The sequence below is a fragment of the Caenispirillum salinarum AK4 genome (assembly GCF_000315795.1).
In the GTDB taxonomy this organism is placed as follows: domain Bacteria; phylum Pseudomonadota; class Alphaproteobacteria; order Rhodospirillales; family Rhodospirillaceae; genus Caenispirillum; species Caenispirillum salinarum.
The window spans coordinates 1-57,671 of the sequence record NZ_ANHY01000003.1 but is presented as its reverse complement, the minus strand read 5'-3'; the positions used below and the strand labels follow the sequence as shown (position 1 = coordinate 57,671).

Annotated in this window: 47 protein-coding genes and 1 tRNA gene (1 of these 48 running past the window's edge); 15 read left to right on the top strand and 33 right to left on the bottom strand. The window is 69.5% G+C overall.

Annotated features, from left to right (window positions below):
- The 6 genes from gcvPA to C882_RS01650 all read left to right on the top strand — a co-directional run.
- On the top strand, positions 1 to 1,040 hold the 3' portion of the coding sequence (gene gcvPA / locus C882_RS01675) for an aminomethyl-transferring glycine dehydrogenase subunit GcvPA (protein ID WP_009538792.1). The gene continues 304 nt to the left of window position 1, outside the view; only the last 1,040 of its 1,344 coding nucleotides appear in the window; its start codon lies off the left edge, out of view; the stop codon is at positions 1,038 to 1,040.
- Positions 1,040 to 2,608: an aminomethyl-transferring glycine dehydrogenase subunit GcvPB gene (gene gcvPB, locus C882_RS01670; protein WP_009538791.1), complete on the top strand. Its 1,569-nt coding sequence runs from the start codon at positions 1,040 to 1,042 to the stop codon at positions 2,606 to 2,608. The genes gcvPA and gcvPB overlap by 1 nt, the downstream gene beginning before the upstream one ends.
- Before the next feature lie 381 nt (positions 2,609 to 2,989).
- Positions 2,990 to 3,907: a cytochrome-c peroxidase gene (locus C882_RS01665; RefSeq protein WP_051999925.1), complete on the top strand. Its 918-nt coding sequence runs from the start codon at positions 2,990 to 2,992 to the stop codon at positions 3,905 to 3,907.
- Complete coding sequence (locus C882_RS22790) at positions 3,904 to 6,558, top strand: EAL domain-containing protein (protein ID WP_009538789.1); 2,655 nt, start codon at positions 3,904 to 3,906, stop codon at positions 6,556 to 6,558. The genes C882_RS01665 and C882_RS22790 overlap by 4 nt, the downstream gene beginning before the upstream one ends.
- 86 nt (positions 6,559 to 6,644) lie before the next feature.
- A tRNA-Gln gene (locus C882_RS01655) sits at positions 6,645 to 6,719 on the top strand.
- A 117-nt stretch (positions 6,720 to 6,836) separates the two neighbouring features.
- Positions 6,837 to 7,277, top strand: coding sequence for a c-type cytochrome (locus C882_RS01650; RefSeq protein WP_009538788.1), 441 nt, complete (start codon positions 6,837 to 6,839; stop codon positions 7,275 to 7,277).
- 24 nt (positions 7,278 to 7,301) lie between these two features.
- Here C882_RS01650 and C882_RS01645 read toward each other — a convergent pair whose 3' ends face one another.
- From C882_RS01645 to C882_RS01635, 3 genes are read right to left on the bottom strand one after another with little or no spacing between them, the layout of a single operon-like run.
- The gene (locus C882_RS01645; RefSeq protein WP_009538787.1) at positions 7,302 to 7,865 is read right to left on the bottom strand and encodes a biotin transporter BioY; all 564 of its coding nucleotides are present in this window, start codon (positions 7,863 to 7,865) and stop codon (positions 7,302 to 7,304) included.
- The gene (locus tag C882_RS01640) at positions 7,862 to 8,467 is read right to left on the bottom strand and encodes an energy-coupling factor transporter transmembrane component T (RefSeq protein WP_009538786.1); all 606 of its coding nucleotides are present in this window, start codon (positions 8,465 to 8,467) and stop codon (positions 7,862 to 7,864) included. The genes C882_RS01645 and C882_RS01640 overlap by 4 nt, the downstream gene beginning before the upstream one ends.
- Positions 8,455 to 9,222, bottom strand: coding sequence for an energy-coupling factor ABC transporter ATP-binding protein (locus C882_RS01635; RefSeq protein ID WP_009538785.1), 768 nt, complete (start codon positions 9,220 to 9,222; stop codon positions 8,455 to 8,457). Before C882_RS01635 ends, C882_RS01640 begins: the two co-directional genes overlap by 13 nt.
- Before the next feature lie 151 nt (positions 9,223 to 9,373).
- Between C882_RS01635 and C882_RS01630 the strand changes: the two genes are divergently transcribed.
- Complete coding sequence (locus C882_RS01630) at positions 9,374 to 10,276, top strand: glycoside hydrolase family protein (RefSeq protein ID WP_009538784.1); 903 nt, start codon at positions 9,374 to 9,376, stop codon at positions 10,274 to 10,276.
- Positions 10,277 to 10,283: 7 nt separating this feature from the next.
- Here the strand turns inward: C882_RS01630 and C882_RS01625 are convergent, their stop codons facing one another.
- Genes C882_RS01625 through glpK form a run of 8 tightly spaced genes read right to left on the bottom strand, consistent with a single transcriptional unit; the run spans position 10,284 to position 21,047 of the window.
- Positions 10,284 to 10,778: a VIT1/CCC1 transporter family protein gene (locus C882_RS01625; RefSeq protein ID WP_009538783.1), complete on the bottom strand. Its 495-nt coding sequence runs from the start codon at positions 10,776 to 10,778 to the stop codon at positions 10,284 to 10,286.
- Between the two features lies 1 nt (position 10,779).
- On the bottom strand, positions 10,780 to 11,721 hold the full coding sequence (locus tag C882_RS01620) for a 1-phosphofructokinase family hexose kinase (protein WP_009538782.1): 942 nt from the start codon (positions 11,719 to 11,721) through the stop codon (positions 10,780 to 10,782).
- Between the two features lie 6 nt (positions 11,722 to 11,727).
- The gene (locus C882_RS01615) at positions 11,728 to 12,741 is read right to left on the bottom strand and encodes an NAD(P)-dependent oxidoreductase (RefSeq protein ID WP_009538781.1); all 1,014 of its coding nucleotides are present in this window, start codon (positions 12,739 to 12,741) and stop codon (positions 11,728 to 11,730) included.
- 25 nt (positions 12,742 to 12,766) lie between these two features.
- A complete protein-coding gene (locus tag C882_RS01610) occupies positions 12,767 to 15,340 on the bottom strand; it encodes a glycoside hydrolase family 65 protein (protein ID WP_201448322.1) in 2,574 nt (857 codons plus the stop codon).
- Between the two features lie 25 nt (positions 15,341 to 15,365).
- Positions 15,366 to 17,117, bottom strand: coding sequence for an ABC transporter substrate-binding protein (locus C882_RS01605; protein ID WP_009538779.1), 1,752 nt, complete (start codon positions 17,115 to 17,117; stop codon positions 15,366 to 15,368).
- Positions 17,118 to 17,138: 21 nt separating this feature from the next.
- Entirely contained in the window at positions 17,139 to 17,873 is a 735-nt protein-coding gene (locus tag C882_RS01600; RefSeq protein ID WP_043643029.1) for an MIP/aquaporin family protein, read from the bottom strand.
- 20 nt (positions 17,874 to 17,893) lie between these two features.
- Positions 17,894 to 19,480 carry a glycerol-3-phosphate dehydrogenase/oxidase gene (locus C882_RS01595; protein WP_009538777.1) on the bottom strand — a complete coding sequence of 529 codons (1,587 nt, stop codon included), beginning with the start codon at positions 19,478 to 19,480 and terminating at the stop codon, positions 17,894 to 17,896.
- 52 nt (positions 19,481 to 19,532) lie between these two features.
- On the bottom strand, positions 19,533 to 21,047 hold the full coding sequence (glpK, locus tag C882_RS01590) for a glycerol kinase GlpK (RefSeq protein ID WP_009538776.1): 1,515 nt from the start codon (positions 21,045 to 21,047) through the stop codon (positions 19,533 to 19,535).
- A 352-nt stretch (positions 21,048 to 21,399) separates the two neighbouring features.
- On the opposite strand from glpK, the gene C882_RS01585 reads away from it, so the two are divergent.
- A complete protein-coding gene (locus tag C882_RS01585; RefSeq protein WP_009538775.1) occupies positions 21,400 to 21,909 on the top strand; it encodes a DUF421 domain-containing protein in 510 nt (169 codons plus the stop codon).
- A gap of 98 nt (positions 21,910 to 22,007) precedes the next feature.
- On the opposite strand, the gene C882_RS01580 is transcribed toward C882_RS01585, so the two are convergent.
- The gene (locus C882_RS01580) at positions 22,008 to 22,382 is read right to left on the bottom strand and encodes a phasin family protein (protein ID WP_009538774.1); all 375 of its coding nucleotides are present in this window, start codon (positions 22,380 to 22,382) and stop codon (positions 22,008 to 22,010) included.
- 178 nt (positions 22,383 to 22,560) lie between these two features.
- Here C882_RS01580 and C882_RS01575 point away from each other — a divergent pair, with 178 nt between their 5' ends.
- Complete coding sequence (locus C882_RS01575) at positions 22,561 to 23,199, top strand: UdgX family uracil-DNA binding protein (protein WP_009538773.1); 639 nt, start codon at positions 22,561 to 22,563, stop codon at positions 23,197 to 23,199.
- 92 nt (positions 23,200 to 23,291) lie between these two features.
- On the opposite strand, the gene C882_RS01570 is transcribed toward C882_RS01575, so the two are convergent.
- The 9 genes from C882_RS01570 to C882_RS01530 form a co-directional block, all read right to left on the bottom strand.
- The gene (locus tag C882_RS01570) at positions 23,292 to 25,538 is read right to left on the bottom strand and encodes a TRAP transporter permease (RefSeq protein WP_009538772.1); all 2,247 of its coding nucleotides are present in this window, start codon (positions 25,536 to 25,538) and stop codon (positions 23,292 to 23,294) included.
- A gap of 204 nt (positions 25,539 to 25,742) precedes the next feature.
- Positions 25,743 to 26,726 (bottom strand): TAXI family TRAP transporter solute-binding subunit, encoded by a 984-nt coding sequence (locus C882_RS01565; RefSeq protein WP_009538770.1) that lies wholly within the window; start codon positions 26,724 to 26,726, stop codon positions 25,743 to 25,745.
- Between the two features lie 143 nt (positions 26,727 to 26,869).
- Positions 26,870 to 27,076: a hypothetical protein gene (locus tag C882_RS01560; protein ID WP_009538769.1), complete on the bottom strand. Its 207-nt coding sequence runs from the start codon at positions 27,074 to 27,076 to the stop codon at positions 26,870 to 26,872.
- A gap of 5 nt (positions 27,077 to 27,081) precedes the next feature.
- Positions 27,082 to 27,507, bottom strand: coding sequence for a DUF411 domain-containing protein (locus C882_RS22785; RefSeq protein WP_009538768.1), 426 nt, complete (start codon positions 27,505 to 27,507; stop codon positions 27,082 to 27,084).
- A 91-nt stretch (positions 27,508 to 27,598) separates the two neighbouring features.
- Positions 27,599 to 29,581, bottom strand: a complete 1,983-nt coding sequence (fhuB, locus tag C882_RS01550) for a Fe(3+)-hydroxamate ABC transporter permease FhuB (protein ID WP_009538767.1) — start codon at positions 29,579 to 29,581, stop codon at positions 27,599 to 27,601.
- A complete protein-coding gene (locus tag C882_RS01545; protein WP_009538766.1) occupies positions 29,578 to 30,486 on the bottom strand; it encodes an ABC transporter substrate-binding protein in 909 nt (302 codons plus the stop codon). The genes fhuB and C882_RS01545 overlap by 4 nt, the downstream gene beginning before the upstream one ends.
- Positions 30,487 to 30,500: 14 nt before the next feature.
- Positions 30,501 to 31,268 (bottom strand): ABC transporter ATP-binding protein, encoded by a 768-nt coding sequence (locus tag C882_RS01540; protein ID WP_009538765.1) that lies wholly within the window; start codon positions 31,266 to 31,268, stop codon positions 30,501 to 30,503.
- Positions 31,255 to 32,001: a siderophore ferric iron reductase gene (locus tag C882_RS01535; protein ID WP_009538764.1), complete on the bottom strand. Its 747-nt coding sequence runs from the start codon at positions 31,999 to 32,001 to the stop codon at positions 31,255 to 31,257. The genes C882_RS01540 and C882_RS01535 overlap by 14 nt, the downstream gene beginning before the upstream one ends.
- Positions 32,002 to 32,003: 2 nt before the next feature.
- The gene (locus C882_RS01530) at positions 32,004 to 34,037 is read right to left on the bottom strand and encodes a TonB-dependent receptor (RefSeq protein ID WP_160166761.1); all 2,034 of its coding nucleotides are present in this window, start codon (positions 34,035 to 34,037) and stop codon (positions 32,004 to 32,006) included.
- A 244-nt stretch (positions 34,038 to 34,281) separates the two neighbouring features.
- Here C882_RS01530 and C882_RS01525 point away from each other — a divergent pair, with 244 nt between their 5' ends.
- The 6 genes from C882_RS01525 to C882_RS01500 all read left to right on the top strand — a co-directional run bounded on the left by C882_RS01525 (position 34,282) and on the right by C882_RS01500 (position 39,178).
- Positions 34,282 to 35,043: a MotA/TolQ/ExbB proton channel family protein gene (locus tag C882_RS01525; RefSeq protein WP_009538762.1), complete on the top strand. Its 762-nt coding sequence runs from the start codon at positions 34,282 to 34,284 to the stop codon at positions 35,041 to 35,043.
- A gap of 43 nt (positions 35,044 to 35,086) precedes the next feature.
- Positions 35,087 to 36,328 (top strand): DUF2325 domain-containing protein, encoded by a 1,242-nt coding sequence (locus C882_RS25355; protein WP_051999921.1) that lies wholly within the window; start codon positions 35,087 to 35,089, stop codon positions 36,326 to 36,328.
- A gap of 168 nt (positions 36,329 to 36,496) precedes the next feature.
- Positions 36,497 to 36,985, top strand: a complete 489-nt coding sequence (locus tag C882_RS01515) for a hypothetical protein (protein WP_009538760.1) — start codon at positions 36,497 to 36,499, stop codon at positions 36,983 to 36,985.
- Between the two features lie 16 nt (positions 36,986 to 37,001).
- Positions 37,002 to 37,949: a sodium-dependent bicarbonate transport family permease gene (locus C882_RS01510; protein ID WP_009538759.1), complete on the top strand. Its 948-nt coding sequence runs from the start codon at positions 37,002 to 37,004 to the stop codon at positions 37,947 to 37,949.
- Positions 37,949 to 38,260, top strand: a complete 312-nt coding sequence (locus C882_RS01505) for a P-II family nitrogen regulator (protein ID WP_009538758.1) — start codon at positions 37,949 to 37,951, stop codon at positions 38,258 to 38,260. The genes C882_RS01510 and C882_RS01505 overlap by 1 nt, the downstream gene beginning before the upstream one ends.
- A 3-nt stretch (positions 38,261 to 38,263) precedes the next feature.
- Complete coding sequence (locus tag C882_RS01500) at positions 38,264 to 39,178, top strand: LysR substrate-binding domain-containing protein (RefSeq protein WP_009538757.1); 915 nt, start codon at positions 38,264 to 38,266, stop codon at positions 39,176 to 39,178.
- Between the two features lie 7 nt (positions 39,179 to 39,185).
- On the opposite strand, the gene C882_RS01495 is transcribed toward C882_RS01500, so the two are convergent.
- The 12 genes from C882_RS01495 to C882_RS01440 form a co-directional block, all read right to left on the bottom strand.
- Positions 39,186 to 40,157 carry a vWA domain-containing protein gene (locus C882_RS01495; protein ID WP_083875644.1) on the bottom strand — a complete coding sequence of 324 codons (972 nt, stop codon included), beginning with the start codon at positions 40,155 to 40,157 and terminating at the stop codon, positions 39,186 to 39,188.
- Positions 40,158 to 40,259: 102 nt separating this feature from the next.
- Positions 40,260 to 40,787 carry a hypothetical protein gene (locus C882_RS01490; RefSeq protein ID WP_009538755.1) on the bottom strand — a complete coding sequence of 176 codons (528 nt, stop codon included), beginning with the start codon at positions 40,785 to 40,787 and terminating at the stop codon, positions 40,260 to 40,262.
- 52 nt (positions 40,788 to 40,839) lie between these two features.
- Positions 40,840 to 41,583, bottom strand: coding sequence for an HlyD family secretion protein (locus tag C882_RS24860; RefSeq protein ID WP_009538754.1), 744 nt, complete (start codon positions 41,581 to 41,583; stop codon positions 40,840 to 40,842).
- A gap of 43 nt (positions 41,584 to 41,626) precedes the next feature.
- Positions 41,627 to 43,228: a formylglycine-generating enzyme family protein gene (locus C882_RS01480; protein ID WP_051999920.1), complete on the bottom strand. Its 1,602-nt coding sequence runs from the start codon at positions 43,226 to 43,228 to the stop codon at positions 41,627 to 41,629.
- The gene (locus tag C882_RS01475) at positions 43,221 to 44,456 is read right to left on the bottom strand and encodes an ABC transporter permease (RefSeq protein WP_009538752.1); all 1,236 of its coding nucleotides are present in this window, start codon (positions 44,454 to 44,456) and stop codon (positions 43,221 to 43,223) included. The genes C882_RS01480 and C882_RS01475 overlap by 8 nt, the downstream gene beginning before the upstream one ends.
- Positions 44,446 to 45,234 (bottom strand): ABC transporter ATP-binding protein, encoded by a 789-nt coding sequence (locus tag C882_RS24855; protein ID WP_083875643.1) that lies wholly within the window; start codon positions 45,232 to 45,234, stop codon positions 44,446 to 44,448. The genes C882_RS01475 and C882_RS24855 overlap by 11 nt, the downstream gene beginning before the upstream one ends.
- Positions 45,231 to 47,282 (bottom strand): vWA domain-containing protein, encoded by a 2,052-nt coding sequence (locus C882_RS24850; protein ID WP_009538750.1) that lies wholly within the window; start codon positions 47,280 to 47,282, stop codon positions 45,231 to 45,233. The genes C882_RS24855 and C882_RS24850 overlap by 4 nt, the downstream gene beginning before the upstream one ends.
- Before the next feature lie 17 nt (positions 47,283 to 47,299).
- Positions 47,300 to 48,781: a hypothetical protein gene (locus tag C882_RS25640; protein WP_043643013.1), complete on the bottom strand. Its 1,482-nt coding sequence runs from the start codon at positions 48,779 to 48,781 to the stop codon at positions 47,300 to 47,302.
- 8 nt (positions 48,782 to 48,789) lie between these two features.
- A complete protein-coding gene (locus tag C882_RS01455) occupies positions 48,790 to 51,504 on the bottom strand; it encodes a virulence factor SrfC family protein (protein ID WP_009538748.1) in 2,715 nt (904 codons plus the stop codon).
- Between the two features lie 30 nt (positions 51,505 to 51,534).
- The gene (locus C882_RS01450) at positions 51,535 to 54,516 is read right to left on the bottom strand and encodes a virulence factor SrfB (RefSeq protein ID WP_009538747.1); all 2,982 of its coding nucleotides are present in this window, start codon (positions 54,514 to 54,516) and stop codon (positions 51,535 to 51,537) included.
- 41 nt (positions 54,517 to 54,557) lie between these two features.
- The gene (locus C882_RS01445) at positions 54,558 to 55,844 is read right to left on the bottom strand and encodes a hypothetical protein (RefSeq protein WP_009538746.1); all 1,287 of its coding nucleotides are present in this window, start codon (positions 55,842 to 55,844) and stop codon (positions 54,558 to 54,560) included.
- A gap of 5 nt (positions 55,845 to 55,849) precedes the next feature.
- Positions 55,850 to 57,073 (bottom strand): S1 family peptidase, encoded by a 1,224-nt coding sequence (locus tag C882_RS01440; RefSeq protein ID WP_009538745.1) that lies wholly within the window; start codon positions 57,071 to 57,073, stop codon positions 55,850 to 55,852.
- Positions 57,074 to 57,671 lie beyond the last annotated feature (598 nt).

Below are 57,671 nucleotides of genomic sequence, written 5' to 3'. Positions count from 1 at the left end.
AGCCGGAAATCGCGCAGGGCACCCTGCAATACCTTTACGAGTTCCAGACGCAGGTCTCCATGATGACCGGCCTGCCGGTCGCCAACGCCTCCATGTACGACGGCGCGACGGCCTGCGCGGAAGCCTGCGCCATGGCGATCCGGGTGACCAAGCGCGACCGCGTGCTGCTGTCGGGCGGGCTGCATCCGCACTATACGGCGACGACGGAAACCTTCCTCAAGCACACCTCGGCGGAGGTCGAGGCGCTGGGCCCCAACCCGCTGGCGGTGGAGGATCTGGTGGGCCGCGTGGACAGCCGCACCGCCTGCGTCGTCGTCCAGAACCCGGACTTCTTCGGCCACCTCAAGGACCTGACCACCCTGGCGGACGCCTGCCACGAGGTCGGCGCGCTGCTGGTGGTGGCGGTGGCTGAGCCCCTGTCGCTGGGCCTTGTCAATCCGCCGGGCGAGATGGGGGCGGACATCGTGGTGGCGGAAGGGCAAAGCCTCGCCACCCCGACCAACTTCGGCGGCCCCGGCGTCGGCCTGTTCGCCACGCGCGAGAAGTTCATGCGCCAGATGCCCGGCCGCCTGTGCGGCGAGACGGTGGACGAGGACGGCCGGCGCGGTTTCGTCCTCACCCTCTCGACGCGCGAGCAGCACATTCGCCGCGAAAAGGCGACCTCCAACATCTGCACCAACTCGGGCCTCATTGCGCTGGCCTTCACGGTGCACATGACGCTCCTGGGCGAGGCCGGCTTCACCGGCCTGGCGGAGGTCAACCACGCCACCGCCGTGCGGCTGGCGGAAAAGCTGGAGCAGATCAAGGGCGTGAAGGTGATCCCGTCGGCCTTCTTCAACGAGTTCGCCGTGCGCCTGCCCAAGGACGCGACCGAGGTGGTCGATAAGCTCGCCGACAAGGGCATCCTGGCCGGCGTGCCGGCGGCGCGCTTCTGGCCGGAATACGAGGAACTGGCCGACGTGATGATGGTCGCCGCCACCGAACTGAACGACGAGGCCGCCATCGACGCCTATGTCGCCGCGCTGAAGGAGGTGCTGTGATGCCCGAAGGCATGAACCCCATGGACGCCATGCAGGGCGCCAACAGCCCGACCGTCACCGGCAACAAGGGCCTCCAGGTCGAGGAACCGCTCATCTTCGAGATGGACAGCCCCGGCAAGTCCGCCGTCGACCTGCCACCCGCGCCGGAAACCGCCGGCGGCGACCGCCTGGGCGGGCTCAAGCGCAAGGGCCGCGTCGGCCTGCCCGGCCTGTCGGAGCCCGAGGTGGTGCGTCACTACACCCGCCTGTCGCAGAAGAACTACGGCATCGACACCGGCTTCTTCCCGCTGGGTTCGTGCACCATGAAGCACAACCCGCGCCTGAACGAAAAGCTGGCCCGGCTGTCCGGCTTCTCCGACGTCCATCCCTTCCAGCCGACCAAGACGGTGCAAGGGGCGCTGGAGCTGATCGACACGCTGGCCGACTGGCTCAAGCGCATGACCGGCATGCCCGCCGTCGCCATGAGCCCCGCCGCCGGCGCCCATGGCGAGCTGGCCGGCATGCTGGCGATCCGCGCCGCCCTGGAAGCGCGTGGCGATGCCCGTTCCATCGTGCTGGTGCCGGAAAGCGCGCACGGCACCAACCCGGCCACGGCGGCGGCCGTCGGCTACAAGGTGCGCTCCATCCCCGCCAACGACGCCGGCCGGGTGGACGTGGACGCCCTGAAGGACGCGCTCGGCCCCGACGTGGCCGCCTTCATGATCACCAACCCCAACACCTGCGGCCTGTTCGAGCGCGACATGGTGGAGATCAGCGCGGCCTGTCATGAGGCCGGCGCGCTGGTCTACATGGATGGCGCCAACTACAACGCCATCATGGGGCGGGTGAAGATCGCCGACCTGGGCGTCGACGCCATGCACATCAACCTGCACAAGACCTTCTCCACCCCGCATGGCGGCGGTGGTCCGGGCTCCGGCCCGACGGTGCTCTCCGATGCTCTGGCCCCCTTCGCCCCCCTGCCCTTCGTGGTCAAGCAGGACAGCGGCTGGCACTTGGTGGAGCATGAGGCCGACCCCGCCTGCAAGGGCGCCGGCAAGACGCCCTTCGGCCGCATGAAGGGCTACCACGGCCAGTTCGGCGTCTTCGTCCGCGCGCTCTCCTACATGATGAGCATGGGCGGCGACGGCCTGCGGCAGGCGTCCGACGACGCGGTGCTGAACGCCAACTACCTGATGGCAAAGCTGTCGGACGTCCTCACGCCGTCGTTCGAGGGGCCGACCATGCACGAGGCCCTGTTCGACGACCGCTTCCTGAAGGACACCGGCGTCTCGACGCTGGACTTCTCCAAGGCGCTCATCGACGAGGGCTTCCACCCCATGACCATGTACTTCCCGCTGGTCGTGCACGGGGCGCTGCTGATGGAGCCGACGGAGACGGAAAGCCGTCAGACGCTGGACGTGTTCATCACCGCCGTCCGGGCGCTGGCGGAAAAGGCGCGGTCGGGCCAGGCGAAGGAATACTTCGCCGCCGCGCCGCACCTGACGCCGCGCCGCCGCCTGGACGAAACCCGCGCCGCCCGCAAGCCGGTGCTGCGCTGGACAGCGCCGGAGGCGACGGCGGACGCCTGACTACCGTTGCGGGTTTTTCCGCCCCTCTCTGCACGGGCCGCCGGAAAGTTCTCCGGCGGCCCTTTTTCCCTGCCTCGCCACCCACTGTTCGAGGAATGTTACACTCCGGTTGCATAGGAAGCGCACCGTATAGCCGTTCGATGTAACGACTAGCCCTTTTTCATTGCCATGCGCCGCGTTCCCCGGCACCATGCCAACAACAAAACACAGCAACCAACTGGGGCAAAACGGGGCATGATCGCGGGGGACCGGGCAGCGGCGCGCAAGACGCCGGGCAGGGCCGCGCGGAGGGGGACACGAGGCCGCCGCGCGCGCGGCCGCAGCGTCATCCTTGCGGCCGCCCTTTACGTTGTCGGCGCGGCCGCGCCGGCAGCGGCGGACATGGCGCCGTCCAGCCTTCCCGTCAGCGGCGGCGAACCGCTGGTTCCCGTGCCGGCCGCGGCACCGGCGGACCCCGGACTGGTCGCCCTGGGCCGGGCGCTGTTCTTCGACACGCGCCTTTCGGCCGACGGTACTGCCTCGTGCGCGACCTGCCATGACCCGCGCCTGGGCGGCAGCGACGGCCGGCCGGTCGCCGTGGGTACGGACGGCGTGCCGCGCCTGTTCAACACCCCCACCCTGTTCAACGCCGGTTTCGCCGCCCGCTTCGGCTGGCGCGGCGACCAGTCCACGCTGGAGGATGCGGTGGCAGACGCCGTTCCCGCCGAACTGGGCGGCGAATGGTCGGCGGTGATCGACCGCCTCTCAGCCGACGCGGACATGGCGGCCGCCTTCCCCGGCGGCGTCAGCAAGCGCGGCATGGAGCGCGCGCTGGCCGCCTACGTGCGGGCCCTGACGACGCCCGACGCCCCCTTCGACCGGTGGCTGGCCGGCGAGTCCGAAGCGCTGACCGACAGCCAGAAGCGCGGCTACGCCCTGTTCAAGGCCTACGGCTGCGCCGGCTGTCACCAGGGCCGCGCGGCGGGCGGGACCATGTTCCAGCCCATCGGGCTGTTCAAGCCGTTCTTCCCCCGCCACGGCACCAACCCGCGGGCCGACCTTGGCCGCTATGCCGTGACGGGGCGCGAGGCCGACCGCCACAGCTTCAAGGTCCCCACCCTGCGCAACGTGGCGCAGACGGCGCCCTACCTGCACGACGGGTCGGTGGCGACGTTGTCGGGCGTCGTCCGCGTGATGGCCTACTACCAGGTCGGCCGCAGCCCGACGGATCGCGAGGTGGCGGACATCGTCGCCTTCCTCGAAAGCCTGACGGCGCCCGTGCCGCCGCTGGCGCTGCCGCCCGGAGAGGCGCCCTCATGACCCGGGAACGGCTGGCCGCACAGATCATCGGCGCGCTGCTGGTGGCGGCGCTGACCTTCTTTTTCATGCAAAGCCGTGTCGACCACGCGCTGCCGCGCCAGGTTGCGGCCGAGGTCCAGGCCCTGACGCAACGCGACGCCATGCTCAACCGCGACCTGGTCCTGGCGCGCTACGGCCACCTGCCGCACGTCGACCCGCTGGTGGAGCACATGCACGACCTGCGCGCCCATGCGGAGCTTCTGGGCGGCCTGGCGCTCGACCTGCCGCCGGGGCCGCGGCTCAGGGCACAGACCGCCATCGCCGACCTGGAGGCGCACGTCGCCGAAAAGGCGGCGCACCTGGAACTGTTCAAGTCCGACAACGCGGTGCTGCACAGTTCCACCGCCTTCTTCCCCAGGGCCGTGCAGGACGTGCTGACGGAACTGGACAACAGCGTGCTGTCGGTGCGGCGCCGGCTGGAGGCCGAGCGCGCCGCCGGCACCCTCCTGCGCGCCGTGCTGCGCAACACCCGTCCCGGCGGCACCAGCCTGGCCGATGCGTCGGCCGCGGCGGCCGACCAGCTGCGGGCGGCCACCGCGGACGGCAGCCAGCTTTTGCGGGACGCGGTGGAGCGGCTGACGGCGCACCTGGACCTGATCGCCCACGCGCAGGCGACGCTCGACCAGCACCTGGAAGCCGCGACCGCCACGCCGGTATCCCACGCCGCCCGCACGGTCGACACGGTGACGGCCGCCGCCTTCGCATCGGAAACCAGCCGCGCCGGACTGTTCCGGGCACTGCTGTTCGGAACGGCGGTCCTTCTGGTCGCCTACCTGGCGGTCATCATGGCGCGGCTGCGGGTCAAGGCGCAGGCGCTCAAGCGGGCCATCGTGGAACTGCGGCAGGAGATGGTCAGCCGCGCCCGGGCGGAAGACCAGCTCAAGGTCACGGAAAAGGTCTTCGAGAACGCCGTGGAAGGCGTTCTGGTGTGCGATGCCGCGGGGCTGGTGGTGTCGGTCAACCCGGCGTTCACCGCCATCACGGGCGTCGAGCCGGGCGCCGCCCTGGGGCTGCATTGGGGCGAACTCACCCGCGACAGCCGGGCCGACACCGACTTCCCCTCCATCGCCCGCATCGCCCGCGAGGCCGGCCAGTGGCAGGGCGAGGTCTGGAATACCCGCCCCGACGGCCGCGACTATGCCCTGATGATGACGGTCACCGCCATTCACGACTGGGAAGGGCGGCCCCGGAACTTCGTCGCCGTCTTCCACGACGTCACCGATGCCAAGGCCAGCGCCGAGGAACTGCACTTCCGCACCTACCACGACCCGCTCACGGGCTTGGCGAACCGCGCCATGGTCAAGAACCGCCTGGGGCTCGCCTGCCAGCTGCGCGGGGCCGAGGAAAAAGTGGCGCTGGCGCTGCTGGACCTGGACAACTTCCGCACCATCAACGACAGCCTGGGCCACACCGTCGGCGACGCCCTGTTGAAAGAGGTCGGCGCCCGCCTGGCGGACGTGGTGGACGTGGAGGCGCACACAATCGGCCGCCTGGGCGGCGACGAGTACGCGCTGGTGCTGCGCGGCCTGACCGACGTGCGCGAGTGCGTAGGCGTGCTGCGTCAGGTGTTCCAGACGCTGGCGCAACCGCTGGACATCCAGGGCCACGAACTGTTCACCACCGCCTCGGTCGGTCTGGCGATCCATCCCGGCGACGGCCACGATGCCGAGACGCTGTTCAAGAACGCCGACGTGGCCCTCAACCGCGCCAAGGAGGAAGGGCGCAACAACTTCCAGTTCTACACGCAGGACATGGAGGCCGGCGTGTTCCGCCGCCTGACCATGGAGGCCAACCTTCGCCGCGCGCTCAAGCGCGACGAGTTCCTGCTGGTCTACCAGCCCAAGATCTGCACGCGCACCGGCCGCATCGTGGGTCTCGAGGCGCTGGTGCGCTGGGCACCGCCGGGAAAGCCGCTGGTCTCGCCGGCGGAGTTCATTCCGGTGGCCGAGCAGACGGGCCTTATCGTTCCCCTGGGCCGCTGGATCCTGCGCGAAGCCTGCGCCTTCGCCCAGGAATGCCGGGCGGCGGGGCGGCCCGACCTGACGGTGGCGGTGAATCTCTCGGCCCGCCAGTTCCACGAGCGCGCCCTTCTGGCGGACGTCGCCGCCGCCTTGACAGAAAGCGGCCTGCCGCCGGCCAACCTGGAACTGGAGATCACCGAGAGCATGGTGATGTCGGAAGCCGAGGAAGCCATCGAAACCTTGCGTCGCCTCAAGGCCATGGGCCTGAGCATTTCCGTGGACGATTTCGGCACGGGCTACTCGTCGCTCAGCTATCTGAAGCGGTTCCCGCTGGACGCGCTGAAGATCGACCAGGGATTCGTGCGCGACCTGACCACGGATGCCGAAGACCGGTCCATCGTCGCCGCCATCATCTCTCTGGCGCGCTCCCTCGGGCTGCAAGTGGTGGCCGAGGGGGTGGAGACGGCCGACCACCTGGACCACCTAGCCGCCGGCGGCTGCGACCTGGTGCAGGGCTACCTGATCAGCCGCCCCCTGCCGCAGGACGAGGCGCAGGCCTTCCTCCGCCACCACGCGGATGGCTGGGACCCCGCGGCCTCCCTGGGCGTCGGACCGGGCGGGTCCAGGCGGGACGCGGCGGCCCTGGCCTGAGGTGGACGCGACCTGCGAGAGCGGGGTTGCGATCGCCCGCGTCTTCGGCTAGGTTGCCCGTCCTGTCGCGGCGAGCACCGCGCTGCTGGGGCGTAGCCAAGTGGTAAGGCAACGGTTTTTGGTACCGTGTACCGTAGGTTCGAATCCTACCGCCCCAGCCATCCCTCTTCCGACATGCACCATGAGATACACCGCGTTCGCCTGATCCAGGTTAACGCGCCGCTGGTCCGTGGCGGCAACCATCGAGGCGGATGGTTTGTCTGTCACGGAGGAATCCCATGCGCGCGATCCTCGCGGTCCTGCTGGCGTCGGCCACGGTCGTCGGTGCCGGTGCTCCGGTCCGGGCGGCGGATGCTGCCGGCGGCGATCAGGGCGCCCTCGGCAAGCGGGTCTACGGAACCCACTGCGCCGTCTGCCACGGCACCGACGGCACGGGCACCGGCCCCTATGCCGAGTTGCTGACCACCGCCCTGCCGGACCTCACAAGGCTGTCGGCCCGCAACGATGGCGTCTTCCCGCACGAAAGGATCCGCCAGGTCATCGACGGGCGGGCCGACGTCGGCGCCCACGGCTCGCGCGACATGCCCATCTGGGGCGAGGCGTTCAGCCGGGCCGCCATTGACCACTACCAGGACTACTACACCCGCGCCCAGGCCGAAGCCTTCGTCAACGGACGCATCCTGGCGGTGATGGACTACCTGCAGACTCTGCAGCAGTAGGAGCGCACCGCCCGGACGCGCGAATCAGGCATCCACGGCCGTGGCGCGCCGGACTTCCCGGTTGACGTAGGCGGCGATGATCGCCTTGAGGATGTCGCCGGGGATGAACACCGCCACCACGGCCGCCGCCTGGGTCAGCGTCATGCCGGTCACCAGCGCCAGCCCCGGCACGCCGAAGGCATAGAGCACCACCATCCCCCCGGTCAGCGAGGCCAGGATGCCGGCCAGCATCGGCTTCATGCGCCCGCTCAGGGCGCGCCAGACCTGTCCGATGACGATGGTCGCGATGGGGAAGCCGACCAGAAAACCGGCCGTCGGGCCGACGAAAACGCCCAGGCCGCCGCGCCCGCCGGCCAGCAGGGGCGCGCCCAGGGCCACCACCGCCATGAAGACCAGCACGGCGGCGGCCCCGCGCCACGGTCCCAGGATCAAGCCGGCCAGCATCAGGCCAAGCGTCTGGGCGGTGATGGGCACGCCGCCGGCAAACGGCAGCATGACCTGCGGCACCAACCCCAGCGCCGCGATCAGGGCGGCGAACAGGGCGATGCGGGCGACGGTCGACGGAAGGGAAGAGGATGCGGCACTCACGGTCTTTTCTCCAGGAAGGCGCCGCGGGCGGCCAGGGCCTCGGCGGCGCGGTCGGCATCGTTCAGCACGCCGACGACGAAGGGCACCAGCAGGCGCCAGCTAGGGCGGCGGGCGGAGCGGGCGGTCCAGGCGTCGCGCAGCGTGCGCCAGCGCAGGGACAGAAGCGGCACGAAGCGCAATGTCATGCCGATGGCGACGCTGACGGGACGGGTCGGCAGCCCCATCCACCGCAGCGGCGCCAGCAGCCGGTCGAGCACCTCCAGCATCTCGCCGAAGGGGGTCGTGGCGGTCACCACCCCGGCCAGCGTGACCAGGGCGCCGATGCGCAGCACGATCGCCAGCCCCAGGTGCCAGTCCCCCAGCACGGCATGCGCTGCGAAGGACAAGACCAGCACCAGCGCCAGCGGCCGCAGGTCGGTCACCGCCGCCAGCGCGCCCGCCGCCCAGGCCAGCGCCAGCACGGCGGCGAACGCACCGGCCAGGACCAGCGGATCGGCAGACAGGAACAGCGCGGCACTGGAAGCCGCCAGGGCCAGCAGCTTCCAGCCCGCCGGCACGCGGTTGAGCGGCAGGATGCCGCCGCGCGCGGTCACGCCACCCATGCCGCGCCCTCCTGATCGGTGGGCAGATCGTCGTCGCCCGGCACCAGGGCATGCATGGCGCGGGTGAAGGCGGGCAGCACCTCAGACGGCGCGCCGTCGGCGGCCAGGCGGCCGTCCTCCAGCCAAAGCGCCCGGTCGAAGCCGTCCAGGCTTTCCGGTTCGTGGCTGATGAGCAGCACGCGCTGCGGCAGCCGCGCGATGAAGCGCTGCAGGCGCAGGCGCGTCGGAATGTCCAGGCCCGCATAGGGCTCGTCCAGCACCAGCAGGCGCGGCTCGCTGACCAGCACCGCCAGCAGGCACACCAGCCGCCGCTGGCCCTCCGACAGCGCCACCACCGGACGCTCGGCCCAATCGGCGATGCCGTGGGCGTCCAGGATCGAGCGGGCGGCGGCGGCGGCCTCGGCGCGGGCCGTGCCCAGCTCCACGGGCCCGAAGGCGATCTCCTCGGCCACTGTGGGGCAGAGGATCTGGTGGTCGGAATTCTGGAACAGGAATCCGACGTCGGCGATGGAGCGGCGGTCGCGGCGGGCAGGATCGCGGCCGAAGACCCGCACGGTTCCACTGTCGGGGCGCAGCAGCCCCTTCACCAGCCGCGCCAGCGTCGACTTGCCCGACCCGTTGCGGCCGACCACCGCCACGCGGGGTTCCGCCAAGCGCAACGAGACGCCGTCCAGCGCCATGCGGCCGCCGCGCCGGAGGCGCACGTTCTCCAGCACCACGGCGTCCTCGGCGATATGATCATCAATGGTGGTCACGGGCCGGTCCTGGTCATTTTCCCGATGTTTACCAGAACAGCGGCGCCACCGCACACCCCGGCGTCATGGCCCGATGCGTTTCACGGGGAAACCCGGGCAGCACCAAGCCGTTGCCCCTGAAGACCTTCACGCCGGACAAGGAGCGACCGACATGCCGCTGCGCGACGTGCCCTTCGTCCTCGACCGACTGGACTGGATGCGTACCGAGGGCATCTGGCCCAACGGCCTGCGCTATCTGTGGACGGACGCCTTCGGCGTGGTCCTGCTGGTTTCCCTGTACGAGGAAACCGGCGACCGCCGCTGGATCGACGAGGCCGAGGCCCTGGTGGCCGAGGTCGACCGGGTGCTGGGCCGGCGTCGCGGCTACCGCATCGGCGAGGCGCCCGACCGCGACGGCCAGTACTTCCACTATCTCGCCATGTGGATGTTCGCCATGGCCCGGCTGGGCGCGGTGATCCCCGAGTACCGCGAGAAGGGCGTCGCCATCGCCAAGGCCGTCCACAAGCCCTTCGTCATCCCCGGCACGGGCGTGGTCTGGAAAATGGAGGAGGACCTCCGCCGCCCCTACCCCGGCTACGGCCTGGGGGCGCTGGATGCCTTCGACGGCTATGTCAGCTACCGCCTTCTGGACGAGACCGCACTGTCCGACGAGATCACCGAGATGCGCGGGCTGATGGACCAAGCCTGGCCCGACCTGCACATCACCCAGGACCTGGGCATCGGCATGATGCTGTGGATGGCCGGCTTTTTCCCGCGCGAGGACTGGGCCAAGACCCAGGTGCCACGATGCCTGTCGACGCTGGACGAAATGTGGGTGGACCCGCCGGGCTATTTCTGCCGCCAGCCGGAGGCACGGGAGGTCAGGTTCGCCTTCACCAACTACGGCGTGACGCTGGGCCTTCAGGCGCAGGACACCTGGCCCGACCGGGTGGAGCGGACGCACACGCTGTTCGACGCCTACCGCTCCGGCGACCACTATGACCGCGAGGCCATCACCCATGTCATGGCCTGCGTCTCACACCTGCCCGGCGTCATGCTGCCGCGCGGGAGCTGAGACTGGGTCAGGCATACTGGGCGGTGAAGCGGCCGAGCCAGTAGGCGATGAGCACGGCCGCGCCGCCCACCGTCAGCATTTCCAGCCCGCTGCGCAGCCAGTTGGCGCCGGTCACGATGGTGCGCAGCGCACCGACGATGAACAGAGCGGCCGCCGTCATACCCGCCGTCCACCAGAACAGCGACGGCGCCCCGCTCGCGACAAGATAGGGAACCAACGGCAGGGAGCCGGCCGCGATGAAGGCCAGGAACGTCATCAGCCCCGAGAATGCCGCCGATCGCCGGCTTTCCTGGCGGTCCTGCGCCTGCTGCTGCGAACGGCTGGCGAGGTAGTCGCTGGTCGCCATGGAAAAGCCGTCGGCGGCCAGCGAGGCAATCCCGATGATGAGGATCACGCGCGACTCAAGCCCGGCGCCCACCACGCTTGCCACCACAGCGAAGGTCGTGACGATGCCGTCGTTGGCGCCGTAGACCAGATCGGCGATCACCTCACGTCCGCGCATGTCAGACCTCCCAGCCGGTCACGTCCGCCGTCAGCCGCTCGATGTCCTCCGCCCGCGCCAGCCCGGTGCCGGTGGTGGTGACGGCCGCCGCCGCCGCGGCCACGCCGGCACGGGCGGCATCCTCCACCGCCTTGCCGGCGGCGAGCGCCGTCACCAGCGCCGCGACGAAGCTGTCGCCGGCACCGACTGCGCTGACCTGCTTCACCTCCGGCGGGCGCAGGCGGGTCGCGGCATCGGCGGTGACCGCCAGCGCCCCCTCGGCGCCGAGCGTCGCGATGACCACCTGCGCCGCGCCGCGATCGACCAGGCGCCGCGCATAGGCGGCCAGGGCGGCATCGTCGGGCAGATCCTCGCCCGCCAGGTCCTGGGTTTCGTGACGGTCGGGCTTGACCAGCCAGACGCCGGCCTCCAGCCCCGCCTCAAGCGCCGGACCCGACGTGTCGAGGATCAGCCGCGCCCCGCGGTCGCGCACCGTCTCCGCGATGCGGCCGATGAAATCCGGGCTCAGGCCCGGCGGCAGGCTGCCCGACAGGACCACCCAGTCGACCCCTTCCATGCAGCCGTCGATGGAGCGCAGGATGGCGTCAGCCTGCGCAGCGTCGATCTCCGGCCCCGGCGGCACGAAGCGGTATTGCGCGTCATCCTCGCCGGTCACCCGCACCTTGAAGGACAGGCGCGTCGCCCCCTCGGTCTCGCAGCGGACCAGCCGGACGCCCTCGCCCTCCAGCAGGTCGGCCAGCATCTGCCCGGTCGGGCCGCCGAGCAGCGCCCAGGCAGTGACGTCCGCCCCCAGCCGGGTCGCCACCCGCGCCACGTTGATGCCGCCGCCGCCGGGATCCATGCCCGGCGCATCCGTCCGCAGCTTGCGGTCGGGCTCAAGCCGGTCCACCGACGTATTGACGTCCAGGGCCGGGTTCAGGGTTACGGTCAGGATGCCGCCCACGACCGGTCAGCCTTTCTTGCCGTTGGCGAGGTTTTGCGGCTTGCCGGCAATGAAGCCCTCGATGTTCTCGCGCGTGGTGTCCAGGATGCGCTGGACGGCCTCGCGGGTGTTGAAGGCATTGTGCGGGGTGATGACCACGTTGTTCAGGCGCAGCAGCGCGTGGCCGGCCAGCAGCTTGGACAGGTCGTGCTCCTGGGTGAAGACGCTGCGCAGGGTCTCGGCCTCCTCGCGGATCACCGGTTCCTCGGGCAGCACGTCCAGACCGGCGCCGGCCACCTTGCCCGACAGCAGCGCCTCCGACAGGGCCTCGGCGTTGACCACGGTGCCGCGCGCGGTGTTGATGAGCACCACGCCGTCCTTCATGCGGTCGAACTGCTCCTTGCCGATCAGGTCCTTGGTCTTCGGCGTGCCGGGAACGTGCAGCGACACCACGTCGGAGCGTTGCAGCAGGTCCTCCATGGCGCAATATTCAAACCCGATGTCGCGGGCGGCGTCCTCGTTCTTCTGGATGTCGAAGGCCAGCACCTCCATGCCGAAGCCCTTGGCGATGCGGCAGGTGTGCACGCCGATGTTGCCGGTGCCGATGATGCCGATGGTCTTGCCGCACAGGTCGAAGCCGGTCAGCCCCTGGTTGGTGAAGTCGCCCTTGCGGGTGCGGTCGGCGGCCTCGATCAGGCGGTGGCTGACCGCCAGCAGCAGGGCGAAGGTGTGCTCGGCCACGGTGTTCTCGCCATAGCCCGGAACATAGGCGACCTTCACGCCGTTCTCGTCGCACCAGTCGGTGGCGACGTGGTCGACGCCGGTGGAGCGGGTGACGACCAGCTTCAGGTTTTCCATCTTCGACAGCGTGTCCGCCGAGAAGTCGGAATAGATGAAGCCCGACACGATGTCGGCGTCGGCGTTCTCGCCCACCGTGTCGGCCGACAGAGAGTCCTCGCGGTAGACGACGTCGTGGTCGGCCTCGAGCGGCTTGAAGCTCTCGCGCTCCCAGGTTTCCACGTCGTAGACGACGATTTTCATGGTCTCTTTCCCTCCGTTGGGCGGATCACGCCCGCTTGCCGTGGGCGAGGCGCTCCACCTCGCCGCGGCGGTGGCCCAGGCATTCGCGGCGGACGGGCTGATGGTCGACCGCGCGCACCCGCTTGGCCGGATCGACCAGCGGCAGGCGGACGGTCATGCCCGGCGACAGTTCGCGCACGTGTCCGCGATAGGCGATGTGGACGGGTGCGGCGGCCAGCGGCGCGCTCTCCACCGTCAGCCACGCATGGTCGGCGGTCAGCGTCAGGCGCTGGTGGCGATAGCGCAGGTAGACGGTCACCCGGTCCAGGTTCCCGGGCAGCAGGGGGTCGACGTGCAGCACGTTCTGCCGGGTGTCGAGGCCCATGTAGCAGCGCTGGAGGATGTCCACCGACCCCGCCATGGCGCCGGTGTGGATGCCTTCCCGCGTGGTGCCGCCCTGGATGTCCTTGATGTCGCTGTCCAGCGCACTCTGGAACAGGTCCCACGACCGCGCCCGGTCGGAACGCGCCAGCACCCAGGCGTGCGTGACGAACGACAGCGTGGAGCCGTGCGAGGTGCGCTTGAGGTAATAATCTACGGTGCGGGGGATCAGGTCGCTGTCCAGCACGTAGCCCAGCTGGTCGAACAGCCACTCAAGCTCCTCGGCCGAGAACAGGTAGAAGAGCATGAGCACGTCGGCCTGCTTGGAGACCTTGTAGCGGTTGGGCGTGTCGTCCTCGGCCTCCAGGATCCGGTCGAGGCGCATGACGTTGCCGTACTTTTCCCGGTACGGTGCCCAGTCGAATTCCTCCAGGTCCTCGTAACCCGAGAACTGACTGATGACCGGCCGGCCTTCCTCGCAGTCGTGGAAGGGCACCAGCAGGCGGCGCGAGATGTCCACCCAGCGGGCCCGCTCGTCGTCCGTCAGGTCCAGTTCGTCGGCCAGATGCGCCCGGCGATCGGCGGGCAGCAGGTCCCAGACGTCGCTTGCGCGCGTCAGCACCCAGGCGGCCATGACATTGGTGTAGGCGTTGTTGTCCAGCCCGCCGGCCTCCTCCGGGTCGGTGCCGGGGTAGGCCGTGTGGTACTCGTCCGGGCCCATGACGCCCTTGATCTCGTAGCGGCCCAGGTCGTCGTTCCACGTCGCCAGCGAGGCCCACAGGCGGGCGATTTCCATCATCATCTCGGCGCCGTGGAAGGACAGGAAGTCGCGGTCCTCGGTGACCTCCCAGTAGTGCCAGATGTTGTAGGCGATGGCCGCGTTGATGTGGCGCTGGCGGTGGGAGTCGTCGGGAATCCAGCGCCCCGACTCGGGGTTCAGGTGAACCTTCTGGCTTTCCTCGCGTCCGTTGGAGCCCGACTGCCAGGGATACATGGCGCCGTCCAGCCCGGCCGCCCTTGCCGCGCGCCGCGCCTCGCCCAGGCGCCGGTGGCGGTAGAGCAGCAGCGCCCGCGTCATGATGGGCTGGCGCAGGTTGAGGAAGGGAAAGATGAACAACTCGTCCCAGAAGATGTGCCCGCGATAGGCCTCGCCATGCCAGCCGCGCGGCGGCACGCCGGTGTCCTGGTTGATGCTGTGGAAGGACACGGTCTGGAGCAGGTGGAAGATGTGGGCACGCAGCTTCAGCGCCGAGTCGTCGGCACCGCCCACGTCCAGATCGAACAGGTCCCACAGCCGCCGCCAGCTCGCCACATGGGCCGCGCGCAGGGTGTCGAAGTCCGGCGCGTCGCGGGCGGCCTTGACGCTTTCCGCCAGCGGCTCCGAGATCGCCATGTCGCGCGCGGTGTGCAGGGCTGCCACCTTCTCCACCACCACCGGCGCGGCATCGGCGGCGGCATCCACCGACAGGTCGAAGCCCGCTTCGGCGTCGGTGCGGTCGATCGCGCGGGACGCCGTCCCGCTGCCGCCGTCCAGGCGCAGGCGCATGGCCTGACCGACCTCCAGCCGGGACTGGCGGGTGCGCACCCGCAGGGCGGCGACGGTCTCCTCGGGGTGACCGACCTCCAGAACTTCCAGGTGGCGGGATTCCAGCCCCCGATAGCGCGGCACGCCGTCGTTGACGACGCCGCCGTCCAGCCGGCCGCGCACGGTGATGCGCCCCGACCAGTCCAGTGGCATGATGGCTACCCGCTGGGCCGCCAGGTGCTTGTCGGCCATGCTGACGAAGCGTTCCTCGCGCCATTCGGTGCGCCGCCCCTCGGCGTCGCGGAAGCGCAGCGTGCGGGAGAGAACGCCGCCGCGCAGGTCGAGCGCCTGGCAGTAGTCCTCGACCTGCACGTCGTCGATGCGGAACCACGGGCCGTCGCCGACGCGGAAGGTCAGGGGCAGCCAGTTGGGCAGGTTGACCAGGTCCTCGTTCTCGACGTCGCGGCCCTCCACCTTGGTCACCTGACGATCATAGCCGCCGGCGAGGTAGGTGCCGGGATAATGGACGTCGCGCAAAGGTCCCTCGGCCGCGGCGTCGCTGTCGGCGGCGGCGCCGCGCGTGCAGAAGTAGCCGTTGCCGGTGGTGCAGAGGGCTTCGCGCAGACCCTCGTGCTGGGGGTCGTAGCCGTCGTAGCGCAGGACCCAGCCGGTGATGTCGGTGCTGTTGTCGTTCATGCGGGCGGAACGCGCCAAGGCCTCCGCCGGTTTGTGTGTTTTGTCAGCCCTGCTCCTGCCACTGCCGCAGGATGTCGGCATAGGGGACGGTTTCGCCGCGCCCTTCCTCGTCGGCCAGCCCGGGTTTGGGCGCGCCGGGGCGGGACAGCCAGACCGCCGGGTCCTCGGCCTCGGCAAGCGCCGGGGCGCAGCGCTCGATGCCCGGCGCCTGCCCCAGCCGCGCCAGAATGTCGTCCTGCGCAGCCGCCAGGCCGTCCAATGCCTCCTGCGGTGTGGCGCGGCCCGCGCGGGCGGCGGAGATCACCTGCCACCAGAGCTGCGCCAGAAGCGGATAATGGGGCACGTTCGGCCCGGTCGGGGTCCATTGAAGCCGGGCGGGGCTGCGGTAGAACTCCACCAGTCCGCCCAGGCGGGGCGCGGCCTCGGCCATGGATGCACTGCGCATGTCGCTGTCGCGGATGGGGGTCAGGCCGACCATGGTCTTCTTCAGCGACACCGACTTGCAGACGCAGAACTGCGCGTACAGCCACGCCGCCTTGCGCCGGGGCACGGGCGTGCTCTCCATGAGCGTCCAGGCGCCGCAATCCTGATAGCCCTGCTTCATGCCCGGCCGCCAGTAGGCGCCGTGGGGTGTTGGCGCCATGCGCCATCTCGCCGTGCCGTCAGGGTTCATCACCGCCGAGCCGGGGCGCACCATGTCGGGCATGAAGGCCGAGTACCAGAACACCTGCTGGGCGATGTCGCCCCGCGCCGGCACCGGTCCGGCCTGCGAGAACGTCATGCCGGCGGCCTCCGGCGGCGCATACGCCTCCAGCCACTCCAGATACTTGCGCAATGCATAGACGGCCGCGGGGCTGTTGGCCGCGCCGCCGCGCGCGACCGCGGACCCCACCGGGACGCAGTCCTCCACCCTTATTCCCCAGTCGGCGACCGGATGGCCGTTGGGCAGGCCCGTGTCGCCGGCGCCGGCGATGGGCAGCCAGGCATCGGTGAAGCGCCAGCCGAGCGAGGGATCGCGGGCGCCGTAGTCCATGTGGCCCCAGACGCGCCGGCCGTCGATCTGCCTCACCGTGTTGGTAAAGAATTCGGCGATGTCCTCGTAGGCCCGCCAATTGACCGGCACGCCGAGCTCGTAGCCGTACCGGGCGCGGAAGGCCTCCTGCAGGTCTTCCCGCTGGAACCAGTCGTGGCGGAACCAGTAGAGGTTGGCGAACTGCTGGTCGGGAAGCTGGTAGAGCTTGCCGTCGGGCGCGGTGCAGAAGCCCCGGCCGAAGAAGTCGGCCACGTCCAGCGTCGGCAGGGTGACCTCCGCCCCCTCGCCGGCCATCCAGTCCGACACCGGCACCACGCCGCCGAAGCGGTAGTGGGTGCCGATGAAGTCGCTGTCGTTGACGTAGGCGTCATAGAAGTTCCGGCCGGTGCGGCGCTGCTGCTGGATGCGGTTCACCACCTCGCCTTCCTGCACCAGGTCGTGGACCACCGTGATGCCGGTGATCTCGGCGAAGGCGCGGGCCAGCACGCGGGCCTCGTAGACGTGGGTGCCGATGGTTTCCGACAGCACGTACAGACGCATCCCCCGGAACGGCCGGGCGGCGCGCTGGAAGAAGGCCATTTCCGCCAGCCGTTCCTCCAGGGAAAGCGTCGAGGGCCGGAACTCCACCTCCGCCCAGCGCCGTGCGGCGGTGGAGACCTCGGGCGTGCCCATCGGCGCCCCCTGCCCCCACGCCTCGGCCGGAAGCAGGCCGAGCGCCGCCAGGGTCGCCGCCGAACCGGCCAGGAACCCGCGCCGCTGCATGGCCCGTCCTCCCTTTTCCGATCAGCGGAAATTGACGTTGGTGGGATCCTGGAGCATCAGGTAGCAGAGCGCCGCCAGAACCGCCCCGATCAGCGGCCCGACGATGGGAATCCAGGCGTATCCCCAGTCGCTGTCGCGCTTGCCGCCGGGCATGGGCAGAAGCGCATGGACGATGCGCGGGCCCAGGTCGCGCGCGGGGTTTATGGCATACCCCGTCGTTCCGCCCAGGCTCAGCCCGATCCCCAGCACCAGCAGCCCCACCGGCAGGGCGTCCAGGGCGCCCAGGCCGAAGACGGCCACGGCCAGGAACAGCACCGCGAACACCAGAACGAAGGTGCCGACGATCTCCGACACCAGGTTGGAGATGGTGTTGCGGTAGGCCGGCCCGGTGGAAAAGCAGGCGAGCTTCAGGTCGCGGCTCTCGGTTTCGCGGAAGTGGTCGCGGTACATGACCCACACCAGCGCCGAGCCGATCATCGCACCGGCCATCTGCGCCAGGATGTAGAGCGGCACGCTGCCCCACGCGAACTTGCCCGCCACCGCCAGCCCCACCGTCACCGCCGGATTGATGTGGGCCCCGCTGAAGGCCGCCACGGTGAACACCGCGACGAACACCGCCATGCCCCAGCCCCAGGTGATGACGATCCAGCCCGAGCCCTCGCCCTTGGTGCCCTTCAGCACCACGTTGGCGACGACGCCGTTGCCCAGCAGGATCAGGATGGCGGTTCCGATCAACTCCCCCAGGAACGGGTTCATCACGGCACGGTCCTCCCCTGTCAGGTTGTCGGGATCATGTAGTCCCGTGCCAGCGCGGTGAACTCTTCCACCTGCGCCTTCTGCCACGCCTCGTCGCGGCCCAGTTCGGCGGCCATGATGGCGGCGACTTTGGGTGCGGCCTCCACGCTCGCCCGCGCGTCCAGCAGCAGCGACCGGGTGCGTCGGGACAGCACGTCTTCCACCGTGCGGGCCATCTCGCGCCGCACGCCCCAGGCGACCTCGCCCCAGTAGTAGGGCAGGTTGGGGTGCAGGGGCTCGTCCCACCCCGGCTGCTCGGACATGGTCTTGCGCACGCCCGTGCCGTCGGAGCCGTAGAGCGACAACAGGCCGTCGGTTTCCATGGGCGTCTTGATCCAGCCGTGCAGACGCAGGTTCGTCGTCCCACTCGGCCGCTCCTCCAGGCCGCCCACCAGGGCGGCGGCGTCGATGGTGTCCTCGGCCATCTTGCGGTAGGTCGTCCACTTGCCGCCGGTGATGCTGACAAGGTTGCTGTCCGAGATCATCAGCACATGGTCGCGCGCCAGCGCCGCCGTGCCCTTGTCACCCGGCGAGCGCACCAGCGGGCGGATGCCGCAGTACATGCTCAGCACGTCTTCGCGCGTCGGGTCGCGGTCCAGATAGATGGCGGCGTGCTCCAGCAGGAAGTCGATTTCCTCCTTCTGCGGCTTGGGCTCAAGCGTGCTTTTCTCGATAGCCGTATCGGTGGTGCCGACCACGGTCCGCCCGTGCCAGGGCACGGCGAACAGCACCCGCCCGTCGGCCGTCTTGGGCACCATGATGGCGCTCTCGCCGGGCAGGAAGGACTTGTCGAGCACCAGGTGCACGCCCTGGCTTGGCGCCATCAGCGGCTCCTCGGACGGGTCGTCCATCTGCCGCGTGTCGTCGGAGAAGATGCCGGTGGCGTTGATGACCACGCGGGCGTCCAGCTCGTAATCCTCGCCGGTTTCCTCGTCGTGGGCCGAAACGCCCGTGATGAAGCCGCCGCGCTTCTTGAAACCCGTCACCTTGCAGTAGTTCAGCACATGGCCGCCCTTGTCGGCGATGGTCTGGGCCAGGCTGACGGCAAGACGGGCATCGTCGAACTGGCCGTCGTGATAGATCACGCCGTTCTTGAGACCCTTGGGCTCCACATTGGGCAGAAGCTCCAGCGTCTTTTCCCGCGACAGCACCTTGGACGGCCCGAGCCCCAGCTTGCCCGCCAGCATGTCGTAGAGCTTCATGCCGACGCCGTAGAACGGGCCGTCCCACCATTCGTAGACGGGCACCACGAAGGGCAGGTTGTGGCAGATGTGCGGGGCATTCTTCAGAAGCCGTCCGCGCTCGCGCAGGGCCTCCATCACCAGGGATACGTTGCCCTGCTGCAGATAGCGCACGCCGCCGTGCACCAGCTTGGTGGAACGGCTGGAGGTCGCCTTGGCGAAATCGTGCTGCTCCAGCAGCAGCGTCCGGTAGCCGCGCGCCACCGATTCCAGGGCCACGCCCAGGCCCGTGGCGCCGCCGCCGACGACGATGACGTCCCAGATGTCGTAGCTTTCCTTCAGCTCCCGGATCACCGCGTCGCGGTTCATGTTGCCGGCGGCCGCCATGCCGTCGTCCTCCTTCTCCGTTGCGCCTGGGGATGCGGTCGACGGGCCGGCGTCAGGTCTTGTGAACGGCCCAGCCCTTGGAATGCTCCAGCGCCCGCAGCCAACGGCGGTACAGGCGCTCCTTCTCGGCGGAGTCCATCTTCGGCTCGTAGCGGTTGGCGAGTTGCCACTTCTCGGCGATCTCGTCACGCCCCTGCCAGTACCCGGTCGCCAGCCCCGCCAGGTAGGCCGCGCCCAGCGCCGTGGTTTCCACCACGCGCGGCACCTCCACCGTCACGCCCAGCTGGTCGGCCTGGAACTGCATGAGGAAGCTGTTGACCGACGCGCCGCCGTCGCACCGCAGTTCCTTCAGTTCGATGCCGGAGTCACGCACCATGGCCTCGGCCACGTCGCGGGTCTGGTAGCAGATGCTTTCCAGCGTCGCCCGCACGATGTGTGCCCGCGTGGTGCCGCGCGTGAGGCCCAGCAGCGTACCGCGGGCATAGGCGTCCCAGTGCGGCGCGCCCAGGCCGGTCAGGGCCGGGACGAAATAGACGCCGTCGTTCCAGTCGATGGAGCGGGCAAGCTTCTCCGTCTCCGATGCCGAGGCGATGATGCCCAGCCCGTCGCGCAGCCACTGAACCGCGGCGCCGGTGATGAAGATGGCGCCTTCCAGCGCGTATTCCACCGGCTCGTCGCCGATCTGCCAGGCAATGGTGGTCAGCAGCTTTTCCTTGCTGATGGGCGCTTCCGTGCCGGTGTTCATCAGCAGGAACGACCCCGTGCCGTAGGTGTTCTTCGCCATGCCCGGCTTGTGGCAGGCCTGCCCGAACAACGCCGCCTGCTGATCGCCGGCGATGCCCGCCACGGGAATGCCGTGGGTGCCGAAGAACATGTCCGGGTCGGTCTGGCCGTAGACCTGCGACGACGGCCGCACCTCGGGCAGGATGGCCTTGGGGATGCCCATCAGGTCCAGGATCTCGTCGTCCCACTGCAGCGTGTGGATGTTGAACAGCTGCGTGCGAGAGGCATTGGAGACGTCGGTGATGTGGGCCTTGCCGCCGGTCAGGTTCCACACCAGCCAGCTGTCGATGGTGCCGAACGCGACCTCGCCCTTCTCCGCCCGCGCCCGCAGGCCCGGAACGTTGTCCAGCATCCACTTGACCTTGGTGCCCGAGAAATAGGGGTCGATAACCAGGCCGGTCTTCTCGCGCAGGCGCTCGGGCAGGCCTTCCTTCGCGGCCAGTTCGTCGCAGTACTTCGCCGTGCGGCGGTCCTGCCAGACGATGGCGTTGTGGACGGGCGTGCCGGTCTTGCGGTCCCACAGGACCACCGTTTCGCGCTGATTGGTAATGCCGATGGCCGCGATGTCGCTGGCCTTGATGCCGCCCTGCTTCAGCGCGTCGGCGATGACGCTGACCGTGACCTTCCAGATTTCCGTGGCGTCGTGCTCCACCCATCCCGGTCGGGGGTAATGCTGGGCGAATTCCGAATAGGCCCGCTGCCTGACGGCACCGTCGCGGTCGAAGATGAGAACGGTCGTGCCGGTCGTCCCCTGGTCGATAGACAGGACGTAGGACTCGGACATTGTTTACAGCCTCCCACGGACGTCACGTGGCCGGTTTCCCGTGCGTCGCACGACACCTCCCGCGCATGCCGGGCCGGCTCTTCCATCCCAAGTATCAGGTCGGGTGCGAGTGCCTGCAACGTGGTTTTTTCAATTTCTCCGTGATAGGCTGACCGAGCCGGTGAGTAATGCATCCTATTCCACCATTGATCGAATGGTCGGGGCTAGTCGGGGCCACGTGCCCGCACCGGCGGCAATTCTTCCTCTGTCATGTTGCGCCGCGGCAATGCTTGGCCCGGCTTTTGGATTCTCTTCCCGAGCCATCTTCCTCCGGCCACCGTTGGTCCCGCGCGAACGGCAAGGAGACGGGCTTGTGTTTTTCGATCAATGGGAGGGCATCCTCCGCGTTTTGGTGGTGGGCACGCTGGCCTACGCCGCGCTTGTGGTGCTGCTGCGGCTGACCGGCAAGCGGACGCTGTCGAAGATGAACGCCTTCGACTTCGTGGTGACGGTGGCGCTCGGCTCCACGCTGGCGACGGTGCTGCTGTCGGAGTCGGTCGCCCTGGCCGAGGGCGTGGCGGCCTTTGCCCTGCTGATCGGGCTGCAGATGGTGGTTGCCTGGGGGTCGGCGCGCTCCCGCCGGTTCCGCCACCTTGTCAAGGCAGAGCCCCGCCTGCTGCTGCACCGGGGCGCAATGCTCGACCAGGCCCTGCTGGACGAGCGCGTCGCGCCCGAGGAGGTTCTCGCGGCCATCCGGGCGAGCGGACAAGCGGAGGTCGCCGACGTCACCGCCGTGATCCTGGAGACGGACGGCAGCTTCAGCGTCGTCGCCGCCCCGCAGGAGAGCGGACGCTCGGCCCTGTCCAACGTGCGCCGCGAGTAGCGGGGGCGTGCGCCGACACGCCGACACCACCTTCCCTCAACGCGAAACGGCCGCCGCCGGAGCGTCCGGCGACGGCCGTTGATCGGGCAGGCCCGCGATCAGGCGCGGGCGCCGAAGGCTTCCGTCATGTCCTGCATCTGGCGCGCCGCCAGGTCGGCCGAGCGCTGCATGTATTCGGTCATGCGCGCCTGCACCGCCTGCATGGCGTCCTGGCTGACGGCCACCGCATCCTCCGGCTTGCGGACACCCGACAGCTTGCTCATGGCGTCCATCTGCAGCAGCATGATGTCGCTGCCGGCGCGCATCATTTCGAACTGCGCTTCCTGCCAGCGGCGGAAGCCGTGCTGCACGATCTCGAAGCCCTCGGTGCGAAGGTGCTTGCCGGCCTCGATCATCTTGGTCTCGGCCTCGTTGGTCACCTGCTGCGCGCGGTCGGCCTGCTTCTGCTGGGTCTTCACGGCGTCGTCAGCCATTGGTGTTCCTCCTTGTGTGGATTGCCTGTGCAACAGACGTCGACCCGGACTCTGGGGCGGCTCATGCTGCATCGCAACAGAGAAGACGGCGTAGCGGCCCGCCATTTCGTTTGCGCGACAGGCCGGGCAACCGGCACCGGGCGCACCGCATTGCCTGGAAAAGCCCGGAGGCCGCCCCATGAGCACCGCCACCACCGATGCCGACTCCCCCACCGCCGACGACCTCAAGACGCTCGACGCCCTTGCGCGGGTGGAACAGGGCTGCACGCGCTGCCCGCTCTACCGCGACGCCACCCAGGCCGTTCCGGGCGCGGGGCCGAAGATGGCCCACGTCATGCTGGTGGGCGAGCAGCCGGGCGACCAGGAGGACCTGGCCGGAAAACCCTTCGTCGGGCCGGCGGGGCGGCTTCTGGACCAGGCGCTGGTGGATGCCGGCATCGACCGGGACGAGGTCTTCATCACCAACGCCGTCAAGCACTTCAAGCACGAACCGCGCGGCAAGCGCCGCCTGCACAAGCGGCCCAATGCGTCGGAGATCGACCAGTGCCGATGGTGGCTGAACATCGAGCGCGAGCTGGTCCGCCCCAAGGTGATCGTCGGCATGGGCGTCACCGCCCTGCGCGGCGTGCTGGGGCGCGCCGTCACGATCACCTCCATGCGCGGCGAGCCGCACCCGCTGGACGACGGCAGCCAGCTGGTGGCCACCATCCATCCGTCGTCGCTTCTGCGCACGCGTGACCGCGCTGATCGCGATGCCAAGTACAAGGGCCTCGTGACGGACCTGGAGGTCTGCGCAACGCTTCTGGCCTCCACCTGACCGTCGCCGCCGGGCGCGGCCAGACATGAAAAAGGGGCGAAGCGCCGCAGCGCCCCGCCCCTCCTCTTTCCGATGGCCCGGCGGGCCGTGGATCAGTCCGCCCCCCGCACCGGGATGGTCGAGCCGTCCGACGGGTGGATGAACCGCTGGATCAGGAACACCGCCGCGGCGGCGCCGATGCCGATGAGGTCCGTGATCAGGCCTCCCTCGATCATGAACAGCGCGGCGATCACCAGGCCGATACGCAGGAACCAGACGGTCCGCCCGCCCAGGAACCAGCCCTGCACGCCCGCCGCCAGCAGGAAGACACCCACCGAAGCGGTCAGAAGGGCGCGGCCGATCTCCAGGACCGTCCCGTCCATGAGCAGGGCACTGTTGTAGAAGAACATGAAGGGCACCACGAAGGCGGCGAAGCCGATCTTGAAGGACGCCACCGACGTCTCCATGGCGTTCGCGCCCGATATGCCCGCCGCCGCATAGGATGCCAGCGCCACCGGCGGCGTGATGGCCGAGACCACCGCGTAATAGAAGACGAAGAAGTGCGCCGTCAGCGGCGGAATGTCCAGCTCCACCAGGCCCGGTGCCACCACCGAGGCGGCGACGGCATAGGCCGCCGTGGTCGGCATCCCCATGCCCAGCAGGATGGAGATGCACATGGCGAAGAACAGCGCCAGCAGCTGCGACACGCCCGCCAGGCCCAGCAGCAGGTTGGAGAACCGGGCGCCGACGCCGGTCAGAGAGATCACGCCGACGATGATGCCCGCGCAGGCACACACGGCGATGATCTGGATGGACATGACGCCGGCCATGTCGAAGGCCTTGATGATGGACTTCGGCCCCATGCGGAAGGGCGTCAGCCAGCTCACCACGGCAGCGGCGACGATCGCCAGCGTGCCGGCACGGATCACGGAATAGCCCATGAACAGCGCGGCGATCAGGATGATGATGGGGACGAACAGGTAGACGCGCTTGATCATGTTGCGCACCTTGGGCAGCTCGTCGTCGCGCATGCCGCGCATGCCCATCTTGGCGGCCTCGAAGTCCACCATGAAGAAGATGGACAGGAAGTAAAGGATGGCCGGAATGACCGCCGCCAGTGCGATCTCGGTATACGGAATGCCCGTGATCTCGGCCATGATGAAGGCGCCCGCGCCCATGATCGGCGGCATGATCTGGCCGCCCGTCGAGGCGCCGGCCTCGATGGCGCCGGCCACCTTCTTGTGGTAGCCGACCTTCTTCATCAGCGGAATGGTCAGCGAGCCCGTCGCCACCACGTTGCCCGCCGAGGTGCCGTTGATCATGCCCATCAGGCCCGAGGCGAAGATGGCGACCTTGGCCGGCCCGCCGCGCGCCCGACCGGCGGCGGCGAAGGCGAAGTTGACGAAGTAGTCGCCCACCTTGGACGCCTGCAGGAAGGCAGCGAAGATGATGAACAGGATGATGTAGGTCGACGACACCGCCGTGGTCGGGCCCAGGATGCCGGCATCGGTGTAGACCTGGCTGAAGAACCGCTCCCAGGTCACGGCCGGCGACTTCAGGAAGCCCGGCAGGTACTGGCCGGCGAAGACGTAGACCAGGAACACCAGCGCGATGACCACCAGCGCCAGGCCGGCGACGCGGCGCGTCAGCTCCATGATCAGCAGCGCCCCCGCCACCGCGGCGATGGAAATGCCGATGGGGGCGAACGGCGTGCCGGTGGAGTTGCGCATCAGCGTGCCGTAGATGGTGATCAGGTACGCCGCCACCGAGATGGCGCAGACCGTCAGCACGAAATCCACCGCGGCGATGTAGGTCCGCTCGCGCTTGTTGAACCACGACAGCAGGATGCCGCCCGCCGTGGCGATCATCAGCGGCAGGCCGTACAGCCACGTTTCCTTGAACTGGATTCCGGCGTCGATGCCGTTCCAGGCCACCCCGTTGGCGATCTCGACGGCGAACGACAGCGCCACGCCCAGCGACATCAGGGCCGGCACCATGAGCGCCCAGGCGATGTACTCCATCATCCGCGTTTCGTCGTCGCGACTGTCGGCGAAGCCGCGCCCGGCGAACAGCATGAAGCCCAGGCCCAGTGCACCGGCGATGTGCACGATGCGGAAGTTCCACGTTTCCATGGGGAACTCGGGCAGGTACGGGATCTGGACCAGCCCGCCGGTCAGGGCCGAAATCCCCAGCCCGTTGAGCGCCGCGATGTGGAAAAAGGCGTAGATGGTCGAGACGGCGCTGATGAAGATGAAGCCGCGCCCCTCGAAGATGCGGCGGTTGGGCTCGATGGGTTCCTCGTCAACGCCCTCGGCGATGACCAGGTCCTCGTGCTGCGCCGCCTTGCCCGGATCTGTCATGATGCTGGTCCTTCGTGTCCCCGTTCCGGGCGCCGTAATGGCCCCACCGAAACCTCGTCACGCAAGAAAGAACGATTGTTGGCGAATTGTCGACAGTTTTCCGCCGGTCGCAGCGGCGGGCCGTGAACGAAGCGGACCGCCCTCCGGAAGGAGCGCGGTCCGCAGCCGTTCTAGCCGGTCATATCACGATCGCGGGGACTGTGATCAGCCGCCCTTGATCATGTCTTCGGGAATGGACGCGCCATTCTCGTTGAACCACTTGGCCGCACCGGGGTGCCACGGCAGGACCTTGTTCTTGTCCCAGTTCTCGACGACCGTGGACTTGGCGGCGCGGTGGATGTTCATCATGCGCTCGTTGTCGCTCATCACCACGTCGGTGACCGCGTAGACGAAGTCCTCCGGCAGGTCGCAGTTGGCGATGGCGAAGTTCCACATGGCGACAGAGCGGGCCGGCTCTTCCAGCGTCTGGTAGGTGGTCGCCGGGATCTGGAACTCGGACACCGGGAACTCTTCCAGGATCTTCTGCTGCTCTTCCTCGGTGAACTCGATGATGTTCACGTCGGTCTGCACCTCAAGCTGGCTGACGGCCGGCACCGGGATGCCGGCGGCGAAGGCGATCACGTCCACCAGGCCGTCCTGCAGCTGGCCGCCCAGGTCGGACCAGCCGCCGTTGCGGCGGTCGAAGTTGACGCCCAGCGTCTCCAGCATGCGCGGGAAGTAGGTGTCGGAGGTGGAGCCCGCCGGGCCGAAGCCGATGCGCGCACCGTCGGGAATGGCGTCGATGGAATCGATGCCCGAGCCGGCCAGCGCCGTGATGGAGAACGGCGTCTGGTACATGGGGAACATGGCGCAGGCGTTGTCCATCTTCATGCCCGGCGCGATGGGGTTGGTGCCCTCGATCGACTCGCGCGCGGGGCCCATGGTGGTCATGCCGAACTCGGCGTCGCCGGTGTGGACCAGCGCCATGTTCTGCATGGGACCGCCGGTGACCTCGGCGCCGCCGGACATGCCCAGTTCGTCCGCCACCAGGTTGGCCCAGCCGGAGCCGTAGGCGAAGTAGGTCCCACCCTGGGAGGCGGTGCCGACGGTGAAGCTGTCGGGCCAGTTTTCACGGTCCTGAGCGGCCGCGGCCGTCACGCTCAGGGCAACGATGGCGGCCGCCGCCCCGGAGACAGTATGAAAGCGCATCAATATCCTCCCTAGTAAACACCTTTTCAACTCATGCCGTCCTCGGAGTGATCCCGAGATGACACGGGCCGATAATCTTGAAGCCTTTTAATGGATTTACAAGACCCCAGCAGCGACATGGCGAACTTTAGGATAATGTGAATCTAACGGACGATGCGGCCGAACAGGTATCCGCAGGCGCCGAACAGCACCGTGCTGACGATCACGCCGCCGATCAGTTCGGGCACCGACAGGGGCAGCCACGTCCCGCCGGTGCGGGGCAGCATCAGCGCCGTTCCCAGCACGCCCGCCCACAGCAGCCACGCGGCGCCGGCGCTCAGGGCGCCGAGTATCCAGGGAAGCCTGTTCATGGCCCTTACCCCTTATCCGGTGGCGGCGTGAAGGCCGAGCGGGTGCCGTCGCGGTTGAGCGTCAGCGCCTGATCGCCGGTCGCGCCCTCCATGGTCAGGCCCGAGATGCCGCGGGGGCGCTTGCGGATGAGCCGCTCGACGTCGGCGGCCGGCACCGCGCCCTCCAGGTCGAAGCCGGCGGCGCGGCCGGTCAGGCAGGGCGCGCCCGCCGCCGGCGCGTCCCGATCCTTTCGGACCACCTCGAAGCCATGGGCGGCAAGGGTGGCCGACCAGTCCTCGGCGGCGGTGGCGCACTGCGGGGCGCTGACGACCTCCACGGTGGGGATGCGGGTGACGGTGGCGTAGGTCAGGCCGGCCCAGCCCACGGCGGCGGAAACGGTGAGGAGAATGAACGTGCGCATGACGACGATCCAGCAGTTGGTAGGCTTCACGCTGGATCACCCTGCCCCGCCGCCGCGCGGCGGTCCTTGATGCCGGTCAAGACGGTCCGCGCCGCCGCTCCGGCCGCGGGACCGGTAGTCCTCATGCCGCGCGGCCCGCCGCGATGCCGCCGCGCCGGGCAAGCAGCAGCATCAGGAAATAGCCGCCACCGATGACCGACGCCATGGCGCCCGCCGGCAACTGCACGGGGTGCAGCATGGTCCGCCCCAGCCAGTCCGACAACACCATGAGCACCACGCCCAGGCCGCAGGCCAGCATCAGGTGCTGGCCCGACCGCTGGGCGCCCAGCAGCGCGGCAAGGTGCGGCGCGATGAGGCCGACGAAGGCGATGGGACCGACCACCGCCGTCACCGCCGCCGCCGTCACCGCTCCCAGGGCCAGCAGGGCGGTGCGCGCCGGCCCCACCGCCAGTCCGCGGCCGGCGGCAAAGGCCTCGCCGCCCGCCAGCAGGGTCAGCCAGCGATGCGCCGCCACCGCCGCGGCGGCCAGCAGCAGCACCGACGCCGCCAGGGCCAGCGCCTGGCCCTCGGTCACCCGCGCGGTGGAACCGGCAATCCAGCCGACGATCATCACCGCATCGGCCCCGCCCCGCGCGAGCACCATCTGCAGCACCGCGTCCAGCAGCGCCGCGAGCGCAATGCCCACCAGCGCCACCGCCGCCGGCGCGTGTCCCTGCCGCCGGCCCAGCATCAGCAGCACCCCCAGCGCCCCCAGGCCGCCCAGCAGCGCCACCGGCGCGCCGAAGTCGTGGATGGAGCCGCCCAGCAGTACCACCGCCCCCACCAGCGCCAGGGTGGCGCCCGAGGAAATGCCGATGATGTCCGGGCTCGCCAACGGATTGCGCAGCAGACGCTGCAGCACCACGCCGGCCAGCGCCATGCCGGCCCCGGCCGCCGCCGCCGCCAGCAGGCGCGGCCAGCGCAACGACAGCACCAGGTCCGACGGCCACGCCATGCGCCAGCCCTCGGCGGTGGGGGCAAGCGTCAGCGAGGCGAGCACCAGCGCCACCGCCCCCGCCGCCACCAGCACCGCAAAGCCCGGGCGCAGGCGCGCCGCCCCCTCGGGCATGCGCAGGGGCGCGTGGTCCTGGGCGCGCAGGCGGCCCAGCGTCAGTCCGATCAGCACGGGCACGCCGACCAGGGCTGCGGCGGCGCCGCTCGGCACCAGGTCGCGCGTGTACTGGCCGACGAACAGCGCCAGTGCGTCGGTCGCCAGCAGCACCAGCGCGCCCAGAACCAGGCTCGCCAGCATCTCACCACCGGCCGAGCGGGCGCCGGTCATGCGCGCCAGCGCCGGGGCCAGCAGGCCGATGAAGCCGATGACGCCGACCGCCGTGATGACGCTCGCCGTCAGCCACAGGGCCGCCAGGACGGCCACCAGCAGCACGGGCAGCAGCGCCAGGCCGCGCCCGGCGGCGGCCTCGGTGCCCAGCTTCAGAAGCATCAGCGGCCGCGTGCACAGCAGCAGCACCACCACGCCGCCCAGCACCTGCGGCCACAGCCAGGCGGCCCAGTCCCATCCCGTCTGGGTCAGGTCGCCCGCTCCCCAGATGAACAGGCCGCGTACGGCTTCTCCGTTGGTCAGCACCACTACCGTCGCAACGGCCTGAAGCAGCAGGTTCACCGCCATGCCCGCCAGCACCACCGGCAGGCCGGTGATGCCGTTGCGCCCCGCGATCACCAGCACCAGCCCGGTGGACGCCAGCGCCCCGCCCATGGCGAACCAGATGCCGTGCGCCGCCGCCAGGGCGGGCGCCGCCACCGCGCCGGCCACCAGCGCCAGCCACGCCCCCGAGGAGGCGCCGATGGTCAGCGGCGAGACCAGCCGGTTGCGCGTCACCTGCTGCAGCACGCTGCCCGCCAGCCCCAGGGCCGCCCCTGCCAGCACCGCCACCACGACGCGCGGCCCGGCGGCATAGGACAGCAGCGCGGCCGCCACGCCGTCGGGCTCGGCCCCGCCCAGCGCCGGCCAAATCTCCGCGAGGGGCAACCCGCTGCCGAGCGACAGGTGCAGCGGCACCAGCGCCACCAGAAGCGCCGCCCCCAGGCCCAGGCGCACGATCATTGCGGGTCGAGCCGCAGGAGCGCGTCGGTGATGGCCTCGGCGAAGTAGACCACCGAGAACACACCGCCATAGCTCCAGGTGGGCGGCAGGGCCTCCACATTGCCGGCCCGCACCACCGGCAGCGCCTTCCACAGCGGCTTGTCGAACTGCTCCGCGCCCTTGGGCACGGGTTCGATGTAGAGCAGCACGCCCTCGGTCAGCCGGGCCAGGTCGCGCAGGGTCAGCATGGCGAAGCCCCACTTGCTGTCGGGCTGCGGCAGGCCGCTTTCCAGCCCCAGCGCCTCCAGCGCGAAGGTGGACATGGCGTTGCCGCCATAGACGGCCAGGCGGGCCTCGTCCAGGAAACGGACCACGGTCACCTTGGGCGGGTCGCCGTCGAAGTGGGCACGGACCCGCTCGCGCAGCTCTTGCAGGCGCGCGTCCCGCTCGGCCAGGCGTTCGGCGGCCAGGCCCTCGCGGTCGAGCAGCGTCGCCAGCCTCTGATAGGTCTCGCGGCTGGCCGCAAGGTTGTCGTGGTCGGCACTGAAGGTTTCGAAGTGCAGCACGGGCGCAATGCGCGCCAGCGGCTCCAGAAAGGCGCGCTGATCGTCGGAAATAAGGATGGCGTCGGGCGCAAGTTCGGCGATGCGCTCCAGGTTGGGCTCCTGGCGCAGGCCCAGGTCCGCCACGCCCTCGGGCAGCGCCGGCCGCACGACCCAGTGCCGGTAGCCCTCGGGATCGGCCACGCCCACCGGCGTCACGTCCAGGTTCAGCAGTTGCTCGGTCAGCGACCAGCTCAGGGCGACCACGCGCTCGGGCGGCGCCTGGAAGGTGTGCGTCCCGCCGCTGTCCTCGACGGTGAGAGGCGCGGCGGCGGCCGGCGCGGCGAGGCCCAGCAGAAGCAGGCAGACGGTGAGAAGACGCATGAATGTCCTTCGGCTCAGGCGATGACGGCGACCGGCTCGGGCCGCGCGGGGTGGGGAACCAGCGAGATGTCGATGCCGTAAAGGCCGCTCAGCACGTCGCGCTGCATCAGGGCGCCGGGGCCGCCGTCGAAGACGATCCGCCCGCCCTTCAGGGCGACGATGCGGTCGGCGTGACGGGCGGCCAGGTTGACGTCGTGCAGAATCACAACGACGCCCCGCCCGCGCTCGGTATTCAGGCGCCGCAGCAGGGCCAGGACCTCCACCTGGTGGGCAAGGTCGAGCGCCGAGGTGGGCTCGTCCAGCAGCAGGATGGGCGAGCCCTGCGCCAGCAGCATGGCGATCCAGGCCCGCTGGCGCTCGCCGCCCGACAGATGGTCGACCAGCGTCTCCGCGAACCGTGCGACGCCGGTGCATTCCAGCGCATCGGCCACCGCCGCCTCGTCCGCCGGCCGCCAGCGGCCCAGGGCGCCGCGCCAGGGGAAACGGCCGAGCCGCACCAGTTCCCGCACGGTCAGGCCCGGCACCTCCGGCAGGCGCTGGGGCAGGAACGCCACGCGCCGCGCCAGACGCCGGGCGCTGTAGGCCGACAACGGCATGCCGTCCAGGCGGATGTCGCCCTGTCCCGGCCGGTGCTGGCGGGCGAGCAGCCCCATCAGGGTCGACTTGCCCGAGCCGTTGTGGCCCAGGATGACGGTGAAGGCGTCGGCGGCGATCTTCAGCCGGTCGACGCGCAGCACCTCGCGCGCGCCGTGCCGAACGGCAATGTCGTCAAGCCTGTACATGGCCTCCGTCCTCCCATTCCATGCGCATGAGCGCGAGACGCTCCGCCTCCGGCCGCTTGGGGCAGGAGGCGCACAGTACGCCGCCGTCCACGCGGAACGCCAGGCAACAGGCCCGACGGTCCAGCCCGTGACGGCGCCGCCCGTCGGACAATTCCAGCGGCACGAGGCCGCTCTGGCCCGCAAGCCCCAGCGCCTGAAGCCAAGCCTCGGCATGGCGGTCGGGCTCGGGCGCGACCTTGGCCAGCGTGCCAAGAACCCGATCGGCCAGCAGCCGCCCGGCGAGCACCGGCTTCATGGCCTCGACGCCCCGCAGGTCCGCGAGCAGGGCGTCGGAAATCCGCCGCAGCAGGGCGCCGGCCTCGCGGATCAACGCCGGCGGCGGGGCGCGAAGCACGCCCTCTTCCGGCACCGTAAACCCGAGCACGGCAGCGCCGGCGGTGCTCTGGCCCATGGCGTCAAGCCGCGGCACGAGACCGGGACCGTGAACACCAAGGACCGCCAGCACCGCCGGCTGCCACGTCAGCATCCCCCAGGCCCGCACCGCCCAGTAGGCGCGGCCGGCTTCGGGGGAGTGCGCCGCGATGCCGTCCACCAGACGGCGGACGGCATCGCGGTTGTCGGCACCCGCCACGATCTGCCCCGGCGACGGCGGCCCGATCCTGCCCCCCAGGCCCGGAACGAAGCTTTCCATCGCCGTGACGAGCGACCCCAGATCGTGGGCGGGCGCCGGCATGGTCAGAACTTCAAGGAATACGCCGCGGTGACCGTGGTACCCGGACCCTGGGCGTAGGAGAACGACTGGTAGCTCTGAACCGAGGAATAGGCCTGATTGATGACCGGGTAGTACTCGGCGTTGAACAGGTTCTCGACGCCCAGTTCCAGATTGCCCGGGCCGACCGCGAAGGAACTGTAGAGATCGACGACGGTGTAGTTATCGATGTCGGTTCCCCCGAACTGCGTGCTGTCGGGGTTGCGGTCACCCGAATGCAGGGCCTGCAGGCGCGCCGTCCACCAGTCGGTCACGTCGTACTCGGCGTAGGCGGTCAGCTTGACCGGCGGGATGCGCAGCGCCGGAAGGTCCTCTTCATAGTCGCCGTCGTCGTCGGTATCCACGACACCTTCCATCCAGGTGACGGTGCCGCCAAGACGCAGCGCGTCGGTCGCATCCACATTCACGGCCGCTTCCACGCCCCAGATGCGCTCGGGCTGCTTGACGATCTTCAGGTTCTTGTCGAACGAGGTTCCGTTTTCGGAGGTGCTGTAGAAGCCGACCACCGAACCGTCCCAGCGATCATACGCCGCGCGGAGCCCGAGTTCGTAGTTGTTGGTCTTCTGGACCTCGCTCTCCGCTTCGCTGGCGCTGGTGAAGTTGCCGTCACTCAGCGACCGGCTGATGTCGGCCACCGTGAAGCCCTGGTTGAACCCGCCGTACAGGTCCAGGTTTTCGTTCAGGAACACCGTACCCGTCACGTTGAACAGCGGTTCCTTGAACGTCAGTTCACCGCCGCGCACGAAGTCGCCGTCGCCATTGGTGAAGTCGGCGACGTCCAGCGTGATGTGCTCGTAGCGCAGACCACCGGAAATCAGGCCGAAGTCGGCCACCGGCACGTCCAGCTGCGCGAAACCGGCCAGGGCGTCCTGCTCGAAATACGGATAGATATCGGGCCCGTCGGTGACGTACTGCCCCGTCTCGTCGTGCAGGAAGTCAAGGCCCCAGGTGACGTCCAGTCCGACAGGACCGGCCTCGACGGGCGTTTCGACGGTCAGCCGGCTGCCGAGCTTTTCGGATTCAATCCCGGTCTGGCCGAAGCCGGGGAACTTGCCGAACACCACGTCCAGTTCGGCGTAGTAGGCCTGAGCCGTCACGGCGCTGCCCAGGATGTCGGCGTGCGTGTACTCAAGATTGAGGTTGCGGTTCTCGGTGCCGGGATTGACCGGATTGCGGTCGCCGCGCACCGCGGTTGCACTGGTGCCCGCCGACCGGTTGCCGCCCTGGCCAAGCGCCGCGAAGTCGCTGTCCTGCTCGAAGTCGTGCCACAGCCCGGTGACCTGGACGCGCTGACGGCCATCGTCGAATTCCGTTCCCAGCTTGGCGAGCAGGTTGATCGTGTTGCTGTCGGCCAGACCGCCCTGGATGCCGGTGGGGTCGGCCGGGATGCGGTCGCCGTTGGAATCGAAATGGCCGCCGCGCGTCGCGAACGAGCCGCTCGCCAGATAATCGACGGCACCGGTCCGGCCGCTGACCTGCAACGCGGTGGTGGAGCCGAGTGAATCGGCAGGATGGGTAGCCGACAGGCGCAGGCCCGGGGTTGCCGAAAACGTGATGTCGCCGTCTTCGGGGCGCTTGGTGACAACGTTCACAAGGCCGCCGGAGGCGCCGAACCCGTAGACGGCGGTGCCGCCGCGCACAACCTCGATGCGCTCGATGGACTCGGGATCGATGGTGTTGAGCGACCGGTAGCCGTTGCGAAGAGGCGTGGACTGCGGCACGCCGTCGATCAGCGTCAGGAAATCGCGGCCCCGAAGGGTCTGGCCGTAGTTCGTGTTGGCCTCGTTGCTCGGGCTGAAGCCCGGCACGGTCTTTGAGAGAATGTCGCCGACGTTGCTGTCGATGCGCTTCTGGGTTTCCACCTCTTCGCGCGTGACCACCGTCACCGACTTCGTCGTCTCATCGAGCGGGATTTCCGTGCGCGTCGCCGATTCAACGAGCACCGGCGCCAGTTCGATGGTCTCCGCATCCTGGGCCAGCGCCAGGGTCGGGTGTGCCACGGAAGCGGCCGTGACGGCGATCGCCAACCTTCTGTTTTTCATAATTCTTTCCGATCCTTCTCTCGGCCGGCCCGGTTGCTTCCGGACCTTTTTGAGAACGCCTCGCAATTTCATCGGTGCGTCATCACCTACCCCAGCCCCCGGGCCGTTTGCAAGCGATTCTCGTTTGCAGTCTCGCTTGACATGCGAGTGACTTTCATTTTCATCTAGAGGTTATCGATCACCCGCCCAGGACGATGCCGACATGCCCGATGCCCTTTCGCCGCCCGCCGGCGCAGAGACAGCCGGTGCCCCTCCGCTGGCCGAGGCCGCTCCCGGCTCGCTTGCGGGTCTGCTGGAGATTGTGCAGGCGGGCGGGCCGATCATGCTGGTGCTGGCTGTCCTCTCGGCGGTCACGCTGATCGTCGTGCTGGCGAAGCTGGCGCAGTTCGCCCACCGCCGCCTGTGGGCCCGGCGTGCGGTCGATCGGGCGCTGGAGCTGTGGCATGCGGGCCGCGTCGACGAGGCGCCGCCGGTGCTGGAGGCCGAGCGCACGCCGGTGGCCGAGGTGCTTCTGGTGGCCCTGCGCACCCGGCTCGACCCGCACATGACGCCGGCCCAGGCGCGCGAGGAGGCCGCCCGCATCGCCGGCCTCCACCTGGACCAATTGGGCCGCGGCCTGCGGCTGCTGGCGGTGATCGCGAGCCTGAGCCCGCTGCTCGGCCTGCTGGGCACGGTGATCGGCATGATCGGCGCCTTCCAGGCCCTGGAAACGGCCGGCAGCAAGGTCGACCCGTCCATCCTTTCGGGCGGCATCTGGGTCGCCCTGCTGACCACCGCCGCCGGTCTGGTGGTCGCCATTCCCGCCGCCGCCGCCCATCAGTGGCTGGAGGGCATGGTGGAGCGCACCGGCCGCACCATGGAGGATGCGGCGACGCAGGTCTTCACCCGCCAGCCGGCCGCCGACTTCCGCCACCGCGAAGCGCCCGCCGCGCCGCAGCGGTTCGCCCTGCAACCCGCCGAATGACGGCTCCGCGCCGACCGTCCCGTCCGACCAAGGAGCAAGGAGGATGACCGTGCTGTCCCGCTCTCCCATTTTGCCGGAAGACTTCACGCCGCCGCCCGTGCCGGCCGCGCCCCAGCGCCGCCGGCGGATGGACCAGATCCCGGGCAAATGGCATTGCAGCATCATCGGCACCTGCCTGCCCCTGGCGGAGCTGCGCAAGATCGCCGTGAAGGCGCGCTTCAACCTGCCGCGCGATGCCAGCGACTACCGCATCCACGGCGCGGTCGTGCACCATTGCGCCGAGCACAAGGTGCTGTCCCGACTGGTCACCAAGGCGCTGGACAAACGCTTTCCCGCCCACATCGCCCGCTTCTCCCGTGCTGCCACCGAGGACGAGCTGACGGAGCTGTGGCAGTCGCACTGCGACAGCGGCGACGTTCCCGGCGCCTATTGGGCGCTGATGTCGCACCCGGTGGACTGCCAGGCCCTGCGCGAGCGGGCCTACGGCGAGGTGCACATGCTCTCGCACCTGTCGGGCGCATCGCAGCGGGTGGACATGCGCCGCCTCGCCGAGTTGGAGCGGGCGCTCGCCAGCCGGGCCGGAGAGGTGGAGGCCCTGACGGCCGAGCGCACCCGCTGGCGCGAGACCGAAACCCGCCTGCGCCACGACGTGGCGGCGCTGGACCTGCACCGGCGCCGGGCGGAGCAGCTTGAGGCACGGGTGGCGGAACTGGAGAGCGGCCGGGCCCTGGCCGAGATGCGCGCCGCCCTGGACGCCGCGCGGGCGGAGGCCAACGAACGCGCCCTCGGCATCACCCGGCGGGACGAGCGGATCGCGGCGCTGGAGGAGGAACTGACCGGCCTGCGCGCCGACACCGCCCGCCTGCGCAGCCGCGCCGCCGACCTGGAACTGACGCTGTGCGAATCCTCGGGCTGCCCGCGCCTGGGTGGGACGACGGATGCCGCGCCGCCGCTCGACCTGTGCCGGCGGCGAATCCTCTACGTCGGCGGCATGACGCGCGCCGTGGCGCACATGCGCGACCTGGTGACCCGCCACAACGGCGAATTCCTGCACCACGACGGCGGGCTGGAAGACGGCTGCGCGCGGCTGGCGAGCGCTCTTTCGCAGGCCGACGCCGTGCTCTGCCCGGTCACCTGCGTCAGCCACAACGCCATCGACACCATCAAGCGCGACTGCCGCCGCGCCTGCAAGGCCTTCCTGCCGCTGCCGAGCCACAGCGTCAGCGCGCTGGAACGGGCCCTGCGGGTGGTCGGCCGGCAGCAGACGAGCCCTGCCGAAGCCTAGGCGATCGTCGGCCCGGACACGGCGCCGATGGCGCCGATGGCACCTGCCATTTCGAACGTAAATCCATCTTATAAACGCAATCAATTTCCCAAATAGTGACGTGTTGGATAGGGTGCGGCGCCGCTGGCCTGCGCCAGCTCAATCGCCATCCGGATGCAACACGACCCGATGTACCTGCTCGCCCTTGCGCATGACCACCGCGCCCTGCACCTCAACATCGACTCCATAGCCGCCCTGACCCGCCGCCTCGGGTGTGGCAGGGCGAGCCTGATCGGGGCGTGGTGCGATGCCGAGACGCTGCGGCACCCGCCCGGCGTCCTGGTGCTGCCGTGCGAACGGGTGGGGGTCCGGCCGGCCGCGGTGGAGCAGACCATCAGCGTCTCGGGCCTGTGGTCCATGCTGTGCGTGCGTTCCCCCACCTTCACTGGCGCCCCGTCGTGGCGTAGGCTTCACGAGGCGGTCGTGACGGGCCTGCTGACGGATCAGCCTTGCACGCCGTCTCCGCGCTACCGGCCTGTGTTCAGCGCCGGCCTGCCCGAACCCGCCGTGACGGCCGACGTCACGGCGCTTGCCGCCGCATGGCCGCACGTCATTGGCGGCCCGCTCTATTATTCCTGCGTGTCGGGGCGCTTCATCCAGCGCCCGGACGCCGCGTGACCAAAGGTATTTTTCAATGGTCGATCCCGTCATTCTTTTCTTCGTACTGGGCGTGGCAGCCGGACTCATGCGGGCGGACCTGCGTCTGCCCGCGCCGGTCTACGAATTCCTGAGCTTCCTGCTGCTGCTCGCCATCGGCCTGAAGGGCGGCGTCGAGCTGGCCAACCAGTCGCCGCTGGCCCTGCTGCCGCAGATTGTCGTGATCGGGCTGATGGGCACGCTGATGCCCTTCATCGCCTTCCCGGTGCTGCGCTTCCTGGGCCGCATGAACCGCGCCGATTCGGCATCCATCGCCGCGCACTACGGCTCGGTCAGCGTCGGCACCTTCGCCGTCGCCGTTGCCTACCTGAACTTCCGCGAGATCAGCTTTGAAGAGTACATGCCGCTGTTCGTGGTGGTGCTGGAGGTTCCGGCCATCATCATCGGCATCATGCTGGCCCGTGGCGTCAGCCGCGACACGGCCTGGGGGCGCATGGCCCATGAGGTGTTCCTGGGCAAGAGCATCGTGCTGCTGGTCGGCGGCCTGCTGATCGGCTGGGCGCTTGGGGCCGAGGGCGTGGAACCCATCGCGCCGATGTTCTTCGACCTGTTCAAGGGCGTCCTGGCGCTGTTCCTGCTGGAAATGGGCCTGATCGCGGCCGCCCAGATCTCGGTGCTGCGCCGCCACGGCGTGTTCCTGGTCGCCTTCGGCATCGGGATGCCGCTGGTCGGCGCGGTGATCGGTACCGGCGTCTCCCTTCTGCTGGGGCTGTCGCTGGGCGGAACCGTGATCGTCGCGACGCTGGCGGCCAGCGCCTCCTACATCGCGGTCCCGGCGGCCTTCCGCCTGATCGTGCCGGAAGCCAACCCGACTCTATCCCTGACCGCCTCCCTCGGCGTAACGTTCCCGTTCAACGTCATCGCCGGCATACCGATCTATCATGCCATGGCCGGCGTGGTTCATGGACCGGGAGGAGTGTTCTGATGTCCGTCACATCCGCCACCAAGCGCAAGCGCGTCACCATCATCACCGAGGCCGCCATCGAGGGACGGCTCCTTGACGACGTGGAGAAGCTGGGCGCCCACGGCTACACCATCAGCGAGGCGCGCGGCAAAGGGGGCCGCGGCGTCCGCAGCGGGTCCTGGGGGCCCTCGGCCAACATCCGCGTCGAGGTCATCTGCGACGACGCCACCGCCGACCGGATCATGCGTCACCTGTGGGACCACTACTACAATGACTATGCGATGATCCTGTTCGCGCATGATGTCGAGGTGCTGCGCCCCGAAAAGTTCTGACCGGTGCCCACGCCCCTGCCCCCGTTCGACTTCGACCTGCTGCGCAGCTTCGTTGCGGTGGCGGACCATGGCGGCTTCACGCGGGCGGCGGCGCGGCTGGGGCGGACGCAGTCGGCGGTCAGCCTGCAGATCAAGCGGCTGGAGGAGGCCCTGAACCAGCAGGTGTTCATCCGCGACCGGCGGGGCATCTACCTGACCACCGAGGGCGAAATCCTGCTGACCTACGCCCGCCGCCTGCTGAAGACGGCCGACGAGGCCCGCGTCCGGCTGCTGGAGCCCGACGTGGGCGGCGTGGTGCGCCTGGGCACGCCCGAGGATTTCGCGACGCTGCACCTGCCCGACGTGCTGTCGCGCTTCGCCCGCGCGCACCCGCAGGTCAGCCTGGAGGTCAACTGCGACTACACCGCCAACCTGCTGGAAGGGTACGGCAAGGGGCAATACGACCTGGTGCTGTGCAAGCGCGAGCCCCAGGGCGGCGGCGCCATGAGCGCCGGCGGCAGCGGACCTGAGGCCGACGAGGCGGCCAGCGTTTGGCGCGAGCCGCTGGTCTGGGCGGGATCGGAGCGCCTGAGCCTGCCGCCCGAGGCCGAGGTGCCGCTCGTCCTGGCACCGAACCCCGACATCTATCGCCGCCGCGCCGTCTCCGCCCTGGACGCGGCGGGGCGGCACTGGCGCACGGTCTACACCAGCCCCAGCCTCGCCGGCATTCAGGCGGCCGTGCGCGCCGGCCTCGGCGTCACCATCCTGCCGAAGGAAATGGTCCGCCCCGGCCTGATGATGCTGGGGCCGGACCAGGGCCTGCCGGAGCTGGCCGACACCGAAATCGTCCTCCTGCGCGCACCGGGCACGACGGCCAAGGCCGCGGGCCTGCTGGCAGAGCACATCACGCGCTCCCTCGGCAAGCCCGGCAGCCATTGATGAAAGATCAGGCGCCCACGCAGGTGCCGAAGATTCCCTCGAACAGGGCGTCCAGCAGACCGGAACTGTCGGAGGTGATGGGAATCACGACGCCGGACCCGGTGTCTTCCGTCACCTGCCGGTAGAAGGCCTGGGCCCCGCCCGAGGCGACGAGGAAGATCGGCGTCACGCCGGTGGCCTGCAGGCGCTCCTTCAGGATGGCGCGGCTGGGGTAGTCCTCGTTGAGGCCGTCGCCGTCGGCGATGCCGTCTTCCGGCGCCGGCGCGTCTTCCCAGTCGCCGGCGACATGAGCGGGGGCATCCGTGACGATCACCAGGAACTTGCGCGCGTCGGGACGGAAGCCCATGTCGTCCATGGCGCCCAGTACCTCGATCATCGCCTCGAACTGGGCTTCCTCGCCGGTGTTTCCGCCGCTGTCGATGGTGAAGGCGCGGACGGCCTCCGACACCTTCGGCAGGTCGTCGGTGATGGAAACCGCCGAGCGGAAGGAATAGTCCCGCGAGGGGTCGCCGAACGGCCGGATCGGCTTGTCGGTGAAGCTGCCGGCGCCCAGGCGGAATCCCGCCGGCAGCCGCCCGTCTTCACCGCGGGCCACCAGATCCTCGATGGCGGCGACCAGGTTGGACAGGTCGTCGGAGAAAGAGCCCGACAGGTCCTGAAGCAGGTAGAGGTCGACGGCCACGTCCTCCCCCTCGAAGAGGCAACCGGCACCGCAGAACGGCGTGTCGTTCACCTCGCGTTCGAGACGGGTGATGGCATCCTCCAGGCCCCGCTGCTCAGCCTCCAGCGCGGCAAGCTCGTCGGCGCGCGAGGGAACCTTGCACCATTCGACCAGAACGGTGCCGTCGGGCAGCGCGAGGCCGCAGCCCTGCAAGGTCTTCCAGGCAAACACACCCAGCACCGCCGCAAGAACAAGCCACAGCCCGGCAACCAGGGCGATCATCCGGAGCGGCATCGGATAGCGTGAGCGGGAAGTCATGTGAGGGAACTCCAGGTCTGAGGCCTTGCTGCGGCTATTATTCTGCGGTGCTGGAAGACGTCCCCGGCACACCCGCGGGCGTGCCGGGGACGGCGCGGCACACTATTCGACCACGCCCATGTTGCCGAGGATGTCAGAGACCGCCGCCTTCTTGCGGGCGATCTCGCCCTGCAGCGCGGCGATCTGCTCGGGCGTGACGCTCGCAGCCGCCTGGACCTGCGCCAGGTTCTGCTCGGCCTCCGACAGTTCCTCGCGCAGGGCCGTAAGCTGGGCCCGCTGCGAGTCGTTGCGGGCGGTGACGGAGTCGATCCGCAAGCGCATGGCCGCCAGGTCGGCGTTCAGGCCGGCCAGCCGGTCTTCCAGCACGTCGGCATCGCGGGCCATGACTTCCGCCTCGGCCTGAAGCTCCGCGGTCTCGGCCGCCGTCAACTGGGTGCTGGCGACCTTCGCCCGCGTTTCCGCGCGGATCAGGGCCAGCCGTTCCTCGTAGCCGCCCCCCTGCTTGCAGGCGAAGTCCTGGAAGACGCTGTTGGCGTTCAGGGCGTCGCAGTTCTCCGCGGTGCCGGCGGCGCAGCCTGCGACCACCAGCGTCGCACCCAGCACGATGGCCGGTGTCGTGAATCGTTTCATGATGCAAACCTCGATGGAAAGCCGCCGGCAGTGTGCCGGCGCGGCAATGGCGTCAGGAGCTGGCCATCAGCGCTTCGGTGGCCTCGCGGTCCGACGTCAGCACCGCAAGCTGGCGGTCCAGGTTATCGGCCTCCTTCTTCAGGCTTTCATAGGTCGCCGTCAGTTTGGCCGTGTCGCCGCCGCGGTCGCGCTCGGCCTCGATGCGCTTTTCGATGTCGCCAAGCGAGTCACGCAGCTTGTCGCGCGAACCGCCGATGAGCATCTCGGCCTGCCTGGCCTCCTCCAGCGCCGCATCGTACTGTTCGCGGCTCGCGGCGCCGGATTCCATGCGCTCGCGCAGGCTCGCAAGGCGGCGGCCCTGCTGCGTGACCACCGCCTGGGCGGCCCGGTTCGAGGCGCGGGCGTCGTCCAGTTCCTGCGCCGCGACGGCCAGCGCCTGCTCCTCGCCCAGCTGCTGCTCCGCCAGCTGCGCCGTCTGGCGTCCCGCCTCGGCGCCGTAGGCCGCGCCCGCAAGGGCCCCGATGCCGCCGCCGATGAGGGCGCCGTCTTCACAGCTGGCACCGGCCACCGCAGCGATGATGCAGCCCGCGATGGCGCCCCCCGCCGCGCCGGCCAGGCCGGCCTGCACCGCGTACTGCTCGACGTAGTCCTCGCCGGCGTAGGAGGCGAGCTGGCGCTCGTCGGCGTTCATGTTCGCCTCGTCCAGCTTCGGCCCGCCGGTGGCGCAGGCGCTCAGCGTCGCCACCGCCGTCAGTGCGATGGCCCCTGTCTTCAGTCGCTTCATCATGCTGGTCATCGTCGTGTTTTCCCCTCTGCGTTTTGGTCCGTGGACGTCGCCCCTACAGCTCGCCCAATTCCTCAAGGTAGGCCTCGATATCGCCGCCACCGTCGCCCGCCCAGCGCTCCACCTGGCCGACGAAGGCCTGGGCGAAGCCCGCCATGCTTTCGGCACCGACGTCGCGCAGGCGCTGCCCGACGATCGCCGACTGGTCCGCCAGCAGGGCGACGGGATAATCCTCGGCCGTCTGACCGAGGACGGTGGTGTAGACCGATTGCGTGATCTTCAGTCGCTGGCGAATGTAGTGTCGCGTCTGCTCCGCCTCGGCGATCTGCGCCTCGGCATTCGTGCCGGTGCTTTCGCGGCGGATGGCGATGATCTTCTCGATGTTTTCCATGCGCCGGAGTTCGTCGCGGTACTGGCGGATGATCAGCGCGCCGGACTGGATGGCCGCCTGCACCGCCCGGCGCTCAACGTCGGCACGGTCCGACGCGTCTTCCCGGATTGCGGCGGCGATGTCGCGCATGACCTGCTCGGCCTCCACGTCCGAGGTCGCGCCGGCGGCCGCCTCCAGCGCCTCCGCCGGGCCGCGGGGTGCCGCATCGGCGGCCGCCGCCCGGGCCCCACCGTCCGACAGGCTTTCCCAGTCCTCGCGCAGCTCGGCGATGCGCTCGTGGCTGACCTGCACAGGGGCGGCGACGACCACCCGGAAGCCGGTCATCTCGGGCGTCCTGGCCTGGCCCGTGCGGGGGTTGAAGTAGTTGGACTCGGTGCGGCTTGCCGTGGTCAGCATGCTGCGGTCGGTCAGGCACGATCCGCCGCGGCTGACCATGCCGCCCACCTGGCCGTGGTGGCGCTGCACGCGGACCATGCGGAAGGGTTCCAGCATGATCTCCTCGACATTGCCCAGGATGTCGTGAAGCCCCAGCGGGTTGGGCTCCAACACGCCCACCGGCTGCAGATGGCCCTGGCATGAGGACGACCCCTGGAACCAGGCCCAGCGCGAGATGTCCCCGTCCATGGGGAAACGCGGCGCCATGAAATCGTCCTCGGTTACGGCGCGGCCGCCGCGGGCGGCGAACTCCCACTCCGTTTCCGTCGGCAGCCGGATGAAGGCCGGGTCGCCGTCTTCGTGCGGCAGGCTCTCGCGCGCGTTCTGCAGCAGCCACTCGGTGTAGGCGCGGCCGAAGTGCACGGCGTCGAACCACGACACGCCGTCCTTGGGCAGCCGCCCCATCATGTTCGGCCGGCCGCACTCGCCGCCGATGACGGCGTTGTACTGGTCGGTCGTCACCTCGTATTTGCCGATCAGCAGGTGACGGGTGGCCGGATCGTTGTTCTCGCTGAGGGACCCCGCCACATGGCCGCGGTTCAGGTAGGAGGCGAACGCTACCTCGGCCTGCGGCGACCCCAGCCTGACCCTGTCGTCCGTCAGCCAGTTCCCCGGCAGCGTCGTCGGCACCTTGCGGAACGCCATGGCGCCGCCGCAGGGCATGGGAAGGATCACGTCGTCGTCCGCGGCCTTGGGATTCCACATCCCTTCCGGCCATTCGATCGCCGGCGCGTCGGCGGCCGCCGCCGGCGCCGGCGATTCGCCCAGGCCCGTCGCGACAAGAGCAGCGGCCGCGGACACGGCGGCGAAGACATGACGCAGTCTAGACATCGGTCAATCCCTTGCTCGGGTCGATCCTTGCCACCACGTTCGCAGCCGCGAACGAAGCGATCAGCGACAGGACAACGGTGCCTGCCGCGGCGGTAAGCACATGATCGGGCCGGGTGCTGCACACCTGCGTGCCGACGGCGAGGCCCTCGCTGAAAAAGGCGTCGATGGTGGCGCAGGTGCCCGTCGCCATCCCGGTGGCGAGCAGGACGCCGGACACAGCGATCATCACCGCCTGCGCAACCGGAAAACCGGCCACCGCGCCGCGCTCCATGCCCTGGAGGCGGATGAGGCTGATCTCGGCGGTCTTGCGGGCCACGTTGGACCAGAGGGTTGCGCCGAAGGCGATGGAAACCCCAAGCGCCGCCACCACCGTGATGATGACGAAGATGGCCGTCAGGCTGCGGTCCAGGCCCTGTATCGCCTTCACGTCGCCAAGGCGGGAGCGGACGTCGAAGCCCATGGCCGTCAGGTCGGTCACCAGCGGTTCCACCGCATCCAGGCCCGACGCATAAAGCCGGATGTTGGGGTAGCTTTCGCCGCGCGGGCCATCGGCGCGGCCGTCGGTCCAGCCGCGCCGGGGGACGGCGTTGCCGTCGCGCCAGCGCTCCACGTCCACCAGGGTATTCAGGCTGACCAGGGCGCCGCGCGCGTCCCACAGGCCGGGAGCGACCACGCCGGCGACGCGCAAGGCCAGGAAGACGTTCTGTTCGGCGCCGTCGAGCCGGCGCGAGATAACCGCCTCCACCGTGCTGCCCGGCGCGGCGTCCAGCGCGGTCGCCAGGGCAGAGGACAGCACGACGGCATCGTCGCCCGGCGCCGCCAGGCCCTCCGGCAGGAGCGGGTCGCCCGCGCCGGACGCCAACAGGGATGCACGTTGCATGTGCATGGCGCCGTTGTCGCCGCTGCGGCGAATGATTTCCACCGTGGCCGCCAGGGTTCGGGTATGCGCCTGGATGAAGCCGACCTCGGGCCGGGCCCGCATGGCGGCGATCCATTCGGCGTCATACTCGGCCTCTTGCAGCACCGAGACCTGCAGCGTGCGTACGTCCGAGGCCAACTCGTCCGTCAGGTGGCCCATGACCCCGGACTTGAGGCCGTAGAGCACCAGCAACGGCGCGATGACGGCGGCCAGCGCGAGCACCTGGCACCCGAAGCTCACGGCCTCGTGGCGGAGGTCGCGCCATCCCAGGACACAGGCGAAGCCAAGCCGGCGGAGTTTACTGGACACGGGGCGCCTCCGCCCGGGCCGACGGCCCGCCACCGACGGGGCGCCGGCCGGCCGGCTCCCTGTGGAACACGGTCTGGGCGCCCGGAAGAACCTGCGCCGGCACGATCTCGAATCCAAAGCTTTCGCACAGCGCCAGGTCGTGGCTGGCGACCACAAGGGCCACGCCGCGTTCCTGCGCCTGCTCGACCAGCAGCCGCATGACTTCCGCGGCATTGTCGCGGTCCAGGGAGGCCGTGGGCTCGTCCGCCAGCACGATGAACGGACGGTGAGCCAGGGCCCGGGCGATGCTCACCCGCTGGCGCTGCCCCACCGACAGCGCATCCGGCCGGCGCTTGAGCACGCCGGCGACGCCCAGCCGCTCGGCCAGTGCACGGGCGTCCTGCACGGAGCGTCTGCCGTTGAGCGTCTGCGTGAAGGTCAGGTTCTGCTCCACCGTGAGGAACGGCAGAAGGCACCCCACCTGCTGAACGTAGCCGAAGGCACTGCGGCGCAGGCGCGTCAGGGCGTCGTCGCGCCCCTTGCGCCACAGCGCGTTGGCGTCGACCACCTTGCGTCCGCCCTCCGCGCGGATCAGCAGGCTTCCCTGCGGATCGGGACGCATGGCAAGCGCCAGGATGTTGATGAGCGTGCTCTTGCCGCTGCCGCTCTGCCCCATCAAGGCCAGGCGGTCCCCGGTCCGCAGGTCCAGCCGCGGCACGGACAGCGAAAAGGTGCTGTCCGCCGACTGGCGCCGGACGGCGAGATCGCGGCACGAGAGCACGGTCACACCCGGTGTCATGGCAGCAGGTCCAGCGGGATCGGGTAGACCCATTCGTCCTCCGGCGCGCCTTCGGCCAGCTTGACCCAGTTGTCGGCGTCGTCGTGGAAGTGCTGGTAGGCCCGCAACTTGGACCGCACGGTGGTCAGCACCCGGTCCTGGAACGAGGGGCTTGCGTCCAGCCAGGTGTCGGCGCTGATGTCCATGAGCTGGCTGCTGTAGGGCAGGTCTTCCAGGTATTCGCCCAGAAGGTCGCCCAGGTTGTCCAGGCTGGCCGGATCGCTGATGGCCGGCGCGCCGGCCTCCAGCGCGGACGGGTCGCGCGCGGCCCGGGCCACCACGGTGCGCAACTGGTCGAAGAAGCGTTCCGGCGCGTCGTCCAGCACCGTCTGGCCGGCTTCCAGCACCATTTCCAGGGCGGCGGCCATGCGGCTGAGCTGCTTTTTGGTCAGCAGGACGCGAACCTCGAACGCCTTGCGGCTGGGATCGTCCAGGGCGAAGTCGGGCGCCCAGGCCTCGAACACGTCGGGCGCCGTCGTGCCGCGGGCCCGGCCGAGCCATGCCATCTGCATGGCCTGGCCGATGTCGTCGGCCGACGCCAGGAAGGCATCACGGGCACCGCCGTCCGCCGCCGCGCCGCCGCCGCCGGACGAGCACGACACGCCCCGGGCCGGGCCGCTGCCGGCGGGCGACGCCGGCGCCGGCGCGGTGCCGACGGACGCGGCGGCCGCCTCGATCTGGTTGATCAGCGTGCGGGTCAATCCGTCGATCGTGGGGCCGAAATCCTCCAGCCGGCCCTCGGGGACGGAGTAGAACGGCGCGGCCGTGCAGTCGTTCCAGTACGACAGTTCACGCAACTGCTCCTCGGCCCGCGCATGGTAGGCGGTGCCCGCCGGCGTCGCCAGCAGCATGGAGAACACGGCGATCACCTTGTCGCGCGACAGCCGGTTGATTTCCCGCGGACCCATGCCGGTGGCGGCCAGAGGGTCCGGCGGCTCGCGCACGCCGGCGTCGCTGATGAAGATGATGTAGCGGCCGCCGAAGTGCTTCCAGTCCTCGCTGCCGATGGCGGCCAGCACGCCCGCCAGTCCGTCTTCGTTGAAGCCGGCGCTGGTGACGGTGGAGACGGTGACGTCGTCCATGCGACGGAGGAAATCCTCGTGATCCGGCGGAATCTGAAGCGGCGCCACCACCTTGGTGACGTAGTCGAGGCCCGGCGCGGCATCGGTGTTGTCGCGGAACTCGACCAGCCCGAAGCTCACCTTGTCGCCGATCGACGAGTTGCGGACCTGCTCGTAGATGCGGTGCAGCGCCTCCCGCGTGCGGTCGATGTAGGGCTGCATGGAGATGGTGCTGTCGATGACGAACATGATGCCCGCCCGGAACTCGGAAGAGGCCTCGGGGCTTGCGGCATCCTCCTGCAGGGGGATCGAGGCCACGCGCACCAGCGACGCCCGCGTGCCCGTCGCCAGGAAGGTCATCTTGGCGTCCAGGACCGGCAGGAGATAGAAGTTGTCGCGCAGGTCGACCCATTCGCGGGGCTCGATGGACAGGACGCCCGATCCCGCCGGAGCCTCGCCGGCGCGTGCCTGATCGACGTACTCCGGCGCCAGGGCCGGCAGGCGCTCGCTTTCCACCAGGTCGCGCAGCGAATCCTCGTCATCGAAGAACAGGACGGGCAGGCGATCGGAGGGATTGTTGAAGGCGAGCACCATGGTGGTCTGCCACTCGACAGTCTCAGCGGCCTTGACCCATCCTGTCGGGTCGCCGCGCCGGGCCGGCCCCACCTGGAGCCATTCGCCGTCGGCACCGTCTTCGCGCGCGAAGACATAGTAGGCCGAAAAGGCGGCCGGCTCGTCGACGGACGCACCACCCACCGCGCCGGTGATCGTCGCATCCGGACGGGTCAGGACGCGCTGGTAGATGTCGGTCTTCCCGGGCACCAGCAGAGGCTCGGCCGCCGCCGGGCCGGGAACGGCCAGGGACGCGCAGGCAAGCGCCGCCAGCATGAAGGCGCGGCCGGTCCACCGGGCGAGACCGGCACCCTGCGTTATGAAGCGGGCTGACATGATTGTCCTCCTGGGGATTACGGGGCGCAGGCGGCCGCAGCCGCGCCGAGGTCAATGTCCAGGGCAAGGCGGGCCATGGCATCGCCACGGTCGGCCTGAGCCGCGATCGCGGACTGCACCTGGTCCAGCAAGCCGGCACCATCGGCGAGCCCCTGTTCACAGGCATCCGCCGCCAGGCGCAGGGCCTCGCCCGGATCGATGTCCGCGTAATGTTCCGCCAGCGCGCCCATGGACGGCGCGTGACCCTCACCGGCGTTGGCGCGGAGAAGCGGCACCGCCGTATCCGGATCGCCGGCGCGCAGGGCTTCCATCGCCATGTCGTAGCGCTCGGCCGGCGACAGGCTGCTCTCCGCCTCCGGCGCCGCTTCGGCGTCGGCGGGCGGCGCAGGCGCATCGGGGTCCGCCTCGTCGGTGGGCGCCGGATCGGTCGCTTCGGACGCGGGATCGGCCTCTGCCTCGGGCGCCGGACCGGCGTCCGCGGCGCCCGTCATGTCCTCCACGAAGGCCGTGATCTCGTCCCGGAAGACGTAGGCGGCTCCCCCCAGCGCGGCGAGGAGCACGACGATCAGCAGGATGAACGGCCAGAGCGGCCGGCGCTTTCCGGCCGCCTGCTCCGGGATGACCGTCGGGTCGGGAACGGGATCGGGGATCGGCGTCTTTTCCGGTTCCGGCGAAGTCTCACCCCCGTCGTCACCGTCCCCGCCGCTTTTGCCGTCGTCCTGCGGCTTCGGCGCAGGCTGCGGGACCGGCGGCTCGGGCTGCGGGGCCTGCCTGGCGTCCTTTGCCCTCTGGTTGGCCTCGCGCTCCTCCTTCTGCCGGCGAAGAAGATCGTTTACGTCGGTCGTGGGTTCGATCGGCGGCGTTGGCGTCGGCGTCTGCGGGCCCGGCTTCGCTCCACTGTCCGACTTCGGGGCGGGTTGCGGAGCCGGCTTCGGCGCAGGCGCAGGCGCAGGCGCAGGCTTGGGCGCCGTCTTGGGCTGCGGCTCCGGCTTCGGGTCCGGTCCGGGCCCAGGCGCGGGCGCAGGATCGGGGTCCGGCGTGGGATCGGGGACCGGGTCCGGCTTCGGCTCCGGCGTCTCCTCCGGCTCGGGCGGTTTGGCGCCTCCGTCGTATTCGATGGGCGGCTCGGCGCCGTCGTCCACGAAGTCCTGGCCGTCGCCCTCCGCATCGAGGTCCGTCGCCGGCAGGAGCGAAGGCCAGCGGAGCTGTTCGGAAACCTTGAGCGGCGGCACCGACACGGTCACGCCGGTGAATTCGTCGACGTTGTCGACGATCTCGGGGCCGAGAACCAGCACAAGCGACGACCCTTCGACACGAATCTTGCGCGGCTTGAACTGGTGCTCCGCCGCCTGCCAGCCGGTGCGCCCCAGGCAACTGTCGCTGTTGCTCTGCCGGGTGATGGTGACCCGCGGCTTCTTCCGGGCATCCCCCGCCTTGCCGGGCAGGACCAGCCGGGCAAAGCCGCCGCCGGGATGGGCCGGGTCCTGCTCTATCTTCATGCCGTGACTCACTGTGCGACCTCCGCCGGAACAAGCGCGATGATGCTGCCCATGCGGGCGTTCTGCTCGACGTCGATGACGCCGCCCTCGTTGGAGGCCGCGCTTTCCTCGGCCAGCAGGACGAGGCCCTTGAGCCAGTCACGCAGCGCCGCCCCGCGCACCCGGCGGAGTTCGTTGTTGTCGTCGGGCAGCACGGGCAGGCCGTCGACCACCTCCGGCGCCTCGCGCTTGAACAGGACATCGCCCTTGTTCTCGGCCTCGGGCCGGTCGCGGCCGAGGAAGTTGACGAGGCGGTTGATCTCCATGGCCGAAACCATGGCGACGCGGTGCATGTGTTCGTCGGGACGCTGGTGGTACTGGATGATGGGCTGCACCAGCTCCGCGATGCGGTTGGCGACCTTGTACCGGCGGGCGGCGATCTCCAGTTCCTGCACCACGGCGGCGAACTCGGCCGGTCCCAGGCCGTAGGTCTGGGTCAACTTGGCGTTCTGCGCCGCATCGCTGATCCGCATCAGCCAGCGCCGGACGGCCGCCTCGCCGTAAAGCGCCGCGAGCCCCTGCTTGACCGGGGCGGTCTCCTCGCCCGCGGCCGGTGCGGCGCCGGCTCCGTCGCCCTCGTCGAACAGATCCCCGAGATCAATGGCCGCCGTGCCGTCGAACCCCGCGTCCGCCATGGCGGGAACCGCTTCGGCGGCGGAGTCCGCCGGCGCCACATCGCCGGTCTCACCCCGCGCCACGTCCAGAAAGACCGTGGCCATGGTGTCTTCGTCGGTCTCCAGGGCGGCGATGAACTGGCCGATGAGCGCGACCTTGGACTGCAGGCACTTGACCACCTTCATGGCCTCGGCCCGTCGTTCGGCCACGCGCTGCGCGACGTCGCCCGCTTCGTAGAACTCCGTCAGCGTGTTGCGCATGCGCTCGGCAAGCGACAGGGCGCGCGGGCGGATCTGGTTGAACTTGAGGTCCGGGTCGCAGGTCGGCGCCAGCTTCTTGGCGATGTAGGAAATGCCGCCGTCGTTCAGCGACAGGATGGCGTCGACCCTCTCGTCGGGATCGGCGACGTGCTCCTGCACGAAGCTGATTTCGCGGAAGGTCTGCTTGAACCGTTCCATCTCCGGCGCGTCCAGCAGGCCGGTTTCCTGCGGCACGAATCCCTCCGGGGCGCCATCGGGCGCATCCTCGTAGGCGAACAGGTCGCGGCGCTGGAACTTGGGATTCCGCGCGAACACCACGTTGTCGAACGGCTGGTCGCCGGCCCACCGCTTCATCCACGACTGGTAGAACGTGATGTCCTTCCGCAGACGCGCCGACACCGACTCTTCCATCGTGGCGCCGGCCTTGCGGTCGAACAGGGTGTCGGCCTTGGTCATGCAGAGCATCAGGGCGGTCTTGCAGTTCAGGCGATCCTGCGCCGTGGCCCCGTGCGTGCGGGCCACCCAGCGCTGGATCAACTCCGCCAGCTTGCGGACCTCCTGGTTGCGGTCGTCCGAACACAGGAGCATGGTGTTCAGATCCAGCTCGGCCGAATACTTGTCGAACAGCACGGCGATCTTGCCGCGCAGGAAGCAATAGGCGCGGTTCTGGGGCTTGGTGTCCTCGCCGCCCCGGAAGAACTCCGTCGCGGTCTTGCTCTCACGGCCGCGGGCGCCGGGGAAATCCAGCAGGTCGGTGTGCTCGAGGAACGGCCAGGGCTTGTCTTCCAGCGTCACCAGAAGTTCCGCCGTCAGCGCCGTGACCACCGCCTTGCGCAGGCTGGCGGTGCGGCCGTTTTCCGCCATGACGGTCACCTGGTCCACGCCGTCCTGGGCGAAGCTGCCGTCCTCGTTGGCGGGGTCGAGGTGGTAGATGGTCTGGACGTGCAGCACCCCGCGCGCACGGTCGCGGATGGCGTCCAGCGGCACATAGACGAAGCCCGGGTGGCCGATGCTGTCCAGCGCGCCCCGCAGTTCAAGGTACAGGTCCGTGAACTCGGGTATTTCACCCCACAGCGGCGCCACCAGCTTGGCCCGTTCCGCCGCCCTGAGGTTCGGCGCGAGGCGCTCCAGCGTCAGCCAGTATTCCTCGCGCAGGGCCTCTTCCTTGTTGAGCGGGTGGTCCTCCAGTTCCTCCTGGATGTACTGCTCCAGGTCCAGGATGGATTCCACGGGAAGGCCCGGCTGCACCGCGTCCTGCCGCACGCTCTCCGCTGCCCCCGTCAGTTCCGTAAGGACCGCCTGGCTGAAGGCGCGCTCCGGCTTGGCGCGCAGGTCCAGCGTGAAGGTGTTGGCCAGGATCTTGATGATGTCGCCTTCGGTCAGCAGCCGCAGGGTGACAGGATAGTCGTTCGACGGCGGCCGGCGGTGCCGGATGGAAAAGCGCGTCACCAGGCCGGTGGTCTCGTCGCCGCCGGTGGGATTGACCTCGCTCAGGAAGTCCATGCGCACCGGGTTCTTCTCGTCGCCGAAGATCACCTTGATGGGGTTGTCCTTCGGGGCGATGAAGCTGCCGGTCAGAAACGACTTGCCGGCCTGGCTGGCGCCGAAGACGCCCACCGACATGGGCCGTTCGGCGGCATTCGCCAGCTTCAGGGCCTCGACGGCGTTCTTCTTGAACAGACGCTCCAGATTGGCGCGGCGGTATCCGACGATCTTTTCGTTGTCGCCGAACCAGTCCAGCGCCTGCCTGCACGCCGCAGCCATGTCTTTGCACTGCTTGCCCAGCACGGCATCCTTGTCACGCAGCATGGTTTTCCTCTTGCCCCTGAACTGGTTCGATTACTTGCCGGCGGTCGGCGCGATGCGCAGCACGCCGCTGTCCAGCCAGTACCCGGAATCGCCCTGCGCCTCGTTGCGCAGGGTCTGCAGGCGGAACTTGATCCCGTTGCGGCAGGTCTTCCGGTCGGCGTCCTCGGCGTCGACGACCTTGAAGTCCTCCAGCCCCGCCTCGTCGGCGCCCTCCTCCAGCACCTGCCGCTCCATCTCAACCCGGATGGGCAGCCGCAGCTTGGCGAGACGGTCGTGATCGCGGAAGGTCAGGTAGTACAGCGGCGTCGTCTTCCAGCGGGCCAGCGGCAACTGGCGGAAGCCGATGAAGGTCGGCCCCTCCATTTTCAGCTCGAAGCCGACCACGCCGTCGCCGGTGTCGAAGTCGACGTTATGGATCAGGACGTTGTCGTCGGTGATTTCGCCGCGCTGGTTCATCACGCCCAGGTAGCGGGCGGTGGACTTCATCTTGATCTCGCTGGACTTCATGAAGAAGCCCGGCATACGGCCCTCGCACATCAGGCACAGCATGGCGCCGACGGCGGCGGTCGTCTTGGGGTCGCGGATGCGGAAGTCGTTGGAGCGGAACGGGTACCAGTTGAAGACCTCGTACTTGTGCATCGCCACCACCCGGTTCGGTGGCACCGGCAGGCTGGTGTTGATGCGGTCGCGCACGACGGGCAGCCGCGACGGCCGGCCGGACAGCAACAGAAGGTCGCACTGGTAGTGGCGGACGACGTCGCACAGGTCGTCAAGCATGCCGCCGATCACCGCCGTGACCTGCGCCGCCATGCGCCGCGGCGCCATGGTCAGCGTCACGTCCTCGATGCGGAAGTCCGCCGCGCCGCGCCGCTCGGCCTCGCGCTCCAGATAGGCCCGGACATGCGCCTGCGGCGGATGTCCGGCGGCCAGAAGCTCGCCCACCTTGAAGGTTTCCTCACCGGCCGTGCGGCGCCCGTCCACCGCCTCGTAAGCCCCCAGAAGGCCCAGTGCCGCCGGCGTGAGCACCTGCTTGACGAAGTTCACCCGAAGCGTCCGGTCCTGCTCCGCCGTGCCTTCGCGATCACCGCCGAACAGGTCGGTGATCAGGCCGTGCGCGGCAGCCGGCGACAAGCCGCACTCGGCCAGATGCTCCACGAACCGCGGCAGGACCAGTTGCTCGACAACCGTCTTGACGATGTCGTCGCCGGCCAGACGGAAGCCCTCCCGGAACAACTGGCGCGGATGGACGATGCTTTTCCCTTCAACCTCATGCTCGATGATCATCAGGTCGGTGGTGCCGCCGCCGATGTCGATGCTGGCGATGCGCAGCGCCGGCCCGCCGTCGGGTCCCTTCCGCCCGCCGCCGAGCAGATCGAACAGCTCCCGCGGCTGCCCCTGGTACTTCCAGTTGATTTCGTTGTGCAGGTAGACCAGGTGCGTGCACGTCGCCTCGTCCCAGTCCATGCGGATGGTCGGCGCCTTGTGCAGCGGGTCGTTCTCGCCCCACCGCATGATGCGCGCGAGCAGTTCCCAGGCGTCGCTGGCGAACCGCTTCAGCGCCTTCTGCTCGGCCAGCGGCGTCGCCGACGGCAGAGTGAGGATCAGGTTGTTCAGGCGCCGCGGGATGTCGCGGTTGGCGCGCTGGCTGCGCAGGCCCGGCGAATTGATCTGCACCAGCGCGTGGGACAGAAGCTCCACCAGCATCAGGGTGTAGAGCGACGCCCGCGAGTACCGGGGCGAGGTGCCCACCGTACGGCCCGCTCCGCCCAGAAGCTGCCCGTCTTCGGTCAGTTCGGCGGTCATCGGGCCCTTGATCTCCTCCGGGTCCTCTCCCGGCGGCGTCAGGCCGCGGGTGTTGGACCAGGGCTGTTGCCGGGCCTCCTTGTCCCACAGGTAGCGTTTAGGACTGGACAGGCCCGTGATGCCTTCGGTGCCGTCGGAGCGCGCGGCCAGCCACGACGCCTCGGGGCCGATACGCACGAGGCTCGGCCACCAGAAGGCGTTCTGCTGGCTGGTCCGGCGGGCATGGGCATAGCTGCCAAAGCGCGCGGGCGAGAACTCCACCCACGTCTCGAACGGGTCGGAATACGCCAGGTGCGGACGGGTCAGGTCGCGCAATTCCAGGCGGGTCGCGCCGCTGATGTCGAGCTGCTCCTCGTCCCGCGCCTTTTCGATCAGGATGCCGCAGGTGCGGCTGTTGCCGACGTCGATCACCAGATCGACCTCGATGGGGCGCAAGGATGCCGGGCTGCTGACGGTGTCGATGAGCTTGATGCGCGGCACCTTGCAGGCCGCGTTCACGGCCTCGATCAGCATGACGTACTGCGCCCAGTATTCGCCGGGATCGATGTCCTCCTCCGGCACGGGACGGCCGCGGTGGCGCGCCATGCAGGCGAGGAAACGGTCCTTCAGCCAGCGGCGGATGGGCCGCGCCTCAAGGAAGAACATGATGGCTTCCGGATCGGAGACCAGCTGGAACTCCACCGGGTCCTGGGCGTCGCGCGGCTCCGGCGCCAGGTACGGCGCGTTCTCCCGCTTCGGCGCACCCAGCGTGGTGTCGAAGGCGATGGTGACGCGGTGGGTGTTGCCGTGCTCGTCGGGTTCGTCCAGCGCCGCCGTACGGAGCCGCGCCCAGCCGATGGGCCCGCGATCATAGGCGTCGGCGTTCTGCTTGGTCGTCGTGCGGCTGCGCAACACCGGAACGGGCAACCATTCGCTGTCCAGGATGGCAAGGGCCGGCCCGGCCCGATAGGAGTTGACCTCCTCGGCGGGCGCGACGCGGCCGTCGGGATACTCCTCGTTGACGTAGACGTGGCTGTCGTCGTCCTCCCGCAGCGGATGCAGGTGAATGACCGTGCCGCCGTCGGGGTCCTTCTCGTCGCGCTTCTCCGGCCAGAACGATCGGGACAGCTTGCTCAGATCGGACAGCTTCAGGCCGAAGTCGAGCATCTGAATGCCGCTGTTGGGCACCAGCGTGATGACATCGGGGAAATCGGTCAGTTTCTTCAGCATTGCTCTTCCCGTTCAGGCAGCCCGGCTATCGGCGGCCAGGGTCATTCGATGGTGAATTCAGTGACAGGGACCGCGCCGCCAGGCTCTGCGACTTCGCCCGAGAACTCCTGCACGTCGCTTCCGATGCTCACGCGCACCTGGAACGGAACCGGAGCGTTGCCGGCGCTGCGGCCCTCGTAGTTGTCGACGAAGACGCGGTAGACGCCGGGCGCCGCCTCGCCATCCGGCCAGAACACGTTCTCCACCGGGCTGGGCATGATGCTCGACGACTGGTTGTTGGCGTCGACGTCCAGCTCACCCCCGCACGACGAGCGCTGGGTGTAGTCGATCTGCGACCCGTCGGGGCAGCGCGCGACGAGATCGAGGTCGCTGTCACCGTCCCAGATCAGGGTGACCGTGATGTCGCCCGAGCTGCCACCGGCTTCCTCGCGCCGACGATCGAACTCCGACTCTTCCGGCGTCGGGGCCGGCGCGGGCGTCGGTTCCGGCACCACCCGCGGCGGCGGTGGCGGCGGCGGCTCACGTGGCACGCAGCGCGGAAGGTCTGCCAGTTGGTCCTCCAGCCGGTCGATCTCCGCCTGCAGTTCGACGCCGCGGCGCCGCTCCGCCGCCAGGTCGTCGCTCAGGGTCGGCGGCTGCGGGCAGTAGGACAGGAAGGTGTTGCCGAACGGAATGCCCAAAGCGCAGCCCCACAGCAGCAGCGCCATGATTGCTGTCACCAGCAGGGCGAACAGCACCCACAGCAGGTTCCACCAGCGCCAGCGACGGTCCACCAGGATGCGGCTGATCCGCCGCAGGATCGGCGGCGGCGGCGGACGGACGGGCTCGGGCGCGCGCGGACGCACGACCTCGTCGAGCACGCTCAGCCGGGGCGCCGCGACGTCCTTCAACGTTCCCCAGTTGACCAGCACCGGCCGGCCGTCCTGGACGTAGAGGACGTCGGTGTCCTCGGGCACGAACAGGGCGGTCGCCAGGGTCTCGCCCAGGCGCTTGTCCTCTTCGCGCATGCTTTCGCGCAACGCATCGGCACGGGCGCTGATCGCATCCGTCAGCCGGGCCGCCTCGGCACGGACACTTTCCTGCTCCGCCTCCGGCAGGCTGGATACGGGAACGGCCTCGGACTCGCTGTCACGCGGCGCGTACCATTCAACGACACCGTTTTCGTCAACCACCGGTTCGGCGAACAGGGCCGCATGGTCGGGGCCCAGTTGCCCGTCGTGTTCCAGGAAGGCGACGATCTGGTCCCAGGCGTCGAGCGTGCGGCGTTGGCCGACGCCGACGGGCCGCAGCCCGCCCAGCGTCGTTTCTGCGATGACGTGGCGGCTCATGGCGCTTACTCGGCCGGCGCCGGGGCCGCCGGCGCCGCATCGGCATCGGCATCGGCACCAGCGCCCGCTTCAGCCTCCGGGGCCGCAGCGCCGCCGGCGCCGCCGTCGGGCATGGGGAGCGACGGAGCCGGCGCGGGCGCGGCCGGCGGCTGGCAGGCCTCCGCCGGCCGCCGCATGGCAACACCGTTGGCGGCCAGGAACTCGGCCAGGACGTCGTGGGACAGCGCGTAGTTCATGCGCCGGAAGGTTTCCTCCGACCGCACGAAGGTGTTCACGCCGACGACGTTGCCGCACATGTCAATCAGCGGCCCGCCACTGTTGCCGGGCGAGATGGCGGCGCTGTGCAGGATCAGCTCGACGCCGGCGCCACCCTGGCGGGCGGTCACGATTCCATCGGTGAAGGAGACTTCCGGTGCCGAGGAAAGATCGCCGCTCATCAACTGCCGGAAGCTCTCGTCGGTTTCGGTCACCAGGCCGGGGAAGCCTGCCGCGATCACAGGCTGCATGCGCTCGACCTCCTGGGCGATGCTCAGGTGCGGCAGCGAGTCGGCTGCCGGCACGGTCAGGATCGCGAAGTCAGGCTGACCGAAGTCGCTGTTCGGCGTCATGGCGGCCACGGTCGCTTCCATGGCGGTGCCCGCCTCGTGGTTGATGACGAGGGCGGTGCCGCTGCCCTGCTCCACGACATGGCGGTTGGTGACCAGCACGCCGGGCGCCACGAAGAAGCCGGTGCCGGTTCCGACACCCGATCCGTCGGCCGACGGCGCGAGGACGAGGGCGGTGGAGCGGTCCATCAGCCCGACGAGGCTGCCGTCGGGACTGCCGGGCGGGACGGCTTCCCGCGGCGCGGGGAGGCTCTCGATTCGCGGTGCCGGCGGGCGGAGGGCGGCATCCAGCGGTGTCAACGTCAGGCCGTTGCCGCTGTCGCCGTACAGGGTCCCGTCTTCGACGCACACGGCGTTTTCCGCGAGCATCCGCAGTTCCCGCAGGCGCTCCTCGAGGGCGTCGTTGGCGTCACGCTGGGCCGCCACGAGATGGTCATCACTGACCGGCGGACGGGGGAAGAGCAGAATGCCCGGGATCGCGAGGATCACCAGCAGAACGGCGGCCACCACGCAAGCGATGGCAATGCCGAGCCACGGCCGCCCCACTTGCACGACTTCTTCCGTCACTTCCTCAATGACATCGCGACCTTCGGTGTCCTGGTTCTGCTTGTCGTCCGTCGTCATGCCTGCCCGCCGTTCGAGAAGGGGCACTACGTGCCCCTAAAGTGGTGCTGAGAGCACATCAGTACCGACAGGTCTCAGGGATAACAACGTTTTTTTTAAGGATTCAACCCGCAAGCGAAAGTCGGAATGCGGTGCAAACCACATGCTTCCAAAACAGCGACCATGACGGGTTCTTGCGCATCCTCCTCCGCATCCGCGACCGAAACCGCACCCGCAAACCCCGGCAAAAAGACGCGGCGCTGGTGGAATGGGAACCAGTGAATCACGATTCGGACGATGAAAGCCTGCGGTTGCCTCCGCAGACCGGGCCCACCGGCTGTGGCGGCCTTCGCCCCCGCCAGAGCGGCGGGCTCCGGCAGCGTGATGGCCGCCTTCGATGGCGGCTTCGGGGTGATTGCGGTGGTCGGGGGGCGACTCGGCACGTGCAAGGGCCGGCGCAGCGCCATCGGCCGTGGCGTCCGAAGGGCATGTCAAGCCCCGGCCCAGGGATCCCGCCCGCCGCCGCCCACGACGAAAAAAACCCGCCGTCGCGAGGACGGCGGGCTTTCTTGGCATCGGTGGTTGCGGGGGCAGGATTTGAACCTGCGACCTTCAGGTT

Bases quoted from the DNA above. Each gene is read 5' to 3' on its own strand.
- C882_RS01650 (WP_009538788.1), top strand. From the start codon at position 6,837: ATGCGCGCGATCCTCGCGGTCCTGCTGGCGTCGGCCACGGTCGTCGGT.
- C882_RS01540 (WP_009538765.1), bottom strand. From the start codon at position 31,268: ATGTACAGGCTTGACGACATTGCCGTTCGGCACGGCGCGCGCGAGGTG.
- C882_RS01440 (WP_009538745.1), bottom strand. From the start codon at position 57,073: ATGACGACGGACGACAAGCAGAACCAGGACACCGAAGGTCGCGATGTC.
- C882_RS01515 (WP_009538760.1), top strand. From the start codon at position 36,497: ATGTACCTGCTCGCCCTTGCGCATGACCACCGCGCCCTGCACCTCAAC.
- C882_RS24855 (WP_083875643.1), bottom strand. From the start codon at position 45,234: ATGACACCGGGTGTGACCGTGCTCTCGTGCCGCGATCTCGCCGTCCGG.
- C882_RS01445 (WP_009538746.1), bottom strand. From the start codon at position 55,844: ATGAGCCGCCACGTCATCGCAGAAACGACGCTGGGCGGGCTGCGGCCC.
- C882_RS01490 (WP_009538755.1), bottom strand. From the start codon at position 40,787: ATGAAACGATTCACGACACCGGCCATCGTGCTGGGTGCGACGCTGGTG.
- gcvPB (WP_009538791.1), top strand. From the start codon at position 1,040: ATGCCCGAAGGCATGAACCCCATGGACGCCATGCAGGGCGCCAACAGC.
- C882_RS25355 (WP_051999921.1), top strand. From the start codon at position 35,087: ATGACCGTGCTGTCCCGCTCTCCCATTTTGCCGGAAGACTTCACGCCG.
- C882_RS01455 (WP_009538748.1), bottom strand. From the start codon at position 51,504: ATGCTGCGTGACAAGGATGCCGTGCTGGGCAAGCAGTGCAAAGACATG.
- C882_RS01625 (WP_009538783.1), bottom strand. From the start codon at position 10,778: ATGCGCGGACGTGAGGTGATCGCCGATCTGGTCTACGGCGCCAACGAC.
- C882_RS25640 (WP_043643013.1), bottom strand. From the start codon at position 48,781: ATGAAGATAGAGCAGGACCCGGCCCATCCCGGCGGCGGCTTTGCCCGG.
- C882_RS01525 (WP_009538762.1), top strand. From the start codon at position 34,282: ATGCCCGATGCCCTTTCGCCGCCCGCCGGCGCAGAGACAGCCGGTGCC.
- C882_RS01580 (WP_009538774.1), bottom strand. From the start codon at position 22,382: ATGGCTGACGACGCCGTGAAGACCCAGCAGAAGCAGGCCGACCGCGCG.
- C882_RS01495 (WP_083875644.1), bottom strand. From the start codon at position 40,157: ATGACTTCCCGCTCACGCTATCCGATGCCGCTCCGGATGATCGCCCTG.
- C882_RS01560 (WP_009538769.1), bottom strand. From the start codon at position 27,076: ATGAACAGGCTTCCCTGGATACTCGGCGCCCTGAGCGCCGGCGCCGCG.
- C882_RS01570 (WP_009538772.1), bottom strand. From the start codon at position 25,538: ATGACAGATCCGGGCAAGGCGGCGCAGCACGAGGACCTGGTCATCGCC.
- C882_RS01640 (WP_009538786.1), bottom strand. From the start codon at position 8,467: ATGGGTGGCGTGACCGCGCGCGGCGGCATCCTGCCGCTCAACCGCGTG.
- C882_RS01565 (WP_009538770.1), bottom strand. From the start codon at position 26,726: ATGCGCTTTCATACTGTCTCCGGGGCGGCGGCCGCCATCGTTGCCCTG.
- C882_RS01665 (WP_051999925.1), top strand. From the start codon at position 2,990: ATGGCGCCGTCCAGCCTTCCCGTCAGCGGCGGCGAACCGCTGGTTCCC.
- C882_RS24850 (WP_009538750.1), bottom strand. From the start codon at position 47,282: ATGTCAGCCCGCTTCATAACGCAGGGTGCCGGTCTCGCCCGGTGGACC.
- C882_RS01535 (WP_009538764.1), bottom strand. From the start codon at position 32,001: ATGCCGGCGCCCGCCCACGATCTGGGGTCGCTCGTCACGGCGATGGAA.
- C882_RS01600 (WP_043643029.1), bottom strand. From the start codon at position 17,873: ATGAACCCGTTCCTGGGGGAGTTGATCGGAACCGCCATCCTGATCCTG.
- C882_RS01480 (WP_051999920.1), bottom strand. From the start codon at position 43,228: ATGTCTAGACTGCGTCATGTCTTCGCCGCCGTGTCCGCGGCCGCTGCT.
- C882_RS01575 (WP_009538773.1), top strand. From the start codon at position 22,561: ATGAGCACCGCCACCACCGATGCCGACTCCCCCACCGCCGACGACCTC.
- C882_RS01595 (WP_009538777.1), bottom strand. From the start codon at position 19,480: ATGGCGGCCGCCGGCAACATGAACCGCGACGCGGTGATCCGGGAGCTG.
- C882_RS22790 (WP_009538789.1), top strand. From the start codon at position 3,904: ATGACCCGGGAACGGCTGGCCGCACAGATCATCGGCGCGCTGCTGGTG.
- C882_RS24860 (WP_009538754.1), bottom strand. From the start codon at position 41,583: ATGACCAGCATGATGAAGCGACTGAAGACAGGGGCCATCGCACTGACG.
- C882_RS01545 (WP_009538766.1), bottom strand. From the start codon at position 30,486: ATGCGTCTTCTCACCGTCTGCCTGCTTCTGCTGGGCCTCGCCGCGCCG.
- C882_RS01510 (WP_009538759.1), top strand. From the start codon at position 37,002: ATGGTCGATCCCGTCATTCTTTTCTTCGTACTGGGCGTGGCAGCCGGA.
- C882_RS01630 (WP_009538784.1), top strand. From the start codon at position 9,374: ATGCCGCTGCGCGACGTGCCCTTCGTCCTCGACCGACTGGACTGGATG.
- C882_RS01450 (WP_009538747.1), bottom strand. From the start codon at position 54,516: ATGCTGAAGAAACTGACCGATTTCCCCGATGTCATCACGCTGGTGCCC.
- C882_RS01615 (WP_009538781.1), bottom strand. From the start codon at position 12,741: ATGAAAATCGTCGTCTACGACGTGGAAACCTGGGAGCGCGAGAGCTTC.
- fhuB (WP_009538767.1), bottom strand. From the start codon at position 29,581: ATGATCGTGCGCCTGGGCCTGGGGGCGGCGCTTCTGGTGGCGCTGGTG.
- C882_RS01605 (WP_009538779.1), bottom strand. From the start codon at position 17,117: ATGCAGCGGCGCGGGTTCCTGGCCGGTTCGGCGGCGACCCTGGCGGCG.
- glpK (WP_009538776.1), bottom strand. From the start codon at position 21,047: ATGTCCGAGTCCTACGTCCTGTCTATCGACCAGGGGACGACCGGCACG.
- C882_RS01505 (WP_009538758.1), top strand. From the start codon at position 37,949: ATGTCCGTCACATCCGCCACCAAGCGCAAGCGCGTCACCATCATCACC.